Origin of the sequence: Antrihabitans stalagmiti (genome assembly GCF_016482825.1) — a bacterium.
Lineage (GTDB): Bacteria > Actinomycetota > Actinomycetes > Mycobacteriales > Mycobacteriaceae > Antrihabitans > Antrihabitans stalagmiti.
Map to the genome: position 1 here is coordinate 1 of NZ_JAEMNV010000003.1, position 56444 is coordinate 56444.

The window sequence follows — 56444 nt, forward strand, 5'->3', positions numbered from 1 at the left end:
TCGGTCATCTGACGCTCGACCTCACCAAGCGATACCAAGGCAAACTGCACGACGCAGCCTAAAATGTGTCTCGCATGTATCTAGACACATCTGTGCCACATGTATCTAGACAGCACAGAGGGCCCGCACGCCGAAAAGACTCACGAGGCGCGTAGCGCCCTTACTGCCGCCAGAGCAGAGTCGTCTCGAAGTTCGAGATGATTGCGGTCCACCATCTCGATGAGGGCGTCGGAGGCCAAGGATAGGTGTCAGGCAGAGAGCAGCGCTAGAGCAGGGCAACGACCGAAGATCGGAATTGCCTTGGCTTCGGCGAGGTAGGGGATTCCTTCGGTGTGGCCGGTGCCGCGTCGGTGTCCCAACATTCGGGATGCGACGCGATGGTGCGTCTTGCGCCAACGCAGCACCGATTTCTCGAACTGTTGCATTGCACTGTGGAGGGATTCGCGCACGCTCACGGTGAGGCGATCGGTCGAGGATGCAACAGCGTCGTCGACCGTGCGCTGTCCGACAAGAATCCGACCGCGGACGGACGGAACCGATAGATACGCCGGTGAGTCGATGCGACTGAGTTCCGGTGTTCGACAGAGGCTTTCGACGATCTTGTAGTTTCGCGACTGAATTGCACTTGCGCCATCGGTGTACTCGCGGAACTTCAGAAATGCCACCGGCTGCATCGTGGCAACTATCGAAAAGAGCAGTGACGTATCACGGAACAACTGTTCGGCCGATGCGAGTGCGTGGGTAGCGCGTTCTCCCATGCCGAGCGATAAGGCCTGAATTGCGTTGGCCAGATTCACCGCGACTGCCGCGAATGTTGCTTCGTAAGACTGCAATACGCGAATGAACAGGTATTCGTCGTGCACCAGACTGACGGGCAGAATGCTCAGCCGCAACGTCAGCCGCTCGGCCACGGACAGGTCGTCGCGAACCACGGCACACAGCTGGCGGGCCGGGTCGAGTGTGTTCGAAGTATCGGGCGCGTCGAAGGCTATGCCGAGTCGAGCCATTGCCGGACGTGCGATGCGCATGCCGAGGCGGCACCTTTTGGTAACTGTGCGCAGATCCGGTCGAAGTACAGGTAGACGATCGTCGGTGCCGTCGAGCGCCGAGAGTTCGAAATGCATGATGTCGGTGACCAATTGCAGAACCAGACGAACACTGTTTCTCGTCGCCGATACAGGGCACCGATCGGTGTCTGTGGCAGGCAACGCCAGCAGGTCGAGCGCAAGGTAACTCGGGTTGTCGAAACGTCCGTCGAACTTGTCGAGGGCAACGCCGAGAAACCGAGTGAGTGTGCCGTCGCCGGCAATCGAACCTTCGCGAACTCGCGAACGTGCCTGGTCGAGAGCCTCGAGAACATCCTTGCCGACCGAATGCTTTCCGCCGCTGTGAAACGTTGCGACGACGGCATCGTACGGGAACGTGTCGGAATTCGGCTCGCGTAGCCACGTCCTGAGTTCGTTCACGGGACAACACTCCTGATCGCCTGGGTAGCACCAATGGTCGGTGCAGGCGAGCGGGGCGAGAAGGGCCCCAAGGGTTGGTTGTCGTCCCACCTTGGCGGCGGACCAGCTTTACACCCGACTACATCGGGCGAAGGTCGATCATCTTCCGCAGCCGCTGCTTGCCCCGCTCCAAGCGTCGCGCTTCGTAGGCAATGGGGAAGTAGCGCAAGCGTTCCGGCAGCAAGGGCACCCCGCGGGCGACGGCCCAGCCGAGGGCGCGCAGTTTGCGTTCGTCCGTCGCCGTCCATTCGATCCCGAGTTTGCGACGGGCGACCTCGGGTGTGGTTCCGACGGTCGCGAGATATTGCATTTTGCCGACGGGTGCGGTGAGGGCAGTCCACAGCGGTCTGAATGCTCGCGGCAGTTGCGGCGGTGCGGGCAACTGCGCAGACAGCCGTAGAAAGTCCTTGGTGACGGCTGTCGCCTTCAGGTCGTGTGCGACGACATCGTCGAAGTAGACGACGAAATCTGCGTAGGTCGCTGGGATTTCCTTCTCGGCGACTTTGAAGTTGCGCATCAACTGCACGGTCTCCTGGTAGTACGCCTCCTTCTCGGCGTACGTAAGAGGTTGCTTGGCAAAGTATTTCGCGCCCTCGCAGAAGGCGTAGGTCCCCGTGTGCAGCACCCATGCCCACGGTTTGGTCGACAGCGCTGTGTGTCGGACGCCATGAGCGTCAACCGAATTCAGGTGCTTGTGCATCTCGCGCAGGCGGTCGGCCTCCGCGATCGCCTCGTCGCCGCCGTATACCCACATCATCACCGACGCGATGCTGCGCGCTGCCCGGCCGAGCGGGTCGGTCCGAAACGTCGAATGTTCGTCGACGACGGTCGAGATGGTGGGTTCCATCGTCTGCAGCAGAAACGCTGTCCCGGCAGTCAGCGAGAAGGAGACGAGCCCGGTTTCGTCCCACATCCGCGTCCCCGGCTCGATGGGACGCCGCGAAGGATGGGCGCTTGGCTTGATCTCGGCTACTGCTCGGGTCACGACGGCGATCTCCCTCGACGGTGAAAGAGTTATGCGATAACTCTCTCACTGTATCGCGAACCGTGCTGAGTAGCCAGGGCCGCCCCGACCCGAACGAATCGGATCGAGGCGGCAGTCAGCGCTGGATCAGGGATTCATCTCGTAGGTGTTCGCGTGTGCGCGAGCCTGCGCCCACACCTTCTCGAAGCGATCGGAGTCAGCGACCGGACGCTGGATGGCTTTCAGCGCACCCGCGTATTGGGCCGGCGTTGCCGTCGGCTTGGCGGACAAAGCCAGCGCGTGCGTCGAGAAATCGCGAACGAAGACGTCGAAGATCTGATCGACGACGGCGTCGTCGGTGCCTGCGATCGCGGCCTGTTCCAGGACCAGCTCGGCAAACGGGATCAACGAGAACATTTCGCCGAACGACAACAGGAAATCGAGGTCAGCGCGCTGCGACTTCGACGGCGGTGCACTACCGAGCAGCGCCTGCAGTGCGTCGATCTGCTCGACGAACTTGCCGACGTTGGGCAGATGAGCAGCCTTCTCGAAAGTCGGCCGCCAGTCGTGGAACTTGACCTTGAACAAGCCCTTCGTCGGTCCCTGTTCGAACAGGAACTTGTCGTCCGCGAAATCGCGACGGGTAGGCACGGGTGCGAACGCCGACTTCGCGGGCCGCAGGCGGTTCACAACCGGTCCGGCGGAGCGAATTGCCCTGCGGGAGAGCGAGAATGCTGTCCGGAACGCCCCGTCGGAAATGCGGCTCTGCTCCGCCTTCTTCGGATCGCGAAGGCCGAGCAGTGCCAAGCTGGTGTCGGCCGGGTTGAAGAGGTAGTTCGGCATGAACTTCAACGCCAGCGCCAAGTTGATGTGGACCGTGCCCTCGAGCTTGGGCAAGCCCATGATGCCGAGCGCGCCCATCTGGAAATAGGTGTCCTTCTCGAAGCCGCGCGCGGAGATGATGTCGAACATGTCCTCGATCGCCTTGAGCCCCTGACGAGTGACCGTCATCTTTTCGATCGAGTTGTAGAGCACGTAACGACGATCGTCGATCGACGCCGACCGCATGTAGTCGATCGAACGCTCGCTGTAGAGCTTCATGGCGAGCAGTCGAGCGTAGCTGTCGGTGAACAGCCGCCGAACCTGGGCGAAGTCGGTGACCTTCGTGTCGAAGAGGACGCGGTTCTCGGCGTGGGTGAGTGCCTCGTAGAACGAGTGCTCGACGATGCCGATCGCACCGAAACCGAGGTTGAACTTGCCGACGTTGACGGTGTTGATCGCCGCATCGAAGGCTGCCTGCCCGGTGTGCAGGATGTCCTTCTTCGCGACGGGGTACTTCTCCAGATCGAATGCCGCGACGTACATCTGAGATGCGACGACGTTGTCCCGCAGTTTGTAGGCCTTGTGCTGGCTGTCGGCGACGAAGAAGACGTAGCCCTCCGGACCTTTGATCCCCTCGATGCGGCCGAACACCGAGACCATGCCCGCAAGGTTGCCGTTGCCGATGTAGTACTTGCCGCCGGTCGCCGAGTAGCCGCCGCGCGAGTTCGGGGTCAACACCATGTCGGTCTGGTAGATGTCGGCGCCGTGCTCCTTTTCGGAGAGGCCGAAGGCGAAGATTGCGCCCGAATCGAGCAGGTCGGCAGCCTTACGCTTGGCGTCTGCGTTGCTGGACTGCCAGATGGGCCCCAGGCCGAGGATGCTGACCTGCCAGACGTACCAGTACTGGATCCCGTAGAACCCGAGAATCTTGCTCATCATCGCGATACGCGCTGTGTCCCAACGCTTGTCGGCGTCGCCCGCCGCCTCGGCAGCCGGTGTCAGCAGTGTTGCGAACACCCGCTCGCGCTTGACGAAGTCGAGGAAGTCGGCGTACCAGACGCGCTCGCGGTCGTCTTCGAGGAGCTGGCGTTTGCCGAGCGTTTCGAAGTAATCGATCGTCGCTTCGAAGATGCGGCGGGTCGGTGCGTCGAACTCGGAGAAGTCTGGCCTACGCGGATTGAACAGGGCGGTCATCGGTGTCCTTCGGATCGATACGGGGTCCGGGTTTGGCAACAATTATTCAGGAATGTAGCATTATTATTCATGAGTGTAGAAACTTCGGATCGGCGTGCGCGGGCAGCGCATCTCGGACCGGAAAAGCGACGTCCGCAGGTGCTCGACGCTGCCTTGGCGATTGCGGTGGAGCAGGGGGTCGCCGCAGTCACCATCGGCGCCGTCGCAGATCGGATGGAGGTCACTCGTCCGGTCGTCTACTCGTGCTTCACCGATCGTGTGTCACTCATCGAAGCGATGCTGCGTCGTGAAGAGCAGAACCTGATCTCCGGCGCGATCGCCGCACTTCCGCGCGGCCGCGCCGATGCAGACGCGCAAGTTTTCGTCGACGGTTTCCGCGCACTGCTCGACACCGTCGCTGCGCGCACCGATTCCTGGCGCATCGTCTTCGATGCCGATCCGGACCCCGCCGTCGCCGACAAGTTCGGCCGCGGTCGTTCTGTGGTCGCGGACTTTTTCACGCGCCGCATTCGGCCGACTCTCGAACTGTGGGGAACGGTCGACATCGAGCGCAAACTGCCCGTGCTCGTCGAGCACTTCATGTCATCGAGCGAGGGCGCGGTGCGCTCGTTACTTGCTGACGAAAATGATTGGACACCAGCAGAACTCGCCGAATTTATCGGCAACGCCGTCTACCGCGCCTTTCGGCACGCGTGACTTCTTCAACATCGAGAGACCTCAACGAGGAGGAAACAAAAATGAGCGGTGCACACGAGATCGCCAAACGCGGCTGGCCGTTCGACCCGACGCAGCGTCGACAGGACTATGGATTCTTCGGGCCGGACTCGCCGACCTGGAAGGTCTGGACCGCTCCGACGGCGCTGATCGGATTCCAGCGCTCCGTCGTGCTCGAACATTTCGATCCGTTTCTCGCCGCCGCGGTCGCAGACGAGCAAGGCATCTACACCGACCCGAAGGGCCGCCTCGACGGCACACTCTCGTACTTCTTGATCGCCGCGATCGGTGACAGCCGCTCCGCGATCCAGACGTCGGAGATGTTGCAGCGCGTCCACGCGAGGGCGACAGGCATCGAGCCGATCAGTGGAAAGCGCTACAGCGCAAATGATCCCGCGTCACAGCTGTGGATTCACGTCACCGGTTGGCATTCGGTGCTCAAGTGCTACGAGCTGTACGGACCCGGCCCGCTGAGCCCTGAAGAGGAAGCGCAGTACTGGCGCGAATGTGTGGTCGCCGCAGAACTGCAGACCTGCAAGGCGTCCGATGTCCCGTCGTCTCGCGACGAGGTCCGCGCATACTTCGCGCAGATGCGACCCCAGCTGTGCTCGTCCGAGCATGCGCACAAAGCGATGCACTACCTACTGCGCACTCCCTACGCCAACGGCAAACTGGCGTTCTGGGGGTTGAGCCGACTCCTTGCGCCTGCCACCATCGCCTCGCTACCGAAATGGATGCGCGAACTCGGCGACTTCGATCAGCCAGGTCTCGTCGACCGCGGCTTCAAACCTCTCGTCAGCACCGCGGTCAAATTGTCGAGCAGCCCCACGATCGAACTCGCAGTGATCAAATCGGTGCTGCCGATGACACATTCGGTGCTCCGCCAGAATTACGAGGGTGCGCCGCCGTTACGCGCGACGACGGTCACGCCCGAGCAGGCTAGGGCGCTGTACGGCAAACGCGCAGTGGCCGTGGAAGACTCGGCGACTGCCTAGGCTACGACGGACTCCTGGCGGCGGAGCAGTCGCAACATGACCGCCGCCGGGAGGTACATCAGCACGCCGTAGATCGCTGGCGGGATCGCCATTTCGTCGTTGCCGATCACCGAGATCGCGATGGTGATCGCCAGCGTCGAGTTGTGAATACCGATCTCGAAGCCCGACGCAATTGCCTGGCGGCGTTGTACGCCTGCAAGTTTCGGAATCCAGTAGCCGATTGCGAGACTCAGCGAGCACAACAGCAACGCGACTGCGCCGATCGTGAGAACGTGCTCGGACAGCGCCTCGAAATTGCCGATCAGGGCGAGTACGACAACGATGACGAGGATCGCGACCGATGCGATCTTCACCGGCCGTTCCATCCGTGCAGCGAAAGCCGAATACCGTGCGTGCACGAACATTCCGATGGCAACGGGGACGAGCACGATCGCAAAAACCTGCAGCATCTTCTGCGGCTGCAAGCCGATGTTCTCGTCGCCGTCCAGGAAGTATGCGACCGAAAGTCCGACGATGAGCGGCAGGGTGACGACGGCGAGCACGGAATTGATCGCCGTCAGCGTGATGTTCAATGCGACGTCACCGCCTGCCAGGTGGCTGAACAGGTTCGCCGTCGTTCCACCAGGAGCAGCCGCGAGCAGCATCATGCCGACAGCGAGTTCGTTGGGTAGCGCAAACAACAGAACGAGGCCGAAGCAGATCGCCGGCAGAACGAGTATCTGGACGGCCAGCGCGATGATCGCTGCCTTCGGTACCTTCGCGACTCGCTTGAAGTCGGCGATCGTCAGGGTGAGGCCGAGGCCGAACATGATGACGGCCAACGCGAGGGGCAAAAAGATCGTGACGACGGGCGAATCGATCTGACTTGCTGCGAGGGTCATGTCCGAATTGAACCGTATGGGTAAAACTGAGACGCACGCGACCCACAATTTCCAGGAAGGGTTCTCGCCAGCAATCAAACTATTGCTCGTTGGAACACATCGATAATAAAAGCGTCATCGACCGGTCGTACGTTCCCAACATGGCGATCGATACGGATACTCCCTACAGCGAGACGGCGCGACCGGCCACCCGGACCCGGTGGTATCGGTCGCTGTTCGTGCAGCTGCTCGTCGCGATAGTCGGCGGCATCGCGATCGGCTGGATCTGGCCGGACTTCGGAGCCGACCTCAAACCGCTGGCAGACGGCTTCATCAAGCTCATCAAGATGCTGATCGCGCCGATCATCTTCTGCACGGTCGTGCTCGGCATCGCACATGTCGGTGATCTGAAGTCGGTCGGCCGGATCGGCGTAAAGGCGTTGATCTACTTCGAGGCCGTGACGACCTTCGCCCTGCTGTTCGGGTTGCTGATCGGGAATCTGTTCGGACCCGGATCAGGATTCCGGATCGATCCGCAAACTCTCGCGAACGGAGCCGAAGCCGTCGAGAAGAAGACGAACAGCGGCGAACTCCCTCACACCGTCGACTTTCTCCTCAACATAATCCCGACCTCGATCATCTCCGCATTCGCCGAGAACGCCTTACTGCAGGTGTTGTTCTTCGCCGTGCTGTTCGGTTTGGCTCTCGCTAAATTCGGTGAGAAGGGTCCGCCGATCGTGTTCGAGTTGATCGATCACTTCAGCCAGATCTTCTTCGTCATCATCGGCTGGGTTATGCGTCTGGCACCTATCGGAGCCTTCGGCGCGATGGCGTACATCATCGGCCAGTACGGAATCTCGTCGCTCGGAAGCTACGGCAAATTGATTCTGTGCTGCTACCTCGCCGCAGTACTTTTCATCGGAATTCTCGGTGGTATCGCGTGGATCTTCGCAGGCGTCAACCTGTGGAAGTTTGTGCGCTACATCAAGGACGAGCTGTTCATCGCGCTCGGCACGGCGTCGACGGAGGTGGTGCTCCCGCGCATCATGGCGAAACTGACGAACGCCGGATGTAGCCGGACGACGACGGGCCTCGTTGTGCCGACGGGCTATTCGTTCAATCTCGACGGTGCCACGCTGTACCTGTCCATCTGCGTACTGTTTCTCGCGCAGGCTCTCGGTGTCGATCTGACGCTCGGCGAACAGATCACGGCCGTCCTCATTCTGATGCTGACATCGAAAGGAATGGCGGGCGTTCCCGGATCGTCGTTTCTCGCGCTGTCGGCGACCGTAGCGGCAATCGGCCACGGTGCGATCCCCGTTGCCGCAGTTGCACTGCTGCTCGGCGCCGATCGGATCATGGATTCGATGCGGGTTTCGGTCAACCTGCTCGGCAACTGTGTCGCCACCTTCGTCGTCGCGAACTGGGAAGGTCAACTCGACAAGGAACGTATGCGTGCCGTACTCAACGGCGACGACGTCGAACCGTTGGACGACGACGAACTCGTGAGCGAGAAGGTTGCTGCTCGATCGACGTGAGTTGGATAGCATCGCCACATGAGACTGGCGCATGACATCTCCGGTTCGGGTCCGACGCTGGTTCTCGTCCACGGGGTCACTCACCGTCGGCAGGGCTGGGACGTGCTGCTCGACCGACTGACGCCGTACCGACGCGTGGTGACGGTCGACCTGCCAGGCCATGGAGAGTCGCCCGCGGTCGGGCAGCCTCCCAACATGCTCGAGTACCTGACCGACGAGTTGAGTGCGTTCGTCGCTGAAGTCACGCCGGAAGGCGAACGCGCGCACATCGCAGGCAACTCGCTGGGTGGCTGGCTCTCGCTGGCGCTTGCGGCTCGCGGCGAGGTTGTCTCCGCGACGGCGCTGTCACCCGCAGGTTTCTTCGTCAACAGGCTCGATCAGAAGCGTGCACGCGCGACATTCGTTTCGATTCGAACGATTGCCAAGATCACGGGTGAACGGCTGCCGCAAGCGTTGCAATTCAAGCCAATTCGTTATGCGGCGTTGGCGCCGTTCTTCGCGAAGCCAAGTCGGATCTCCTACGAGGACGCGTTGGTCGACAGTCGATCTCTGATGGCGAACGAGGTACTCGATCCGCTTGGGCCGCTGCCGTTCGTGCTCCCGGCTGTCGTCGATCCTGCCATCCCGGTAACGGTGGCGTGGGGCCGACGGGATCTGGTGCTGCCGGTCTATCAGGCTCGTCGTGTGCTCGCACAATTCCCTGCTGCGCAACTGTCCGTCTTGCCGCGGCTCGGCCACGTTCCGATGTCCGACGATCCGGCGCTGATCGCCAAGATCCTGCTCGACGGAAGTTCCGCCGCATCGTCGACTACGAAGACGGCGTGATCCGGATCGGCGTCAGGTGCCGGACTGTTTCCGAACAAGGCTTGCGCCCGAAAAGATAGTGCCTTCTGCGACATTGAGGTCGATCCCGTCGATCACCGTCGTGTCGCCGTACGACTTCCGCACGTGCGGTCCGCGAGGAGCAGGGCTCAGGCGCGACGAATTACTATGTCGCCGAAACTTGTTCGGGCAAGGACTTCCAGCCTCTCGTCGTTCGGATCGGGGGTGTCGGCCGCGGTCATCGAGTTGTGGACCTCGCCATACTTGGTCTGCACGTCGAGCCAGGCCGCTGCCCCTTTACCGATACCGATTTCGAGGTTGCCGAAGGCGGTTTCCAGGGCGACGGAACCGCGCGTCGCTTCCCCGACGCGTATGGTGCCGTTGGCCGTTTTGGCGCTGACGTCGGACTCTGTACGGTCGATCGAGATGTCGCCGTTGGCGGCGTTGACACGCAGATTGCCGGTGACATCGCCGATCCAGGTATCGCCGTTGGAGTTCTTGACTACAGCTATGCCCGCGATCTCGGTCACGCGGATCTCTCCGGTTCCGTTGCTGATGTTTGCGCGACCTCCGATCTTTCCGACGACGAGATCGCCTGTGGCTGTGGTTAATTGCGCGGAGTCGACGCTATCGACGCGGATATCTCCGGTCGCGGTTTTGAACCTTGCGTCGCCGAGCGTGCCGGTGGTGTCGAAATTGGCGACAGCGGCATCCGCCTTCACCTGTGATCCCGTCGGGAGGTCGATGGTTATGTCGACCGAGCCGCCGTCGTTGAAGAAGCTGTGTCTGCGCCAGTTCTTCGGCGCGGCAACGAGCAACCGGCCGTCAACGAACTCGACTCGGGTTTCGCTAGCGGCGACGACATCGGACTTCTTGGAGCTGTCACTGGGACGGACTTCGACTGCAGTGTCGTGACGATCGGTTGCATTGATGCGGATATCGCCGACGCCGACCTCGATTGTGACCGAAATGGGTTGCGGTGTAGCAAATGTAGGCATGTGGTCCTCGGATATCGTTGTGCGGGAGTTGGTCAGCGAACCCAGCCGGTGAAGCCGGCCCCGTCGCGCGGTGCCCGGCGGCGGGCACGTTGTCCACTCGAGTCGAGCGTTGCGGCAACGGATCGGACGAGCCACGCGTTGACCGACAAGCCTTCTTTGCCGGCAGCGTCTTCGACTCGGGCCTTGATGCTTTCTGGAAGGCGGAGGTTGATACGCGAGGTCGAGCCTTCGTCGGCGTCGCTCGGAGGCGACGGCGCAGGGATGCTGAGTTCGGCGTCGTCGTAGCTGCGGTCGCTCGGCGGTGCGGTGACCACGAACTCGGGGTCCACGCCCCGCAGCCGCACGGAGACCGATCCTGGCGCCAGTTCGGTGGTGATCTCGTCCGCTGCTGCAGAGAGCGCGTTCAGTAGCGCAAGTCTGGTCGCGGACTCGAGGGGTGCCGTGAGTCGCTCGGCCAACGCCGTTGCGTCGTCGCCGCCGGCTGCGGCCGCGACGACAAGCTCGCGGCGGAGGCTGTCGATGTAGGTGCTGAGGTCCATGGCGCCACTATGGCACCACTGTGGCGCCATGGCAACGCCTGATTGGCTCAGGCTAGCTCAGGTGATGCTGTTCGCCGCGAGTGCATCGAGTAATCCGTGGGTGCGAACGGCGGTTTCGGTCGGCTCTACCAGCGCAAACGCGCAGCCGATGGCACGTGCGCCACCGTCGGCCTCGTCGCTGTCGCCGACCATCAGGCAGTGCTGAGGATCGACGCCGAGACGGTCACAGGCGAGGCGAAAGATCCGCGGATCGGGTTTGGTGGCACCGATTTCGAACGACAACACGAACTCGTCCACCAGGTCGGCCCAGCCGCGTGCGGAGAATGCCGGGCGCACATCGAAGGCAATGTTGCTGACGACAGCGACGCGGATGTTGCGCGCGATCAGCAGCGCGAGGGTTGCAGCGACATCCTGGTACGGCGTCCACTGCATCGGATCGATCAGATGTGAATACAGAGCCACCGACTGCTCGTACGGGACGCCGGACGTCGTCAGTACGTTCAAGTAGGCGCTTCGATGCAACGCAGGGTCGAGGTCGCGGTTCTCCCACGCATGCCGATCGGCTTCGTCGACGTCGACGTTGAGCCCGACCGGTGCGGTCATGCGGCGCATCAGCTCGGTTCGGGTGTCGATGTCGAACGCCGTTCCGTCGTGGTCGGTGAAATGGGGCACCCACGATTCGTTCGGTTCCAGGCGAAACAGGGTTCCCGAGAAGTCGAACAGCACCGCATCGACACGGCTCTGAGCCGCAGTTGCTCCGATTCGGCTGTCCATCGATCAGTCCTTCGTGGCTTGCGAGTTCTCAGGAAAGTCGTTTTCGTGCACGTCGACGAAATGGATCTGGATATCGCGTGCTGGGCGATCAGGCATCGGCGGGCCGAGGACGGCGTCGAGCACGGCGACCGCGGCGTCGGCGAAGTGCGACCCGAGGGACCGCAGATCGTCACCGTAGGTTCCGGTGACGGATATTTCGGCGCCTGTGCAGATGGATTCGTCGAGATACAGTGCGATGGAACTGATTTCGATTGCACCGGCCCGTAGCAAGGCCTGCCGAATTGCCCGCGTGACGACGGCGTCGCTGATTCGGAGAGTGTCGTGCTCGCGTTCTGCAGGCGCAGTTGGAAAACGGGCGTCGAGCGGCGTGGTCCGTCGTGTCGTCGCACGGATCTTCGAGAGCACGGACGAACTGATGTCGACCCAGCGCGGCTCCGTCGGTGCCGCGCGCAGATTCTCGATCGCGCGACCGAGCACGGGATCGTGTTCCTGTGTCATCTCCACCTCGCCATCCGCACGCTCAATGTTGCTCGGGCTCGTTGCAAATTGCCGCGGACGGCTCCGTTCGACAACGCCATGACCTGTCCGATTTCCTCGTGTGACATCCCTTCGACTTCACGCAGCAGCCAGCACGCACGCTGTTTGTACGGTAACTCGCCAAGGGCCAAGCCGAGGTCCTCCATAAATCCGGCGTTCGTAGCGCGCGCAGCCGGATCGACGCTGCTGGCTTCGGCGGGGCGATCCAAAACCCAGTCTTCCGATGGTGTAGCTGTGCGGCGACGTTGCTGATCTATGACCTTGTGTGCGGTAATCCCGAACAGCCAGGTCCGCAAACTAGATTGAAACCGGAAGTCGGATATCGATTTCCACGCCGCAACGAGAGTGTCCTGCACGACCTCTTCTGCAGCGCCGTGGTCGTTCAGCAAAGTGGTCGCGTAGCGCAAGAGCTGGGGGCCGTAGCGGACAACGATGGCCTCGAATGCGTCTTGCTCGCCGATCGCCGCCGCGTGCACAAGAACCTTGTCCGATGCCCCGGCCCAGGCTTCTTCGTCGTCGAAGATGCGGTCGGTGCTGACCCCGTCGTTCGACACTTCCGCGAGAGTACACGCGACGATCGAACGGCGACCGATGTTGGTGTGACTCACGTTACAAAACCATTCCGTGCAGTTTTGCGAACTCGACTCGACTCACTTCTGACAAACACAGTCGAGAAGCATCGCCACCGAGGCGCGCAGCTTGCGGAGCGACCATAAAACACGTCTGGCCGAGTCTCGAAGAATGAGAGACACGGCCGAGTCCGATAACGAAAGGGATTGGCAATGACCACCACTGAGGTGCAGTCCTCGAAGACCACGAACATCGCGCAGAAGCAGGTTGCGACACAGCCTGATTCGGCTCTGGTGAGTTCGACCGGTCGCACGACGATCGCGGACACCGTTGTATCGAAGATCGCAGGCATCGCGACTCGCGAGGTCCAGGGAGTGCACAGCGTCGGCGGCGGCGTCACCCGCGCAATCGGCGCGCTGCGCGAACGGATTCCAGGTGCGCGAGTCAACCAGTCCCAGGGCGTCTCGGTCGAGGTCGGCGAGCGTCAGGCGGCTGTCGATATCGACATCGTTGCCGAGTACGGCGTGTCCATTGCCGATCTGGCAGTAGGCATTCGACGCAACGTGATCGCTGCTGTCGAGCGGATGACCGGCTTGGAGGTCACCGAGGTCAATATCGTCGTGCACGATGTCTACCTCGACGAGGGATTCGACGAGGGTCCCGAAGAGACCTCGCGAGTGCAGTGAGCGTCAACAGCACGCCCGGCCGCGACGAACCTGAACTCGCGGACACCGTCGCACACGCAGTCCTCGCGGTGGACGGCGTTGCCGAACTGCACGGTGGCATCTTCGGCGAGGCGGCAACGTATCTGCCGGGTCGCCGTGTCTCCGGAATTCGGCTGACCGATGCGGGTACCGAAATTCATGTGTCACTCGCTTTGGGAACGTCGATTCGGACGGCAGCGGACGAAATCCGCACCGCCGTGGCAGCATTGGTCCCCGGACCGGTCCACGTCATCGTCGAAGACGTGATCCGCAGTGCCGCAAGATGATCGGGACTTCTCGCAGGAGTATCGTGCGCGCCGCCGAGCGGCGGCGCGCACGCACCACCCCGATGTAGGTGGGGACGCCGAGTCGCTGTCAGCGGCGCTCGCCGCCGTCGATCGAGAGTTCGGTCAGGCTCGGCGAATCCCCACGTCTACCGCAAATATTGTTGCTGCACAATCGATTCGAACCCGGCTGCGTCGGGTTGTCAGAGTCGCGACGAAACAGGCCAAACGCGTCGGACGTCGACGCTATTTCGAAATCTAGCCAGATCCCAGGAACATTGGAGCCCCACAGTGTCGAACGCAGTCATCGGACTATTTGCTGGTCTGTTGTTGGCCATCGCGGCCGCAGCAGGAGGATTCACCGGACTGTTGTTGGCGTTGGTCCTCGGCGCCATCGGGTTCGCAGTCGGCGCGTACACCGCGGGTGACGTCGATTTGGCGTCCGTAATGCGAGGTCGCGGTCGTGATTGAGCAAGCAGAAGGCCGCACCGACGCCGGTGACCGTGGAACGCTGCGAGTCGACGATCGGGTGATCACCCGCATCGCGTCGACGGTGGCAACGTCGGTTGCCGGTGTGGTCCCGCGCGAGTCGATGCTGACGAAGGTCACCGGCCGTGGTTTTCCGCGGATATCGGCCCACGTCGATGGTGGCCACATCAGGATCGACGCCGACTTGGCAGTCACCTGGCCGGCTTCCGTTGTTGCTGTCGCAGAACAGGTTCGGGCCGACATTGCCAGCAAGGTCGGTGAGTACACGGGTATGACCGTCGACCGTGTAGACGTGACGATCAAAAGCCTGGTCCCCGCTAGCTCGGATGGGCCGGACGAACTGACAGGACGAGTGAGATGACAAGTGCGAAACCGCCCAGATCGGCTCCAGCGCTACGCCCAGCAGCGATCGGAGCCGCCCTCGCCCTCATCGCAGTCGGGGGTGTCGCAATCCGAGACACGTTGGTCGAGGCAGGCGCTGTCGCCGGCCAGCCCTGGATTGCTCCCGCTCTCGGCAGGCTCGACGGGTTGAGCGCACAGGCATGGATGGTGCCTGCAGGCATTGCCGTCGCGGTGGTCGGACTGTTGCTACTTGCCTCGGCTCTGAAGCCGCGCCGATCGACGCACACCGGTCTCGCGACGGACGGACTCTGGATTCGTCGGCACGACCTGCTCGAATTCGTAAGGCGCACAGCCAGTGACGTTTCTGGAGTCGAAAAGGTAGAGGTCCGTGGGTCGTTTCGCAAGGTGGTCATCAAAGGACGCGTTCTTTCCGATGTGGATAAGGCAGCTGTCGGTGCAGCCACCGAAGCAGCGCTCGGTCGTGAGCTGGCAGTCCTGTCGAAGCGTCCTAAGCTCGCCATCGCATTCTCGGAGGCAGCACGATGACCCGCGCGAATGTTGTCACCGATCGCGTCCTGGTCGGACTCATCGGGTTGGCGTTTATGGCGCTCGGGTCGCTGGCGGTAGCGTGGCAACTCGACTACCTGCCCGAAGATCGTCGGACGCTCGTGCTTGCCTGGGCGGTGGGCGTGGACGAACAAGCCTGGTGGGCATGGGCATTGGGCGCAGGCGGCGCAGTCGCAATAGTGCTCGGCCTCTGGTGGCTGGTCGCTCATCGACCACGTCGAGGGCTCGGTGAGGTGACCTTGCCGGCATCCAACGGCGCAGGTGCACTGCGCGTCGACCTCGACACGTTTGCTGCCGCAGCAGCCTCGACGCTCGGCACGACTCCGTCCATCGCGACCGCCCGGGGTAGGTCGCTCGCTGATCGCGGCCAACGGATCATCGAGATCTCCGCGACAGCTGCAGACAACGCCGGCCTCGCCGACGTCGTCTCCGCCGCCACGGCCCAGCAGGCAGACATCGTCGAATCGGCAACGGGCATCCCCGTCGTCACGCGGATCGCACTTCAAGCCAAACCACCACGGCGCGGCCGCACCGAGCGGTAGCGCGTACCCAAAGACAGCCCACTCGAATCGAGTGGGCACGTAGAAAGGAACACACCATGGGAATTGTCGACAAGGCCAAGAACGCCGTCGAAGACACCGTCGGCAAGGTCAAGGAAGTTGTCGGTGACGCCACCAACAACTCCGATCTCGAGGCAGAAGGCAAGAAGGACCAGGGTTCGGCCGGCATCAAGAAGGTCGGCGAGAACGTCAAGGACGTTTTCAAGAACTGACGTTCGAGGGGTCGAGCGCGGGACCGATTACCGGTCCCGCGCTCGCGGCGTTCGAACCGCCTGTGCCCGGCTGCTACGTACGCGTGTTGCAGATTCGGTGCCGAGCAGGCACTAATCGGGGAGGCCTCACGCGTTTTGTTGCAGTAAGTGCCTGCTCGGCGCCGTGGGTCGAAGGCGTTGTGGCCCAATGCTTTCACGTCGGAACCTGTCGGTGGGTGGCGATAGGATTCGATCATGCTTTCGAACCCGACACCGCAACCCGCCACCCGGGTGGACGCTGCGTTGGCGAAGATCGAAGCAGGATTTCGTGAACTGCGCGACGCCGGATTCGACGAACTCGCCACCAACCCTCAACGCGTCGTCGTCACCCAACGCCTCGAAACGATCGGGCGCACCGTCCCCGGTTTCGTCTACCCGTTGATCAACACCATCGAACGTCAATGGCGCTGTGGGGAACTCGGCGACGACAACGTCGCCAACACCCTCGCCGACGCACTGCGGATCAGCCCCAGTGAGGCCCGCACCCGGATCCGGATCGCTGATGATCTGTCCCCGCAGGTGACATTCAGCGGAGCTCGGCGCAACCCGACCTATCCTGCGACCGCTGCAGCAGTGGCCGACGGTGCGATCGGTGATGAGCATGTGAAGGTGATCCGCGAATTCTTTCGCCATGTCCGGCTCGATGTCGAGAACGAGACCGCGGAGCTTGCCGAACAGAAACTTGCCGAGCAGGCCCGTGTCCTGCGGCCCGACCAACTGCGGACCGCGGCGAACCGGATTCTCGGGTATCTGAACCCGGACGGTCCCGCAGCCGGAAGCCGAACGGGCGCGTAAACGTAGTTTCACTCTCGGCCCTCAGGGTGCGGATCTGATGACGAAAGGCAGTTTCTGCGTCGACCCGGAACTGCGTGCGTATTTGGAGGCGGCGTTCGCGAAGTACGCCAAACCAGGTGTCCTCAACCCCGCGGACGAGGCGTCGACGGTCGAGGAGGAACCGGCGGCCGAGACGGTGAAGCGGGATGATCGGTCCCTGGAAAAGCGGCAGCACGACGCACTCAAAGCGATCCTGCGCGATGCATTGGCGTCCGGAACTCTCGGCCAGCATCGGGGTCTGCCGGTGACGGTGGTGGTGACGATGACGGTGAAGGAACTCGAAGAGGCGTCCGGGACCGCGATCACCGGCGGTGGATCACTGGTGCCGATCCGCGAAGTGTTGCGGATGGCTCGCCACGCCCGGCACTACCTGGCATTGTTCGATGATGCTGGTCGTCCGATCTATCTGGGCCGGTCCAAGCGGATCGCGCAGGGTGATCAACGCCTCGTCTGTTTCGCCAAAGACAAGGGCTGTACCTTCCCGACGTGTTCACGACCAGCCAATATGTGCGCTTGTCATCATTGCCGGGAATGGGTTGCCCAACTCGGTCTCACCGATGTCGATCAGCTTGCGTTGGTGTGCGATACCCATCATCGGCTCGCCGGGGTGAAGGACACAGATTGGCACGCCATCGTCGCCGGCGCCGACCATAAATATCCTGGTCGGGTTCTGTGGGTTCCGCCGAAACATATCGATCCGACCCGAAAGCCGCGAATCAACCACTACTTCCATCCCCACGAATACTGGGACCTCGACTGACGCTGACCGGCAGAGGGATTCGCCGTGCGTCCGATGACTCGCGCCCCCGGATCGGGTGTCAGCCAAGCAGGTGTCATTCGGAAGGTGGATATATTTCGCTGCGTTCTGCTGCGACGATTGCGAGATCCCATGCAGGGGAGGGTGGTGCCCAGTCCTACATGTGGTCTCCAATCGAGGCGTCGGAATACGGAACTGATACCGCGGACTCTGCCGCCCCCATTCGGGGGTGGTGCGGATCGCCCCCCGCGCACGATGATGGGTGAACACCGTTACCGGTGCGAACGCTTCGTCGAAGAGGGGTATCCGTGCATTACCCGCTGGCAGTCACAGACTTCTTGGATCGTGCCGTCACCGTTTATCCGGACCGCATCGCGATCGTCGACGAACCGGATCAACCGGCCGATTCCTGGGGCGAGATCACCTATCGCGAAATGCATCGGCGCGCGCGGTCGCAGGCGGCAACTCTGGACGAACTCGGTATCGGGGTCGGGGCGAAAGTCGCGATCATCTCGCACAATTCGGCACGGCTACTGACCTCCTTCTTCGGCGTCTCGGGCTGGGGACGGGTCCTGGTGCCCATCAACTTTCGGCTCGCTGCTGCCGAGGTCAAATACATCGTCGAGCACTCCGAAGCCGAAGTCCTGCTGGTGGATCCAGCGTTGCGCTCGCTGTTGGACGACTCTCGAAACAAGATCGACTGCAAACACGTCTTCGTGCTCGGCGAAGACGACGACAAGATCTGGGCGAGTTCGGCCGATCCCCAGCCGTGGGAAGCGGACGAGGACGCGACCGCAACGATCAACTACACGTCCGGAACCACCGCCCGACCCAAAGGCGTCGAGATGACGCACCGCAACGAGTGGACGAACGCGACCGTGTTCGGTTGGCAATCCGGCGTGAACGACCGCGACGTCTACCTGCACACGCTGCCGATGTTCCATGCTAACGGGTGGGGCCAGCCGTTCGCCGCTACCGGTATGGGCGTCACGCACGTCGTGATTCGGCAGATCGACGGCGCCGAGATCCTGCGTCGTATCCAACGGCACGGCGTCACCTATCTCTGTGCAGCGCCCGCGGTGGTGGCGGCAGCGCTCGACGCGGCAAAAGACTGGGACGGTCCCATCCCCGGACGCGACACCGTTCGCATCATCGTTGCCGGCGCCCCGCCGCCGACACGCACGATCGAGCGCGTCCGTGACGAACTCGGGTGGGAGTTCATCCAGATCTACGGCCTCACCGAGACCGCGCCACTGCTGACGATGTCGCGGATGCGTGCGGAGTGGGACGACCTCGATCCGTCCGAGCAAGCTCGCCGACTTGGGCGTGCGGGAGCCCCGGCCATCGGCGTGCGGATCAAGATCGACGAATCCGGCGAAGTTCTGACTCAGACCAATCACAACCTGAAGTCGTACTGGCGCAATCCAGAGGCAACCGCAGAAGCGCAGGCAGACAACTGGTTTCACACCGGCGACGGTGGAACGTTCGAGGACGGCTACCTCACGATCGCTGATCGGAAGAAGGACGTCATCATCACGGGCGGCGAGAACGTGTCGTCCATCGAGGTCGAGGACGCGCTTATGCAGCACGAGGCGGTCCGCGAGGTTGCGGTCATCGGAATACCCGACGAGAAGTGGGGCGAACTTGTGACGGCGCTCGTCGTCCTCGACGGCGACGTGACCGCCGAAGATCTGATCACCCACTGCCGCAAGTACTTGGCGGGTTACAAGTGCCCCAAGCGGATCGAGTTCCGTGCCGAGCTGGTGCGCACCGCCACCGGGAAGTTGCAGAAATTCAAACTGCGGCAGCCATTTTGGGACGGGCAGGATCGTCAGATCAATTGAGTGTGCTGCTGGTGCTCCACTCGCGTGTCCCGAGCGCGGAAACCCGCGCCGACACGTCGGAAGTGGAGCGTCAGCCGTCGACCCTCGCGAAGTGATCACGCAGATGACCCGCGACGATCTCGAGTTGCTCGGCGCTGACCGAGTGTCCGGCTGCCTCGACGGTGAGGTGCCTGCCACCCGATGCGGCGGCGATGTTCTCCGACGAGATCGGCGGCGGGTAGGCGTGATCTTCGGAGCCTGCAATGGCAAGGACGGGCACCTTCGTCGATGCCAACTCGTCGACGATGGAGCGCCTGTGGATGACCTGGTGCGCCGAATCGGCAATCGAATTCGGTAGCGACAACATGTGCAGACGCCATTGCTTTGCCGCGGGCGTTTCCTCGGCGATCGAGGTGTCGCCGAACATGATGTACATCAGGATGTCGATCAATTCGGCAGGACCCTTGTCCCGTGCCGCGGCGACGACCGGCTCGAACTCCGCGAGCTTGTGCTCTTCTTCTGCCGAAGAATTGAGGGCGACCGCCGACCGCAGTAGGTCAGGCCGACGCGCGGCGAGCCGAAGGGCGACGAAACCACCCATCGAGTTGCCGACGAAGTGGCACGGTCCGAGTTCGAGCGCCTCGATCAGCGCTGCGGCGTCGTCGGTGAGGGTGTCCATGTCGAGCTGATCCAGCGGGGCACTTGCGCTTTCGCCCTGTCCGCGATGGTCGTAGGTCACGACTCGGTACTGCGGCGAGAAGTGCTCCAAGTGGTAATCGAACATCGCGCGGTTGAAGAAGAGCGAGTGGCTGAACACGACGGCGGTCGCGTCCTTCGGTCCCGCCTCGTCGTAGGCCAGTGTCGTTCCGTTCACGTCGATCGATGCCATCGTCAATCTCCTCGTGTCGTTGACATCAACGGTAGGCACTCCAGCGACGCCGGACTTCTCCCCACGCGCAGACAACACCCTCGCGCGCGCAAGCCTTCCTCGCCTACTGTGGATCGGGAGTGAGGCGGCGCGATGCGGACAGAGCAGTACACCCCCAGTCAGTACACACACAGGCGAACTTCGACGCTAGATCTCGACCCAGGTGAGCGAGCCGAGTTCTGGACCGAACATGTCCGCGAGAACCACTGCCTCTTCGACTATCGCTTTCCCGGTGGCAACGACTTTCACGGCGCGACGCAAGTCCAGCGGGCCAGAGGGTTTCAGCTGGTGGAGTTCTGGTCGGACGGCATCGACTACGTGCGGTCGATCGAGCAGATTCGCCGCGATCCCAACGACGACTACAGGTTGGTGGTCCCGTACAGGGGTGCGCTGACGATCCGCATCGACGACGGTTCGATCACGCTCGGTCCCGGCACTGCAGGACTCATCTCGACGCGAACGCCCTTCGAACTTCTGCATGGCCGGGCTGTGCAGGCATTGGTCCTGACTATTCCCGCCGCGACAGCCGACCGCACACACGGGTTCGAGCCCGCCGCGCAAACGCTGGATCTGCGCGCCGGACTCGGCGTTGTGCTCGGCTCGATGATTCGCACGCTCGCGGACGAGCGGGGTCACTTCGCGGCGCACGACTTCGAGATCGCATGTGAGCACATCGTTGAGTTGTCGTCCGCACTGACCAGCAGAATCCAGGAGTCGGGAGCTGATACGGGACTAGCTGCGGTCGAGTCGTCCGTGCGCAGGCATGTGCGGCTCAACTCGGACGTGCCAACCCTCAACGGTGGGGTGATCGCGCGCGAACTCGGGTGGTCGCTTCGACAGGTTCAGTTGGCTTTGCAGCGGGCAGGCACAACGCCGCGTGAGTTGATCCGTGAGGAAAGACTTCGGCAGGCCCGGCGACGCCTCGTCGACCCAGCGCTTCGCAATCTCAGCATCGCGGAAGTTGCTTTCGCGTCCGGGTTTTCGTCACTCAGCAACTTCGGCGCCGCATTCGGCGAACGATTCGGAGCAACTCCGCGTGAAGTGCGTGGCCTGCTCGATTAGCTAGCGGACCACGGTGCTGCAGCCGGGCTGTGCGGGGGTGCCGGTCAGCCGCTCCGCGAGCCATGCGAAAGCCACGGGTTTCCCGGTCCCCGAAACGACGCTGTGGTCACCCGGCATCTCCTCCAGCCGCACCGAGGCACCGCCCGCACACCACTCGTTCTGCAGGTTCTCGGCTCCCTCCTTGGGGATCCAATAGTCCTGCAGCCCTTGGTAGATGAAGATCGGTGTGGTGGGAGCCGAGGCGCCCATACGGTTTTCGGCGATGACCTGTCGAATCAGCGGATCGGTGAAGGAGTTCTGGTCCTTGGCGAGTGCTTCGATGGGAAGCATAAAAATGCCCTGGTAGGAAAGGATATCGGCGCATTGGTCCTTGTTGACCTGCATGAGCCGCAAACCGTTCGCGTTGTACAGCCGGAGCAGTTCCGGGTATTCGCGCGCCAATCCGGTCGACGCGGCGAGGTAGAGCCCGGACCCGATCTGGCCATTGAGCGACTTGTGCAAAATGTTGTAATCGGTTGGCGGACCACCGAATGCGACTCCGACGATGTTCAGTTCGGGCGCGTAGCTCGGCGCAAGTTGTGCTGCCCAGCCGGACGCGATCGCGCCGCCGGAGTATCCGGTTATGCCGATCGGCGACGACGCGGTGAGGCCGAGTTCGCTGCGACCGACTGCCGCGCGCAACGAATCGAGCACGGTGTGGCCCGAGACGAGTCCGGCCGAGTAAGCCTGTCGTGGGCCCTGGTAGTCGGTGACGACGACGGCGAAGTTGCGGGAGAGCAGGCTCTCTATCGAGTCTTCTTCGGCGACTGTGCCTTTCGGCAGCATCGCCGATGGGGCGCAGGCATTGCCGAGCGAGTCGATTGCGATGTTGTACGAGACGACGGGGCGGGGTCCGCCGCCGGTCCATTCCGCGGTCGGGACGATGACGCTGGTGGCCGCTGCGATCGGACGATTTTTGGAATCGGTGGACCGAAATAGCAGCTGCGTCGTTGCGCTCGGAACCGCGAGACCGGGCACGGTGATGCCACGGGTTCGCAGGACCGTTCCCGGAGCGGTCGCCTCGAAGCCTGCTGTCGGTTCGAAGAACGGATCCCCAAGGGGCGTAGGAAGATACAGCGGTGGATTCGGTTTCGGATCGAGAAAGTCCGATGCGGGGTCGGCGTGTGCGGTCGCACCGGACCACGTCATAAGTGTTGCGGTGGCTGCCAACAATGCGCTTGTAAGCCAGGGCCTAGCCACCGTGCAACCACCGGTCCTTCAGTTGTCCGTGGTGTTCCCACCACTGCTCGATTGCTCTCGGGTCGGAGCCTAGCGGCGGCGGCGGCCCCTCACCCGGGAACAGGCCGATCGCGTTCGGCGCGCCGACCTTTGCTGGTAGCGGTGGTGCCGGCTGCGGTCGCGGCGCGACCGGTGCACTTGCCGGCTGTTGGGGAGCAACGGAATTCGGCACATTGTCTGCGGGCCACGGGGTTGCCGGTGCGGGCGCAACGTTCGGCTGCGTCCAGTCCGGCGTCGCGGGCGCGGCGTCGACGCGCGCGGGATCGGCGGGAGCACCTGCAGCAGGAGTCGGGACAGGTGCGGCCGGGGCAGCGGCAGCCGGGGTCGGTGCGTCGACCGACGGAGCGAGCGCCGCGAGCTGTGCCGCCGAGAGAGTCGTCGAATCAGTTCCCGCCGCGGACCCGGCGAGAAGTTGCGTAGCACCGAGGGTGCCGAGACCGACCAACGCGGCCGCTGCGGCAACGGCAACGACCCTCTTGCGGTTGGAGCGACCGGTCGTTGCGACCACTGCCGTCGGTTCTTCGGGCTCGGGTTCGGTTACCAGTTCGGGCGTGGGAGTTGCGACGACCGGTGCGACAAGCGGAGCTGCCTCGGTGCTCGCAGGCTCGGCCTCGTGGGTGTCGCGCGCGATCAGTGCTGCGCCGATCGCTTCGGCGGATTCGAGTTCCGGGGCGAGGATGACGGGAACGCCGAAGCCGAGCTCGAGAACGGGCGCAACCTCTGGTTCGTCGGCCGACGCGCCGAGCAGTACGACGGCATCTGGCTTGGCGTCGATCGAATCGAGCAGCGACCAGGCCTGGCTCACCGATGCGCCGATGGCACCGGCGTCGATGTCGCCGCCAGTTGCGGTATCGGATGCGAGGACCTCGGTGCGACCCGCGTCGACGACCGAAAGTGCTTTGTGGTCGTAGATGACCTCGTACACGAGCAGCGTGGCGTAATCGTCCAGGTCGGGCATGTCTTTCACAGTCGCAAGGAGAGCGGAATCGGCTGTCACCAGTGACGACGAACTCCATCGACCGTCGGCCAGTCGGCTTTCGATGGCAGTGCGCTCACCCGAGGTGTGGCACGAAACGACCGTTGCATCGATCTCCTCGTCGGGACCGAGTTCGGCCTCCAGCGCGTCGAGGACGGACGCTACCGCCGCGGCTGTCGCCGGGTCGGTTTCCGCGACCAGATCTCGTTCACCGCGGTTGAGCACACGGGGTGGCGAATCCGGTGAATCAGCAATGTTGTCAGCGAGCAGCACGCCACGCACTACCCCACTCTCGGTCGAAACGCCGATTGTGGCCATGTGGTCAACCTCCCGATAGGAATCCCTCGTTATGTATTCGTGACTGGTCGGTTCCCAGATGGGAGCCCGACGAGTGACGACCGTTACAGGGGTACCCCATTTCTCGGAGATCATCCTGAGGCGAGCACGCACCTCGTCCCGCTGTAGATCGTCGGCATACAGCGATTGCAGTGGATGCACGCCGAGTGAGTGGTGGCGTCGGCCTGGATGCGCGTCAACAGGTCGGGCTCACGAAGCAGCGCGCGTGCCATCGCGACGAACTCGAAACCTTCCCCCATCGCGAGGTCCATCGTCTCCTTGCGGGTGATCCCACCGAGCAGGATCAACGGCATCGTCAGCTCGCGCCGAAACTGTCGGGCGCTGTCGAGAAGGTATGCCTCCTGGTACGGATACTCGCGCAGAAAAGCTTTGCCGCTCATACGCATTCCCCAGCCGAGCGGCTTCGGCATCGCAGCGGAGAAGTCCTTGATCGGCGACTTTCCGCGAAACAGATACATCGGATTCAGGAGCGAGCTTCCTGCGGTCAGCTCGAGTGCGTCAAGCGTTGCGTCGGCTTCGAGCCATTGCGCGACCTGGAGACTTTCGTCGAGCCACAGTCCGCCGGGGACGCCGTCGTCCATGTTCAGTTTGGCCGTGATCGCCAACCTGCCCCCGACGGCGTCACGAACAGCACGCGCTATGTCGAGAGCCAACCGTGCTCGATTCGCGAGGACACCGCCGTAACTGTCCTTGCGTCGATTGAGGAGTGGGCTGAGGAACGCGCTGACCAGGTAGTTGTGGCCGAAGTGGATCTCGACGGCGTCGAAGCCCGATCGTTCGGCGAACAATGCAGCGTCGGCGTGGGCGCGCACCACCCGAGCGAGCTCGGCGGCATCGGGCTTCTTTGTCAGTGCCATGCCAAGCGGGCTGAACAGTCGACCGGGAGCAAGCGCGGGCAACCGGTTGGAGGCAGCATTGGCGACCGGTCCGGCATGACCGATCTGCGCCGATACCGCCGCACCTTCAGCGTGAATCGTGTCGGTCAATCGGCGGAGCCCAGCGACGGCGTCGGGTCGCATCCAGATCTGGTGGCGGTCCGTGCGGCCTTCGGGTGACACGGCACAGTAGGCGACGGTTGTCATGCCGACTCCGCCGGCCGCGGGTCTGCGGTGGTATTCGATCAATCCGTCGGTGACCAGCGCGTTCGGTGTCTGGCCCTCGAAGGTGGCGGCTTTGATCACTCTGTTGCGCAGGGTGATCGGCCCAAGGGTTGCGGGTGCAAAGACGTCGGTCATGGGGTGTCCTCGGATGCCGTTGTCAGGCCCGCGAGCACAAACGCGCGCAGCGTCCGTACGGCGGCAGGGGTCGGTGCGCGGTCTGCTGTCGGATCGCCGAACTGCTGCAGGACCAGCTCGAATGCCAGCGCCCAGCGACGTTGAGCTTCCTGTTCGGTGAGACCGGGACACTCCTCGCGAAGAACGTCGGCCCACGAGTCCAGCCGGAACCAACGTGAACTCCACTGCACCCGCAACCGGCCGAGCACAACCCGCGAAAGCAGCCTCAGGTACAGGCGACCGGACGGCTCGGCGGCGAGGTCCGCAAACGGTTCGATGATGGCGTCCACGTAGCTCGCGACGGTCGAGTCCGCGTCGGCGAGATGGTCGAGGGTCGACGCCCAACTCGGCGCAAGTCGGTCTTCGAGCAAGGCCGTGACCAGCGCGGTCTTGGTGCCGAAGTGATAGTGCACAGCCGCGGGATTGGCCCCGGCCTCGGCGCAGATTGCCCGGACCGACACCTGGTCGTACTCGGCTGTGAGAAGAAGTTGTTCGGCCGCACCGAGCAGTCTTTCCCTCGGGCCGGTGTCGGTGTTTACTGGCATGCATCGAGTAGAACATGTTTCAATCAGTGAATCAATCAGTGATTGAATTCGGCGACTTCGGAACGGAGCCTGCGGTGGGCAGAGTTGACGGCAAGATCGCACTTATCAGCGGAGGCGCACGCGGTATGGGCGCTTCTCACGCACGGGCACTTGCGGCCGAGGGAGCCGCCGTCGTCATCGGCGATCTGCTCGACGAGGAAGGTCGAGCACTTGCCGAGAGCATCGGCGAGCGTGCCACCTTCGTGCGGCTCGATGTGACTGACGAGGAGAGTTGGGTAGCGGCGGTCGCGGCAACTGTCGAGCGGTACGGCGGTCTGTCGGTGCTGATCAACAATGCCGGCATCGTCAACGGGAACGTGATCACGAAGTTCGAGCTGGCGCAGTGGCAGTCGATCATCGATATCAATCTCACCGGCACGTTCCTCGGAATCAAGGCCGCAGCTCAGGCGATGATCGACTCCGGACCCGGGTCGATCATCAACGTGTCCTCCGTCGAGGGCTACCGCGGCAGCCCGGGCCTACACGGCTACACCGCTACAAAATTCGCGGTACGCGGGCTTACGAAGTCGGTTGCCCTCGAACTTGCGCCGCACAACATCCGCGCCAATTCGGTCCATCCCGGCCTTGTCCGTACACCCATGACAGCGGGCATCCCGGAAGACCTCCTCACCATCCCGCTCGGGCGTGGGTGCGAACCTGAAGAGGTGTCCGCGATGGTGTTGTTCCTCGCCAGCGACGAGTCGTCCTACTGCACGGGCTCCGAATTTGTGATCGACGGCGGACTGCTGAGCGGAGTTCCGCACAAGACGTTCACGTAGTGGGCCTACGCCAACATTATTCGGTCAGATTGACGGAAATCCGCGTATTCGTGCCGAAAATGTAGCTCCAGGCCCATCGGGGTCATTTGCCGAGCTGCACGCGCAGCAGATTGCCGCTCTCGGTCCCGAGGATCAGCTGGCCATCGGTTCCTGGGACCGTCGCCGCAGATGTAATCGGTTCGCCACCGAGCACCGTGCAGGTGTTGCCGTTGGTCGGGTCGACCCGGAACAGCCGTCCGGTGGTCGTCGTGACGTAGAGCTGATTGTCGGAGCCGACGACGAGGTCGTCCGGTATCGCGGGCAAAGTGAGTCCCGGGCTCAGCTCGGCGGCAACGGTCTGTGCGCCCGGATCGGCGATCGGGATGCGCACGACCTGGCTCGACGGAGTGGCCATGATCGTGACGTAGACGGAATCACCAAGTACGGCAACACCGTTCGCGCTGAAGTGGCGGGCCGCGCGGGTCCAGTCCGCGTCGATGGAACCGTCGGGCCGAATGCGAACCACACCGGCCGACGTGTCGGCGACGTAGAGGTAGCCGGCATCGTCGAACGCTGCGCCGTTCGGCATGCCGAGGCCTGTGGCGAATACCTCTGGTGCGGCGCCGATGGCGGATGGATCGAATCTGACGACGCCGCCCGTGCGTGAACCCGGAACGATGTTGGCAGTGAAGTTGCCGAAGTTGACGTAGAGCAGGTTGTCGGGTCCTAGCCTGATCGCACCCGGTGCGAAAACGGGCACCCGCGCAGTCACGTTTCCGGCGGCGTCGTAGCGCTGGACCTCGTTACGCAGCACCCGCGCGACCCAGAGATTGCCTGCTGCGTCGTAACCGATGTTTTCGGACATGTCGAGCACCGGAATGCCGGTTGCCACAGCGATATTCGCAGTCGCGGGCGTGCAGCCGGTCGGTGCAGCTCCTGCGGGTGCCGGTGCGGCGATGGCCGCGAGTGCCAGGGCTGCCGTTGCCGACCAGATCGACTTGCGCACAAGGTGTGAGTTCAACGCTGCCTCTGATTCGCTGGTTCGGCGGCGAGCAGGCTGTTGCGGTGCTGACTACTCGCGCGATGTTCGCGTAACAGCCTATTCGAGCCCATCGGCTCGGATCGGGTCAGAGTCCCGACCCGATGAAGTCCGCGAGCTTGGAGATCTGATCTTCGTTGCGTTGGTAATGGGTCCATTGGCCGATCCGTCGGCTGGTCACCAAACCAGCGCTTTGCAGCGCTGCCATGTACTGCGATGCGGTCGACTGCGACACCTGCGCCCTGGCCTGAATGTGCTTGAGGCAGACGCCGACATCTTCGGCCGGTTCGAGTTGTGGCGGAAAGCTGGTGGGGTCCTTCAGCCATTGCAGGATTTGCACGCGGGTCGGATTCGCGAGCGCGCGGAACGCGGACTCCCAGTCGGCGGCGTCGGTCATGACGTCAGCATACCGAAATATCGCGAAATTACGATATGTATGCTCTACTTCAATATCGGTAAATCGCGATATAACAATGAGGAGACGGCAATGACAGGCAAGAGGGTTGCACTCGTGGTCGGCGCCCGCGGAGTCATCGGCGGGAATCTGATCGATCATCTCGAAGCCACTGGACTATGGCAGATCATCGGCCTGTCTCGCCGGGGCGGAGCAAATTCCGAACGGGTACAACACATCTCGGTCGACCTGCTCGACCCCATCGATACCGTCGACAAGCTGAGCGGGCTCACCGACGTCACCCACATCTTCTACGCCGCCTACCAGGATCGGCCGACCTGGGCGGAACTTGTCGAACCCAATGTTGCGATGCTCGTCAACACGGTCTCGGCGATCGAACCCGTCGCGAACCAACTCGAACACATCAGCCTCATGCAGGGCTACAAGGTATACGGCGCCCACCTCGGACCGTTCAAAACTCCTGCGCGGGAGAGCGATCCGCCGCATATGCCGCCTGAGTTCAACGTCGATCAGCAACAGTTCCTCGAAGACCGGCAACGCGGCAAGGACTGGACGTGGTCGGCAATCCGTCCATCCGTCGTATGTGGTGTTGCACTGGGCAATCCAATGAACCTTGCACTCGTGATTGCTGTCTATGCCAGCATGTCCAAGCAACTCGGCGTACCGCTGCGATTCCCCGGAAAGCCAGGTGCCTACTCGAGCCTCATCGAGATGACCGATGCAGGCTTGCTTGCCGAAGCGACGGTCTGGGCTGCCACGACTCCGGCGTGCGCGAACCAGGCATTCAACATCAACAACGGCGATCTCTTTCGCTGGGAGCACATGTGGCCCAAGATCGCCGAATTCTTCGAACTCGATGTCGCGCCACCGCTGCCGATGTCCATGGATGTCGTGATGGCCGACAAAGAACCGCTCTGGGACAGCATGATTCGTGAACACGGACTGCGCAACACCGCCTACGCCGACGTATCGTCCTGGGCCTTCGGCGATTTCGTCTTCGGCTGGGACTACGACGTGATCGCAGATGGATCGAAAGCTCGAAGGTTCGGGTTCCACAGGCACGTCGACACCGAGGAGATGTTCCTACGACTCTTCACCGACATGCGGGAACGCAAACTGATCGCCTGAGGAGCCGAAAGGGGGTGGGCCGAAATGACCCTTCGGGTGCCTATCGGAGGCCCGTGCGGGACGCGATAGTTGACGAGATCCCGAAGTCGACTGAAGAAGGCGGCATGGCTCCAACGAGACGTTCAAGCACGCTCATCGCCACGATCGTTGCCGCGTTAGCGCTCGTTGGATGTGGTGATTCCGCCGATCCGGTGACGGCAGAACCAACTGTCGCACAGACCATGTCGGGCGTTCCGACCCTGTACGACCCGCTCGAAGCCGAGATCGATATTCGTACCGATCCGAGCGCCTCCAACGCGTCGACTGTGTCACCCAGCAGCGGTGTTTACGCCGTCCTCATGATCGAAATGCACGACCTCGATGCCAAGTTCGAGGCGGATATCGACGTCACGTTCGGATCTGTGAGCGAAACGGGCACACTGACTCCGACCGACCAGAGGACGACGCAGGCGTCGATCACAGGCAAGGGTGAGGTAGCGGTCGACTTCGGACCGACATTCAAGGCCGGTACCTATTACGTGTCTTTCCAGCTCCGCACCATGATCGAGGGCTACGAATCGACCTCGTACAGTCATTCTTTCGACGTAGAGGAATCGAGCCCCGGTACAAGCGCGTCGCCAGCGGCGAAGGATTCGAACCCGTCATTGTTCGAACCGTGGCTGGCCGACGCCGAGCTGAAACGGGATCTCGACGTCGAAGGCCGTCTGGTATCGCCGTTCGACCGCACCGAGACGATAGTCGTCGTCGCGACAGTCGAAACCCGCAACGTGACCGATTCGATTCCGGTGCAACTCAGAACTACGTGGACATCGGAATCCGACGGAAAGATCGTAAAAGAAGACGAAGTCGCCGGAAACGCCTCCGGGAACAACCAATGGACATTCGAAGCCGGTCCTTTCCCGGCGGGTACGTACGGGATCGTCGTCCATATCGGTGACGACAGCAGTGGAACGTCGATCGGCCTGTCGTTCGTGGTCGAGTAGCCGATCAGCATCGTCGATAGCCAGGCGCCGAAAGTAGGAAACATGGCTTATACCAATAGGATTGGAATCTGGTTGGCTGCGACGACGGCGATGCTCACGTTGCTCGGCTGCGGAAATACCTCCGGAACGCCCGTGTCCAATTCGTCTGCCGCGCAATCGATGGCGGCATAACGGAAGTCGATGCGCAGAAGGGCACGGCATCGATCCCACCGGGAACCTATGAGTTCACAGTCGATGTCACCGACAAGGAGAGACTCAGCGGACGCACCGCGGTTTTCACAGTGCAGTAGTCGCCGGAGAATGGTGCGTTGGTTGGTCAGCTACCTGCCGCGTCGCTGATGGTGTCGATGAAGTCTGTCAACGGATCGCTCGGCGTGACAACGACGCCGCCGTCGATGTAAGTCCGTTGCTGGCCAGTGCAATCCATGACGACGATGTAGTAGCTCGCCGGCGGAATGTGGTAGAGCTTCACAGTCTTGCGGGCGTTCGGGGCAAGGCTGACGTGCTTCGATGCAATGGTCTGGTTCAGTTGGTTGATGACGTGGACGTCGCATTCCCGCGCTGTCCCATCGTTGGCGACGTTGGTGATGACCTTGCCGGGTCCGCCTGTGCCGGTGATGGTTGCGTCGGCTGATGCTGTGCCCGCTCCGAGGCAGACGAGGGCGGCGGCGGCGGGAACTGTCAGAAGGATCGCACGAAGTTGTCGTCTCATGCAGTGACCGTAACCCCGGCAGTTGGTCCACGTCACGGAGTCGGTGGGATGACCGGCGGCACGAAGTCGAACGTCGTCCCGAGCAGCCACACCAGCACCAGGACGACGGGCAGATGAAAAATGAACTGCAGGAAGGTAAAGCCGACGAGATCGCGTGCCCGCAGTTTCAGCACCGCCAACAGGGGCAGCATAAAGAACGGATTGATCAGGTTCGGTAGTGCTTCGGCAACGTTGTAGATCTGGACGGTCCAACCGAGGTTCATCTGGACGTCCGTCGACGACTGCATCACGTACGGGGCCTCGACCAGCCATTTTCCGCCACCTGACGGGACGAAGATGCCGAGCACCACGGTGTACAGGGCGATGACGACGGCGAATCCCCCACCGCTGCCGATGCTGGTGAAGAACTCTGCGAGGTGCTCGGAGATGGTGGTTCCACCCCTGCCCTCGGCCTTCGTGAGAATCGCAGCCATCGCGGCGTACAGCGGAAACTGGACGAGGATTCCGGCGGTCGCAGGAACCGCTTGGGATACGGATTGCAAGAACTTGCGGGGTGTCCCGTGCAGCACCAGACCGAGCATCAGAAAGACGAGGAGGTAACCGTTGAGGCTGCTGACCACGGTCAGTACGGGTTTGCTGAACAGTTGGGACACAAGCCATCCCACCGTCAGCAGGCCCGCAAGGATCGGCAGGATCCGGCTGTACTCCAGCCATTCGCCTGGACGCGAGCGCGGTGGGACTTCCTCGGGCTCGTCGTGCACGTCGACGCCCATGTCCTCGGCCGTCTTGATCGCCGCACCGCGCGGAGCGGAGAAGTGCGCGATCACCACGGACAGCACGATGATGACGGCGCACATGACGATCGACTGCCACGTGAAGATGGTTGTGCCGAAGTCGAGAACACCGGTGATCTTCAGCAGCGCCGGCGGCAAAGACGACGCGGTGGCCTGCAGCTGTGCCGCGGAGGACGACAGCCCGAGTGCCCACACCGCACCCAACCCCATAAACGCCGCCGCACCGAGGGCTCGGTAGTCGACCCGCAGATCCGTGCGGCGAGCGATGGCGCGGGCAAGCAGTCCACCGAAGACGAGGCTGAGGCCCCAGTTCAAGAGCGATACCGACATCGCCAGCAGCGCGACGAAGCTCACGGCAGTGGCAGCTGTCCGGGGAACGGCGGCCAGCCGATCGATCAACCGGGCCACCGGCGGGGAGGTCGCAACGACATAACCGGTCAGGACGACCATCGCCATCTGCAGAGTGAATGCGGTCAGGTCCCAGAACCCGTTGCCGAAGGCATCGGCGACCATTTGTGGCGAGGACCCGTTGGCGAAGGCGGCAACGGCGACAACGACAACTCCGGCGAGAGCGACGACGTATGCGTCGGGGAACCATTTCTCCGTCCAACCGGCCAGCCGTTGGGCAACCCTGGCCAGCCCCTTCTCGGAAGCTGCGTTTGTGCTGGCAGATGTCATGTTCCGGTCTCCTTCTGCCCCCGCGCTACGAAGGTAGCCCCTGCGGTGGCAGGTAAACCTCGAACGGGCCTCCAGTGTCGCGATCCGGCGCTGAAAGCGGCCGTGAGAGCCCGTTCGGCGTTGTTACGTCCGCGTCCGCTGACGGCGAACAGCGATCCGGAACAACCCGGCAGTACCCGGGGTTGAGTAGGTATCGCTCAACTTTGGAAAGGGCCGAAATATGACTTCGACACTGAATTTGCCCGTGCTGTTCCTGACCGATCCGGTAGTGCTCCCGGGCATGGTTGTGCCGATCGAATTGGACGAACCGGCCCAGGCCGCGATCGACGCCGCTCGCGCGAGCAGCAACGGCCAGGTCCTCGTCGCTCCCCGACTGGACGACCGCTACGCGGCCTACGGCGTTATCGCCACGATCGAGCAGGTCGGGAGGATGCGCGGCGGCACGCCCGCAGCCGTTTTGAAAGCTGAACAGCGCGCAAAGATCGGTCACGGCGTGACCGGCCCGGGTGCGGCGCTGTGGGTCGAGACCGAACCGGTCGACACCGCCAAGGCGGACGGGCGGACCACCGAACTTGCCGCCGACTACAAGAAGCTCGTCGTCGCCGTGTTGCAGCGCCGCGAAGCGTGGCAGATCATCGACGCCGTCAACAAGCTGTCGGATCCGTCTGCCATAGCCGACACCGCTGGCTACGCGCCGTACCTGACCGACGAGCAGAAGCGTGAACTGCTCGAAACACCGGATGTCGCAGAGCGTTTGACGACGCTGATCGAGTGGACCAAGACCCACATCGCCGAGGCCGAGGTCACCGAGAAGATCAGCGACGACGTCCGCGAAGGTATGGAGAAGAGTCAACGCGAGTTCTTGCTCCGCCAGCAGCTCGCCGCGATCCGCAAGGAACTCGGCGAAGGCGAACCCGACGGCGCCGACGACTACCGGACTCGCGTCGAGCAGGCCGACCTGCCCGACGCTGTGCGGGAAGCCGCGATGCGTGAGGTCGGTCGCCTGGAGCGGTCGAGTGACCAGAGTCCCGAATCCGGTTGGATCCGAACCTGGTTGGACACCGTGCTGGAACTGCCGTGGACCGAGCGGACCGCTGACAGCACCGACGTCAAGGCTGCTCGTGCGGTCCTCGACGCCGATCACCATGGCCTCGACGAGGTAAAGGATCGGATGGTCGAGTACTTGGCCGTTCGGTCGCGTCGTGCGCAGCGTGGACTCGAAGTCGTCGGGGGCCGTGGGTCCGGTGCTGTGATGGTGCTCGTCGGCCCACCCGGAGTTGGCAAGACCTCGCTCGGCGAAAGCGTCGCAAGGGCTTTGGACCGCAAGTTCGTTCGCGTTGCCCTTGGCGGCGTGCGTGACGAAGCGGAGATCAGGGGTCACCGGCGGACCTACGTCGGGGCGCTTCCCGGCCGCATCGTGCGAGCGATCAAGGAAGCGGGATCGATGAATCCTGTTGTCCTGCTCGACGAGATCGACAAGGTCGGAGCCGACTACCGCGGTGACCCCGCGGCGGCTCTGCTCGAGGTGCTCGATCCGGCGCAGAACCACACGTTCCGGGACCACTACCTCGACCTCGATCTCGACCTGTCGGACGTTCTGTTCATCGCGACCGCCAACGTGATCGACACGATTCCGCAGGCGTTGTTGGACCGTATGGAGCTGATCACGGTCGACGGCTACACCGAGGACGACAAGGTTGCGATCGCTCGTGACTTCCTCGTGCCACGTCAGCTCGAACGTGCAGCGCTCACGGCGGACGAGGTGACGCTGACCGACGACGCATTGCGCGAGATCGCGGCGAACTACACGCGTGAAGCCGGGGTCAGACAGATGGAACGCCTGGTCGCAAAGGCGTTGCGTAAGGCGGCAACTCGGCTCGCACAGGAAGGTGAACAGGTCGTCGTCATCGACAAGGCCGGGCTGAAAGACTTCCTCGGCAGGCCCCGCTTCACGCCGGAATCCCATGAGCGCACAGCAGTTCCGGGCGTTTCGACGGGGCTTGCGGTGACCGGTATGGGCGGCGACGTCCTCTTCATCGAAGCGAACGCTGCCGACGGAAAGTCGGGTCTGACGCTGACCGGACAGCTCGGCGACGTGATGAAGGAATCCGCACAGATCGCACTGACCTACGTGCGGTCGCACCTGGAGGAATTGGGTATCGAGGCAAGTGTGCTCGATCGCAGCATCCACGTGCACGTTCCTGCGGGTGCGGTCCCGAAGGACGGTCCTTCTGCAGGCGTGACGATGGTGACCGCGTTGACGTCGCTCGCATTGGGTCGGCCGGTCCGCTCGGACGTCGGCATGACCGGTGAGGTCACGCTCAACGGTCGGGTGCTCCCGATCGGCGGTGTGAAGCAGAAGCTGCTCGCGGCCCAACGTGCTGGTCTCACAACGGTATTCCTGCCGAAGCGCAACGAGCCGGACCTGGACGACGTGCCAGCCGAGGTGTTGGCTGCCGTCGAGGTGAAGCTGGTGTCGGACGTCGCTGACATCCTGTCGGCCGCGATCGAGCCGGTTCGCGAAACGGCGACCGCCGCAGCCTGATCACAGGAGAGGCCGTCCGCATTCCGATCTCGGTGCGGACGGCCTCTTCCGTGCGGGCACATGGCACGCGGCTGCCCAGCGGCAGATTCAGGCGCGGTAGATTCGGATGATGACATCGACGTTTTCCGCATTGGTTGCCCGTGAGTCCGACGGCAAGATCGAATTGGCTCAGGAAACGGTCGACCACGACTTCCTTCCCGAGGGCACCGTCACCATCAAGGTCGCGTACTCGAGCGTGAACTACAAGGACGCGCTCGCGATCACGCCGAAGGGCGGCGTGGTTCGCGAATACCCGATCATCCCTGGCATCGATATCGCCGGTGAGGTTGTCGAGTCCGAACACGCGGATTTCAAGGCAGGCGACCAGGTCGTCGCACACGGTTACGACATCGGAACAGCACGGCACGGCGGCTACGCCGAGTATGCGCGCGTCCCCGGTGAGTGGGTCGTCCGGCTGGATCAGCTCACTGCTCGCGACGCCGCAACGATCGGAACCGCAGGCTTCACCGCTGCAATGAGCGTCGAAGCATTGCTCGATCGTGGCATCACGCCTGATGACGGCCCCATTCTCGTGACCGGTGCAAGTGGTGGCGTCGGCAGCACAAGCGTCGACCTCCTTGCTGCCGCCGGGTTCGAGGTCGTCGCGTCGACCGGTAAGACCGACGCCGCCGAGCTGCTGACCTCGCTCGGCGCAGCGAAGGTGATCGGGCGGTTGCCCGAAGATCCCGATGCGAAGATTCGCCCGCTCGGTAAAGCGGAGTGGGCGGGCGCGGTCGACTGCGTCGGCGGCAACACCCTCGCCTACGTCCTGAGCACGGTCAAGTACGGCGGTGCCGTCGCTGCCAGTGGCCTGACCGGCGGCGCAGCACTCCCGACCACAGTGCTGCCTTTCATCCTTCGTGGTGTGGCGTTGCTCGGAATCGACTCGGTTCAACTCGGAATCGAGCGTCGCCGCGTGCTGTGGGAGCGCCTGGAGGAAAGTCTGCGGCCAGCTCACCTGGACGCGATTGCCACCGAAGTTCCCGTTCGTGACGTCGCGAAGGTGCTGGATCAGATCCGCTCCGGCGGCACCACGGGCCGGTTCGTGGTTGCCGTCGAAGGCGGCTTCTGACCCAACGCAAACTCCGATCAGCCGACGACGACTCCTTCTGTCGAGTCGTCGTCGGCTGACTCGTTATCGGGATCCGAACCTGTGTCGAACTGCGTCCGGTACAGCTCCTCGTACCGCCCACCTGCGGCGAGCAGTTCCGTGTGTGTGCCCCGCTCGATGATCCGGCCGTCTTCGAGGACGAGGATGACGTCGGCCGCACGCACTGTCGAGAGCCGGTGCGCGATGACAAGTGCCGTTCGGCCGACCAGTGCTTCGCCGAGTGCCTCTTGCACCGCAGCCTCCGATGTCGAGTCCAGCGAGGCGGTCGCTTCGTCGAGGACAACGATGCGGGGACGTGCCAGCAGCAGACGCGCGATCGTCAGGCGCTGACGTTCGCCACCGGAGAGGCGATAGCCACGCTCGCCGACAACGGTGTCCAAACCGTCGGCCATCGCACCGACCAGATCCGCGAGTCGCGCGCGGCGCAGTGCGTCCCAGATCTCCTCTTCGGAAGCATCCGGCCGCGCCAACAGCAGGTTGCCGCGGACCGAATCGTGGAAGAGGTGGCCGTCCTGGGTCACCATGCCAACCGTCTGCTTGATCGTCTCGGCGGTGAGGTCTCGGACGTCGACACCGGACAGGCGCACCGACCCCGAATCGACGTCGTACAACCGCGACACCAACTGCGCGATCGTCGACTTACCTGCTCCCGACGATCCGACGAGTGCAACGACCTGACCCGGCTCGGCTTTGAGGGACACCCCGTGCAGGACGACGTCGCCGCCGCGTGAGTCGAGCGTCGCAACCTCTTCCAGCGAGGCGAGCGAGACCTTGTCCGCGGAGGGGTAGGCGAACGAAACGTCGACCAGCTCGACCGATGCCGGACCGTCCGGCACCTTCTCGGCGTCTGGTTTGTCGACGATGAGCGGCTTCAGATCGAGTACTTCGAAGACCCGCTCGAAGCTGACCAACGCGCTCATCACCTCGACGCGCGCGTTTGCGAGGGCTGTGAGCGGTGCATACAACCGCGTCAACAGCAGTGACAGCGATACGACGGCACCGGGATCCAATTGCCCGCGCAGAGCGTAGAAGCCGCCGAGGCCGTAGACCACAGCGATTGCCAACGCCGACACGAGCGTCAGTGCTGTCGCGAAGATCGTCTGCGCCATGGCAATACGAACGCCGATATCGGCAACCCGGCTTGCCCTCGAGGCGAATTCGCGAGATTCGCGTTTGGGCTGGCCGAACAGCTTGACCAGCGTCGCACCGGGTGCGGAGAACCGCTCGGTCATCTGGGTACTCATCGCCGAGTCGTGATTCGCAGATTCCCGTTCGAGCGACGCGAGCCGATTTCCCATGCGGCGCGCGGGTATGACGAACACGGGTAGCAGGACAAGGGACAGCAATGTCACCTGCCAGGAGATCTGGAACATCACAGCGGCCGTCAACAGCAGCGTCACGACGTTCGCAACGACGCCGGACAACGTGTCGCTGAACGCGCGCTGCGCACCGATGACGTCGTTGTTGAGGCGGCTGACCAGCGCGCCCGTTCGGGTCCGGGTGAAGAAGGCGATCGGCATACGCTGGACGTGGTCGAACACAGCCGTGCGCAGATCGAGAATGAGACCCTCGCCGATCCGAGCCGACAGCCAACGGGTGATCACCCCGAGTACTGCATCCGCTACAGCGAGCGCGGCGATGATGAGCGCCAGGATCACTACTACGCGTGGTGCGTCGTTGTCGACGATCGCATTCACTACCCGACCTGCCAGCACCGGCGTCGCGACGCCGAGTATCGCGGTCGCGACGCTCAAGATCAGAAATCCACCAAGCAGCTTGCGGCGTGGACGTGCAAATTCGAGGATGCGTGACAGGGTGGCCCGCGAGAACGGTCTCGTCTCGTTGGGTCCCGTCATCGCCGTGTACACCTGATTCCAGGCGACCATTTCCATGCTCATTGTCGATCTCCGCTCATGTGTTGACGAGGTCTATGAGAGCACCGAGCACCGACAGTACGACCTGAATAATGGTTGAGGTCAAGCGATTTTCGTCGCAACGCACTCCGCCCCCGTCACACGCTGTGACGGGGGCGGAGAAGCTTGGTGATCAGCTACCGAAAGGCAAAGTTCCCGGGGGGATCTGGTAGCCGCTGCTGCCGGCAGAAACGCCGCCCCACAGGTTGAGGATCGCATTCAGCAGGTTGGTGATCATTGAAGAGCCTTTCGTTGCGGCGTCGTCCGACTGTCGTCAAAGGAACGTCGCCTCGAGGCGACATCACGTTACAAAGTACCGGCTGTCACGGATATTGCCGATTCTGTGCATGCGGCATCCGAGCCGGCCGAAGGAGGGACAATCGAAACATGAGCAACCTCGAGACGTCGGCGTCGATCCTGACCTGCAAGGAGCCTGGCGAGGTCGAATCGGTCGCTGTCGAAGTATTGACCCCGCGCGAGGTACCGCTCGGCGGCTTGCGGGCGATGCCCGTCCGCCGGACGCTGCCCCAGCGACAGCGTTCGTTGATCGGCGCCTGGTGTTTCGCCGACCACTACGGACCCGATGACGTCGCGGAGACCGGTGGCATGACGGTCGCGCCACATCCACACACCGGTCTGCAGACGGTCAGCTGGTTGTTCGCCGGCGAGATCGAGCATCGCGACAGTGTCGGCTCCCACGCGATGGTTCGACCCGGCGAACTCAATTTGATGACAGCGGGTCGTGGGATCGCACACTCGGAGGTGTCGACCGCGAACACGACAGTGCTGCACGGCATGCAACTGTGGGTCGCGCTGCCGGAAGAAGCCCGCAACACCGAGCCCAAGTTCGAGCACTACGTGCCCACGTCACGAGCCGTCGACGGCGGGCGGATCAGCGTGTTCATCGGCGCGCTTGCAGGCGAGAGGTCGACCGTCGAGATGTTCAGCCCGATGCTCGGCGCCGAAGTCTGTATCGACGCGGGGGCGACGTTGACTTTCGACGTCGATACGACCTTCGAGCACGGTGCGATCGTCGACCTGGGAGTGGTCGAGCTGTGTGGCACGACGCTGTCGCGGGCCGAGCTCGGGTTCGTACCGGTCGGGCGATCGAGCCTCGTGCTGCACAATCCCGGTGACGAGCAGGTGCGGCTGCTGTTGCTCGGCGGCGAGCCACTCGGCGAGCAGATCCTGATGTGGTGGAACTTCGTCGGTAGGTCCAATGACGAGATCGCTACCTATCGCGCCCAGTGGCAGGACGAGGTGGGTGCTCACGATTCGGGGCAGACGTCGTCGGCGACGCGCTTCGGTGTGGTCGACGGTTACGTGGGCAATTGGATTCCGGCGCCGACGTTGCCTGCTACGCCGCTCAAACCGCGTGGCTAGCCTGGTCGACGAGCAGTCGTCGGCTGTGTCGGTCCACTGCGGGAAAGTGCGGTCATGACTATCGAATTGCAGGGCTTGCGCACGGTCATCTACCCCGTGGCCGACCTCGCGGCCGCAAAAGCGTGGTGGACCGAGTTGATCGGTGTGACACCGTACTTCGACGAGCCGTTCTACGTCGGGTTCGAGGTCGCGGGTTACGAACTCGGGTTGCTGCCGACCGAGGATTCCGCAGACGGTTCGTTCACCTATTGGGGTGTCGAGTCGGTAGCCGATGCGGTCGCCGAAGCGCTGACGAACGGCGCGACCGAACACGTCCCTGCCTCGGATGTCGGTGGCGGGATCATCACCGCGACGGTACGAACTCCGGACGGCAGCGTCGTCGGATTCATCACCAATCCGCATTTCGCGCTGCCGAGTTAAGAGTCCGGCAATCGCAGCCAACAACGTCGGGGTGCCGCCGAGTCTGGACCGCAACCTCGTCACCGACAGTCCGGTGAACCTCGCGATGACGATCGCGCCGCTGCGACGCGGGCGCAACGATCCGTGCCATCAGCGGACCTCGGACGGCGCGATCTGGCGTGCGTCGCTGATGGAATCAGGACCGGTCACCTATCGGCTCGTCCAGCATTCGCGTCGGGAGATCTCCGCACGAGCGTGGGGTCCCGGCGGTGCCGAGTTTCTCGACCAGCTCCCGTCGATGTTGTGTCTCGACGAGTCCACCGACGATTTCCGACCGACTCATCCGAAGCTGATCGACGCACACCGCCGCTTTCCCGACCTCCGCATGTTGCGCACCGGCAGGGTTTTCGAAGCCCTTGTGCCGTCGATTCTCGAACAGAAGGTCCACGGCATCGCGGCGCTCTCGTCGTGGCGACAACTGGTCCGCAAATACGGAACTCCTGCTCCCGGACCCGCTCCGGCGGGGTTGTACCTGCCACCGAGTGCCGACGTCTGGCGGCATGTTCCGTCGTGGGAGTTTCACAAGGCCAACGTCGACCCACAGCGGTCCCGGACTATCGTCACCGCAGCGCGAATGGCCGACAAGCTCGACCAAGCTGCCACGATGTCGCCCGAGGATGCGCAACGCCGCCTTCGGCTGGTCCCGGGCGTCGGGATCTGGACAGCAGCCGAAGTGGCTCAGCGAGCGCTCGGCGACGCCGACGCGCTCTCGGTCGGCGACTACCACCTCGCGGCCATCGTCGGCTGGACGCTGCTCGGGCGGCCGATCGACGACGCCGAAATGGTCGAGTACCTGGAACCGTTGCGGCCACATCGTTATCGAGCGATGCAGCTACTCGTGGTCAGTGGTCACGCGCACAAACCGAAGTTCGGTCCGCGGACCACCGTCACCGACCACAGCTGGCACTAGAGCCTGCCTAGTCGCGCGGCCCACCCGCAACGTAGATGACCTGCCCGGACACGAAGCCCGCGCCTTCGCTGACCAGGAACGACACGGTATGCGCGATGTCTTCCGGATAGCCGACCCGACCGACGGGCGTATTGGCTGCCGCAGCCGCCTTGAAGTCCTCGAATGGGACCCCGACGCGTTCGGCGGTCGCCGCAGTCATATCGGTGACGATGAACCCTGGCCCGATGGCGTTGGCCGTGACGCCGTACTTGCCGAGCTCGATGGCAAGTGTCTTCGTGAAACCCTGCAGTCCGGCTTTTGCCGCGGAGTAGTTCACCTGCCCGCGATTGCCGAGCGCCGAGACACTCGACATGTTGACGATGCGTCCCCACTTCTGCTCGACCATGTACTTCTGGGCTGCCTTGGTCAGCAGGAAGGCGCCGCGAAGGTGCACGCCGATCACCGAGTCCCATTCCGACACAGGCATTTTGAAGAGCAGGTTGTCACGAGTGATACCTGCGTTGTTCACCACTATGGTCGGTCCGCCGAGTTCGGTGGCAATTCGTTCCACGGCCGCGGTCACCGAGGCTTCGTCGGAGACGTCGGCACCGACGCCGAGTGCAGCACCACCGGCAGCGGTGATCGAGTCGACTGTTGCTGCACACGCGGCCTCGTCGAGATCGAGCACTGCGACAGCGAAGCCGTCGGCCGCGAGACGTTGTGCGATCGCCGCTCCGATTCCGCGGGCTGCACCCGATACGACGGCGACTCTGGTGTTGGCACTGCTCACGACGGGGTCCTCCTGTAGCTGCTGCTAACGGCAATGGTGCGGTGTTCGATCGAGCTTACGAAGAGTGCATTCGACCACGAACGGGGTACCACGATGTTTCGCGATCCAGAACTGCCGGACTGGCTCGAATACGTGCTCGGACTGCTCGGCGTGCGCTGGTGATCCGAGCCCGCTAGCCCGCTAGCCGACGATCCGCGTGATCGCCTTGACCGGCAGCGGCAGCCAGTTCGGACGATGCCGGACCTCGTACACGGCTTCGTAGATGGCTTTGTCGAGTAGATAGGCCTCGAGGAGGTCGGACTCGCCGCGCGGATCGGTGCCTGCGACCGATGCGTAGCCGTCGCAGAATGCCGAGCCGTTGCGTGTTGTCCATTCCTTGGCTCTGAACTCGCGTTGTGAATCCTGCAGCGTCGAAAAGTCGGTCAGTGAATGGTGCCCGGCGTAGTCGAACGACCGAAGCATGCCTGCGATATCACGCAGCGGGCTGTCCGGAAGCCGCCGCTCGGCGATCGTCTTGACCGGTTCGCCTTCGAAGTCGATGATGATCCACCGCGACGGAGCTCGAAGTGCCTGCCCGAGATGTAGGTCGCCGTGGATGCGCTGCACCGTTGTCGGCGCGGCTGTTGCCGCCTTGTCGAAAACCGCCTGCGCTGCCGCTCGCCGTTCGGCGATTTCGGGAACGATCGCGGCCGCGGCATCGAGACGTCGGGTCATTCCTGCAATGGTGTCCGCCGACACCGCCGCATGCGTCGAGCCGAGTTGACGGGCAAGGTCCGCATGGACGTGCGCGACGGCCTCGCCGAGCCGCTGGGCCTCCCCTGCGAAGTCGGTGCCGACTTCGGCGGCGTGCAGGTCCGCCTCGACGAACAGATCGCGCACACTGTTGACGGCGAGCGACCAGCCGTCCGCGGCATTTGCGACGAACTCTTGCACCATCGCGAGGGTGAGTGGCTCGCCGTCGAGTTCGGATTCGATCCAGCCGAGCAGGGGTGCGACGTGCTCGCAGCCGCTGTCGGCCAACGCGCGGTGCAACTCCAGATCGGGGTTGATGCCAGGCTCGAGTCGGCGAAACAGCTTGAGCAACAGCTGTTCTCCATACACGATCGAGGTGTTGGATTGCTCGGCGCCGATCGGCCTACTGCGTAGTGCTGTGTCGATGTCGCTACCGGCGACCGTGCGAAAGGTGATGCTGCCCAACGTTTGTTGTTCCGCAAGCGCTGTCAGGTAGTGATCGTCGACCTCGTGGTCGGCAGTGGCGTCGTAGACCACGGGACGCTCGGTGCCGGGTATCGGGTCGACATCGAGGTCGGGTAGTGCGAAGGGCAACAGTGCTTCCGGTGGATGGACCCGGTAGGCGAGTGGAATCTGATAGCGCTGCGCAAGCCCGACGGCGAACTCGACATCGACGACCACCTGCTCGGCTGCGAAACCGTCGGTGTCGATCAGGGATTCGCGCAGTCGCAGGCGCACTGCGCTCAGCGTGAGGCTCTTGCCGGAGAACCAACGCTGCTCGGGTAGCCAGAGCGCCAACTGTGTGCACAGTTCGGAATCGGACGGCAGTGCCAACGTCATGACTGCACCGCGGCCTCTGCCTCGCTGCTGACGGGATGCCCGGTTGCGGCACCTTCGGTACGAGGATCCGGTTGCAACGCAAACCAATAGAACCCGTGGCCAGGCAGTGTGATCATGTAGCCCTGGTCCGTGATCTTCGGAAACGGCACCGACCCGGTCAGTTCCACAGGAATCCGACCTTCGAAGATCGATAGATCGAGCACGACTGCCTGCGGGAATCGCGACAGGTTGTTCACACACAGGATGACGTCACTGGAGCGTCGCTGCGCTTCCGAGGGCGCGAGTTCTCGCACGTACGACAGAATTGCCGGATTGCTGTTGCCGAGTTCGGTGAACGTGCCGAGGCCGAACGCCGGATGTTGTTTGCGCACCTGGATCATCCGCCGCGTCCAGTGCAGCAGAGTGTTCGTCGAATTCATCTGGGACTCGACGTTGACGGACTGAAAACCGTACGTCGGGTCCATAACCACAGGCAGGTACATACGTGCGGGATCGGCACGCGAGAAGCCCGCGTTGCGGTCGGGAGTCCACTGCATCGGAGTCCGGACCGCGTCGCGGTCGCCGAGCCAGATGTTGTCGCCCATCCCGATCTCGTCGCCGTAGTACAGCATCGGCGAGCCGGGCAGACTGAGCAGCAACGCGGTGAAGAGTTCGAGTTGGTTGCGGTCGTTTTCCAACAGTGGTGCCAGGCGCCTGCGAATCCCGATGTTGGCCTTCATCCGTGGGTCTTTGGCGTACTCGGCGTACATGTAGTCCCGCTCGTCGTCGGTGACCATTTCCAGCGTCAATTCATCGTGATTGCGCAGAAAGATTCCCCACTGTGCCGACTTCGGAATGGCTGGAGTCTGGGCGAGGATCTCCGAGATCGGAATCCGGTTCTGCCGACGCACCGCCATGAAGATGCGGGGCATCAACGGGAAATGAAACGCCATGTGGCATTCGTCGCCGTTGTCGGGTTCGCCGAAGTACTCGACCACGTCCGCGGGCCACTGATTGGCTTCGGCGAGCAGGACGCGTCCCGGGTACTCCTCGTCGACCACACTGCGGCAGCGCTTGAGGTAGGCGTGCGTCTCGGGCAGGTTCTCGCAGTTCGTCCCCTCACGGGCGAACAGGTACGGCACGGCGTCGAGCCGAAAACCGTCGATGCCGAGATCGAGCCAGAAGCGCAGCACGTCGATCATCGCGTCCTGCACTTCGGGGTTGTCGTAGTTGAGATCCGGTTGGTGGGAGAAGAATCGGTGCCAGTAGTACTGGCCGCGTACTGGATCCCACGTCCAGTTCGATACTTCGGTGTCGACGAAAATGATTCGTGCGTCAGGGTATTTGTCGTCCGTGTCGGACCACATGTAGTAGTCGCCGTACGGTCCGGTCGGATCCGACCTCGACTCCTGGAACCAGGCGTGGGTATCGGAGGTGTGGTTCATGACCAGGTCGGTGATGACGCGAATTCCACGGCGGTGCGCGTGATCGAGCAGCGTCACGAAGTCTTCGACAGTTCCGAATTCGGGGAGCACAAGTCGAAAGTCGCGGATGTCGTAGCCGCCGTCGCGCAGCGGGGAATCGTAGAAGGGCGGTAGCCACAGACAGTCGACGCCGAGCCACGACAGATAGTCGAGTTTGTCGGTGAGCCCGCGCAGATCACCGGTGCCGTCGTTGGACGAATCGGAGAAGGCGCGAACGAGAACTTCGTAGAACACCGCGCGTTTGAACCACTGGGTGTCGACCTCTAGCGGTTTGGCGTGGCTGAAGTCTTCGGCTCGAGACTCGACGAGATGTCCGTCGGCGGTGTGTTCGGGCTTCAGGTTGTCGTGCTTGGACGAAGGTGTGTTGCGCGGCAGTCCATGCTTCTCGAACTGCGTTCGCGACAAATCTTCAAGGGGCATGCGCACCTCGGCGGTCGGTTCGTCAGGTTCGGATCTATCCCGACCCTAGCGCGATCGCCGAGGTGCTGCCGTTCCCTGCAGGTGAAACGCTTTCTCAGTGCATCAGAAGCGGTGGGGCTGCTTCTTTGTCGTCCTCGACGGGGGCCTTCGGCTTGGTCCGCGGCAAGAAGTACGCGGGGATCAGCGTCAACGCAATCAGCACCACCGCGACCATAAATGTGTTGCCGAATGCCTCGCCTGCCTGCTGCAGACCAGCCTCCAGCACGCCGGGAACCTTTTCGAGTTCGGCCCTGATGCCGGGGTTCTGCTGCGACGCGATGGCAGGTCCCGCGAATTCACGATTCTGGATGAGGTTCGTCAGAACAACCGACATCGTTGCCGTACCAACAGATCCGCCGACCTGGTTCACGATGTTCATCAGCGTCGAACCGCGTGCGACCTCGTGATGAGTCAGCGTCTGCAGCGCTGCAGTCATGATCGGCATCATCGTGGCGCCCATGCCGAGGCCCATGACGAACAGCGAGCCGAGCAACAGCGTGTAGGACGTATCTGCGCCGACCTGTGTGAACACGGCCATCGACAGGCCGATAAGGGTGATACCTGCCATCACGATCTTGCCGGGTCCGATCTTGTCGACCAGGAAGCCGGCAACTGGCATCGTCAGCATTGCGCCTATGCCCTGCGGGGCAAGCAACAGACCCGCGTGCAATGTCGATTCTCCTCGCACTTGCAGGAAATAGCTTGGGAAAAGCAGTCCCGCGCCGAAGAATGCGACAGCGAACAGCGACATCGACAGCACAGCGACCGTCAGATTTCGGTTCTTGAACAAATGCAGATCGATTAGCGGATGTGTGGCCCGCAGCGCGTGGAAGACGAAAACCACGACCAAAATGAATCCGACTATGGCTGGTATCAGCACCCTGGCCGACGCGATCGTCCCCATCTCCGGGATCGACGAAACGCCGAACAGCAGCAGCGCAAGGCCGGGCGATAGCAGCAGCATGCCGACGAAGTCGAACGATTCCGACGGTGACGGATCGTCGGACGGCAGGATGAAGATGGCTGCGATGAGCGCGATGGCGCCGATCGGCACGTTGATCAGGAAGATCCAATGCCAGCTGGCGGCTTCGATCAGCCACCCGCCGAGGATCGGTCCGCTGATCGGTCCGAGGAGCATCGGGACTCCGAGTACGGCCATGACGCGACCGATACGTTGTGGTCCCGCAGCGTGGGTCATGATCGTCATACCGAGCGGCATCAGCATGCCGCCGCCGAAGCCCTGCAGCACGCGGAATCCGATCAGCGACGTGATGTCCCATGCGAAGCTGCACGCCACCGAGCCGGCAACGAAGAGCACAAGAGCCGTGATGAACAGCCGTTTGGTGCCGAAACGGTCTGCGCCCCAGCCTGTCAGCGGAATCACCGTGGCAAGCGCGAGCGTGTATCCGGTCATCGTCCATGCCGCGATGGCGAACGATGTCTCGAAGACGTTGACGAACGTCGGGATCGCGACGGTGACGACCGTGAGGTCGAGAATCGACATGATCGCACTGAGCACGACGACTCCGGCGATCTTCAGAACCCGGGCATCGAGCTTGTCGGAGCCGGCAGCTGGTGCGGCGGAGCCGGTATGTGGAGGTGAGGTCACCGGTTCAGCCTGGCAGGTTCGTTTGCTCAGCGCTAGTCCGGACAAGGGCCCGAATCCTACGGGCACGAGGGTGCCAGTGAGGCAGAACGCCGAGTGCCCACGTCGGTATTCGACCGATTTACCGACTCGACGATTGTTTCGGGCTCAGTAGCTGTAAATCTGGATTTGTTTGAACAATGGATCGATCGGAGCCAATTCGAGCAATCCGGTTCGCGGAGAATGAATTGCATTCCGAATTCCCCATAAGACCGGTCAGTATGGTAGAAATTGATCGAGTTCGTTGCGCAAGGGGGTAATTCACCACTATGGATCGTGCCGTCAAACCTCCGCGTCCCAGATACAAGTTTTCGGTGTTGGGATCGGATTGGGTCGAGTGGCTCATCGTCGGATTGCTGTGCGTCGTCGCTGCCCTCGGAATTGCCCTACTGACCGGATCGCTCGGCTATGCGTTGGCCGCTGGAGTGGTTCTGCTCGCCGCCGCAACGGCGGTAATCGCGTTGCTGTAAGCGGCTACGCCGCTCGTGAGTCCTTTCGGAGGGCCCGCCCACCGAAAAGACTCACGAGGTCGCAGGCCCTCTACGGACTCGGCTGCGGTAGTTCGCAATCGGTGACCTTCGGATTGACGCCCACATAGTTCAGTGGCCCGGCAAGTACCGTCACAACGATCGTGCCCACACCGGCGCACGACTCTGCCTCACCCTTGTAGTAGCCCCTCTGGCCGGCCGCGATTGCGCCGATGATCAACCAGATGAGTACAACTACCGTTGCAATACGCATGGCGGTCTCCTTGTCGCTGAAGGTAACTGGGGACTACCCGCGCGACTAGCAGGAGAAACGTCCTATCAATTGGCTCCTCTGGTGAAGCGGTCGTCACCGCCGGAAGAGCTTGTTACCCAACCACACGATCGGATCGTATTTGCGATCCGCGACGCGCTCCTTCATCGGAATGAGGGCGTTGTCGGTGATCTTGATGTGCTCCGGGCATACCTCGGTGCAGCACTTGGTGATGTTGCACAGCCCGAGACCATGCTCTTCCTGCGCGACGTCGCGCCGATCGGCAACGTCGAGCGGATGCATTTCCAACTCCGCAATGCGCATGAGGAACCGCGGCCCCGAGAAGGCTTCCTTGTTCTCCTCGTGATCGCGCACAACGTGACAGGTGTTCTGGCACAGGAAGCATTCGATACATTTGCGGAATTCCTGGGACCGCTCCACGTCGACCTGCTGCATGCGGTACTCCCCCGGCTTCAGCTCCGGCGGGGGCGTAAACGATTGCACTTCACGAGCTTTCGCATAGTTGAACGAGACGTCGGTGACGAGGTCTCGCATCACGGGGAAGCTGCGCATCGGAGTGACCGTGATGACGTCGGCTTCGGTGAAGGTCGACATTCGCGTCATGCAGAGGAGGCGTGGTCGCCCGTTGACCTCCGCCGAACACGACCCGCACTTGCCCGCCTTGCAGTTCCACCTGACCGCGAGATCCGGCGTCTGCGTTGCCTGTAGCCGATGAATGATGTCGAGGACCACCTCGCCCTCGTTGACCTCGACGGTGTAGTCGTGGAGCTCTCCACCCTCGATGTCACCGCGCCAGACCCTGAACTTCGCGTCGTAGGACATCTCAGGACTTCCTTCCAGGATGGTCGGCGAGTTCGCCCTCGGTGTAGTACTTTTCGAGCTCGCCGATATCGAAGAGCTCGAGCAATTCGCCGCGCATCGCCGTCTGCTCCCGCTTTGCGACGCTCACGCCAGGCACCAGACCGTCGCCTTCGGCCGGATCGGCCGTACAGACGAGCAATGTGTTGCGCCAGTTCGCGTCCATCTTCGGATAGTCGTCACGGGTGTGGCCGCCACGACTTTCCGTGCGGAGCAAGGCGGCCTTGGCGACACATTCGCTTATCAGCAACATGTTTCGCAGGTCGATCGCAAGGTGCCAACCCGGATTGAACGGCCGCTGCCCTTCGACGACTACCCTGCTCATTCGGCCGCGTAGCTCTTCGAGCTTGCCGAGTGCCCGCTCGACCTCTTCTTCCTTGCGGATGATGCCGACGAGGTCGTTCATCGATTGCTGCAGATCGGAGTGCACGGTGTACGGGTTCTCCGCGGCGCCGTCGGCAGGTTGATCGAAGGGAACCAACGCATTTCGCGCAGCAGCCTCGACATCGGCTGCGGTGACGGATGGACGTTCCTTCAGCGCCGTCACGTATGCCGCGGCGCCGAGGCCCGCTCGACGTCCGAATACCAGTAGGTCCGAAAGCGAGTTGCCGCCGAGTCGATTCGAGCCGTGCATTCCACCGGAACACTCACCGGCAGCGAAGATTCCGGGCACGCTCGCGGCACCGGTGTCGGGATCGACCTCGATCCCGCCCATGACGTAGTGACACGTCGGACCCACTTCCATGGGCTCCTTGGTGATGTCGACGTCGGCGAGTTCGAGGAATTGATGATGCATCGACGGTAGCCGCCGCTTGATCTCCGCAGCAGGCATCCGCGAGGCGATATCGAGGTAGACCCCGCCGTGTGGGGTGCCACGGCCCGCCTTCACCTCCGAGTTGATGGCACGCGCGACCTCGTCGCGTGGCAACAGGTCGGGAGTTCGACGACTGCTGTCGTTGTCCTTGAGCCACGCGTCGGCTTCTTCTTCCGTTTCCGCGTACTGGCCTTTGAACACCGGTGGGATGTAGTCGAACATAAACCGCTGACCCTCGGTGTTCTTCAAAACGCCACCGTCACCGCGGACCCCCTCGGTGACGAGGATGCCCTTCACGCTCGGCGGCCAGACCATGCCGGTCGGATGGAACTGGATGAATTCCATGTTGATCAGCGACGCACCGGCCCGCAGCGCGAGAGCATGGCCGTCGCCGGTGTACTCCCAGGAATTCGACGTCACCTTGAACGACTTGCCGATACCACCCGTCGCGAGCACGACCGCTGGTGTCTCGAAAAGGATGAACCGACCCGATTCGCGCCAGTAGCCGAACGCGCCTGCGATCGCGCCGTCTGCTTTGAGCAGCTCCGTCACGGTGCACTCCGCGAAAACCTTGATGCGGGATTCGTAGTCGCCGGTCTCCTTGAAGTCTTCCTGTTGCAGCGCAACGATTTTCTGCTGCATCGTTCGGATGATTTCGAGTCCGGTGCGGTCGCCGACGTGCGCGAGACGAGGGTAGGTGTGGCCGCCGAAGTTGCGCTGGCTGATTCGACCGTCCTTGGTCCGGTCGAACAACGCGCCGTACGTCTCGAGTTCCCACACCCGGTCGGGCGCTTCGCGGGCGTGCAGTTCCGCCATCCGCCAGTTGTTCAGGAACTTGCCACCGCGCATGGTGTCTTTGAAATGCGTCTGCCAGTTGTCCTTCGAGTTCGCGTTACCCATCGACGCGGCGCACCCGCCCTCGGCCATCACCGTGTGGGCCTTGCCGAACAACGACTTGCAGACGACCGCAACCGTGAAGCCGCGTTCGCGAGCCTCGATCACGGCTCGGAGTCCGGCACCGCCGGCACCGATCACGACGACGTCGTAGGAGTGCCGTTCAACCTCTGTCATGGATTACGTTTCCTTCTTGGGCGAGCCGGGGCGAGCTGAGTGCCGAGATCGACTGCCATGTGAGGAGTCGGCGTCGCCACTAACCGACGAAACGAAGATCTGTCAGAGTTCCGCTCGCGACGAGCATTACGTAGAAGTCGGTGAACACGAGCGTGCCGAGCGTGATCCAGGCCAACTGCATGTGCCGTGTGTTCAGCTTCGACACCTGCGTCCAGATCCAGTACCGGACGGGATGCGCAGAGAAGTGCTTCAATCTGCCGCCGGTGATGTGGCGGCAGGAGTGGCACGACAGTGTGTACGCCCACAATGCGACGACGTTGACGACAAGTACGACGTTGCCGAGCCCGAACCCGAACCCGCCGGGTGAGTGGAAGGCAGTTATGGCGTCGTAGGTGTTTATCAACGAGATGACCACCGCCGCGTAGAACAGGTAGCGATGCGCATTCTGGACGATGAGCGGAAAGCGCGTCTCGCCAGAGTATTTGCTGTGGGGTTCCGCAACGGCGCACGCAGGTGGTGACAACCAGAAGGCCCGGTAGTAAGCCTTGCGGTAGTAGTAGCACGTCAGCCGGAAAAGCAGCAGAAACGGCAGTACTACGAAACCGAGCGGTACGAGCATCGGCAACTCGGGGAACGGTGTGCCGAAGTGGCTCGAACCCGGAACGCACGAATCACTGAGACACGGTGAATAGAACGGCGTGAGGTAGTGATATTCCTCCACCCAGTACGCGGTCCGCACGAACGACCGAACCGTCGCGTAAGCGACGAATGCGCCGAGTCCGATGGCCGTCAGAACGGGTGGAATCCACCAACGATCGGTCCGCAACGTTCGGGCGGAGAGCTGAGCCCGCGTCGAGGAGAAGACGCCAGTTCTACCGTTGTCGTGCTGTTCTGCGTTGCGGTCGGTGGCGGGTGCGCTCACTTGGTCCGCTCGCGCGAGTGGAACCCGAGACCCTCGTCCTGGGCACCCATCCACGCCGATTCGTCGGAGCGGCTGTCCGGGACGTAGATGACGTCGTTTCGGCGTTCCGGTGCGCCTTTGATCGGAGGTGGTGGCGATTCCTCCAGGTCGGCAGCATCGAGATCGAGACGATCGAGATCGTTGACGAGCCGGGTTATCGGTCGGGCGTCACCGTACTGCGAGCGAAGCGCGCCGATGCATTGTCTGAGCTGGCCGATTGTCTGGCGAAGCTCGTTTATTTCGGTGGTTGACATGGGCTGTACCTCCGAGGGGGCTGTGTGACGAAGAGCACACTACGTCATGGTAGCCGCGTCTGGCGGGTGGTTCGCCTGCCGAACGATTATGTGACTCAGCTCACTTTCGAGGCTTCCTCGGAGGACGAACAAGGCGGCCGCACACCGGCGCGGCCACCTCGTTCCGGGATCGAAAAGAGCTGTCGGCTTGCTATGGAGTGATGGTTGTCTTCGTGTTGATTTCCTCGGCAGCGGCGTTGACGATCGCGGCCTGGTCGGGTGTGGCGTCGAGGTTCAACTACAGGACGTAGATGCCGTCCTTCCCCTCGATGACGACGGTCTTCTGTGCGGCCAGAATCTCTTGTCCGCCTTCGGAGTGCGTACCGGCGATCGCCAACGAGGGAAAACCGGAGAACGTGGATTTGGTCTCGGGCTGGACCTCTGTGTAGTCGGGCAGGTTCTTCAGTTCGCCGCCCGCGTATTCGATCAACTTCTCTTGGTCGACGTTGCCCTCGAGCTTCGACAGCAGGGCGATGATGCTCGGCTGATAGTTGCCTGCGTCTGCGCCCGAATAGACAATTGCCGCATATGCCCATTCCGGGGTATTTGCCCCGGCGTTTTCCCAACCCGCTGGGAATGTCAGATCGATCGTCGGAGCATTTGGATCGTCGGGCTTGACGGGTGTTTCGGTTATACCGTTCTGCGCGATGTAGTCCGCAATGGTCTCGTTCGCACCCTCGGTCGATGTCGGTTTCGCCTTGGTCGTCGATTCGGCTTTTCCGCTCGAGGTTGCAGCGGCTGACGTGGTGGCCTGGCTCGACGTGGCCGACGACGATTTGTCGGAATCGTCCGATCCGCACGCCGCGAGTGCGAGAACGCAGGAAGCGGCGACAACAGCGACCGGAAGTTTCAGCAGAAGTTTTTTCATAACGCATTTTGTACGGGTCATTTCCGCTGCACGTCAATGGTTCAGGAGCAATACCGGCACAAGTACCGGCCGACGCTGAGTAGAACTACCGCTTCGACGACACGAATTGCCGGAAAATTACCCTGCGGCCAGTTCGGTGATCGGGCGCTGTAGAAGAACCGCGCTGACCCGTTCGACGAGGCTGGTGATCGAGCTGGCCACCTCTGCAGCCTGATCGAGTATCACGCCGTGTCCTGCCCCTTCGAGGCACACCAACACCGATCCGGGAAGGCGCGATGCGATCGCTATCGAGTGCTCGAACGGAGTGACCACATCCGCCGAGCCGCCGAGAATCAGAGCGGGAATCTGCTCGAGGATCGACAGGGTTTCCGATTCGTCGAAACCGATGAACGATTCGAGGAAGCCGGACATCGTCACGACGGAGGTCTCGTTGAGCATCGCCGCGGCAACCGCAACCATCCGGGGGCTCACCTTGCGGTTGCCGAAGCCGGCATTGCGCACGATGGGCTCACATACGCTGCGGCTCATACGCTTCGAGGCATGCATGACACCGGGTGCCCACTTGACGGCGCCACGGAGTGCGGCAACGGCAGGACGCCTCAGCCATCGTCCGATACCCGCTTCGGTGAGTCTGCTCGCAGCCGAGGCGATGAGACCGACACCGACTATGCGGGTGCCGATTTCGGCGGGATTCTGGCGCGCGTAGACGAGTGCGGTCATGGCACCCATCGAGTGCCCGACGAGCACGATCGGTCCGGTCGGGACGACCGCACGAAGAACGGCGGACAGATCGCTGCCGAGCTGATCGAGATTGTAAGTGTCGTAAGGGGCTTCGCCCGATTCGCCGTGACCACGGTGGTCGTAGAAGACCATGCGGACCTCGGTACCCCAGGTCTGCGTGAGGTGGCTCCGGAGGTAGGTCCACGAGTCGGTTCGGAGGCAATGCCCGTGTACGAACACGACAGTCAACGGGGCGTCCGGTCGACCGAATTCGCGGACCGCGAGCGGTACGCCGTCGTCGGCTGACACGGTAATGCGATGCCCGTCGATATCGGCGGCGGGTACGACTCGAGCGGTGGCGAATCGAGTAGTCGACATGTCGGTCTCCCGTGTTTGGGTTCCTGACCGGTTGTCGCGTGGGGCTGCGACTCCGTTACTACTGCAGAACAAACTTCTTTGCTGCGGTAGATGGATGGTCGCCCAGAAGTTGCCTGTACCGATGGGTAGCAAAGCAACCGTTATCGTCCCGGTGTGCAAACGACGCCGAAATATAGTTTGCGAGCCTTGTATTCCCGAGTCTTCCAATGTCTACGAAAAGGGCTAGAACCTCGTGAGTCCTTTTGGAGGACAGGACCTCCGAAAGGACTCACGAGCGGCGTAGCCGCCTATTTTGTCGGCGGCAGGAATGGGCGTGACAGATTTTCCTCCGTCGAGGCACCCGGCTCCCATTCCGAGATCCAGGGTCCGGTTCCTTCGCTCTGGTCGAGGACGCCTTGTTCGAGCCATTCGTAGCGACCGTCGAGAACGCTTTCGGCGATGCGGCCGTCGAGGTCGTCCGTGTTCTGCCACAGCGCTGCGAAAAGGTTCTCGACCCGCAGTGTCGCCTGTTCGCAGAATGCCTCAGCGAGTTCGAATGCGGTGTCACCTTCGGCCGGATCGCCGGCTCGCTGACTTTGCGCGCGGACGATGACGGCCGACATCGCGAACAGTTCCGCACCGATGTCGACGATTCTGCCGAGGAATCCCTGCCGATATTCGAGCTTGGCCTGCCAGCGCGCCATGCCGTAGAGCATGGACCTGGCCAGTTTGCGCGAGCTACGTTCGACGAAGCGCAGATGTGTTGCGAGTGAGTCGAATTCGCTGTAGGAGGTCGGCAGTTGGCCCTTACCCGCGACCAGTTGCGGCATCCATTTGACGTAGAAGCCGCTCGCCTTGACGGCGGACTTTGCCTTCGCGCTCGTGGGTGCTTTCGCATTGACGAGATCGCCGGCAGCGACGACGTGCGCGTCGGATGCTTCCCGCGCGACGAGAAGTCGCATTATTTCGCTCGATCCTTCGAAGATCCGGTTTATCCGAAGATCGCGAAGAAGTTGCTCGGCCGGCACTGCTCGCTCGCCGCGTGCCTTCAACGAGTCCGCCGTTTCGTAGCCGCGTCCGCCACGAATCTGCACCAACTCGTCCGCGATCCGGCAACTCATCTCGCTTGCCCACAGCTTCGCGAGCGCTGCCTCGATCCGGATGTCGTTACGTCCCTCGTCGGCCATCTGTCCGGACAGATCGAGGACCGCCTCCTGTGCGTAGGTGGTCGCCGCGATGAACGAGAGTTTCGCCGCGACCGACGCGTGTTTGCCGACCGGACGTCCCCACTGGACGCGTTCGGCAGACCATTCGCGCGCGATCTTCAGGCTCCATTTGCTTGCCGCGGCGCACAGGGCGGGAATGGCGAGCCTGCCGGCATTGAGTGTGGTCAGCGCGATCTTGAGACCGTCGCCTTCACGGCCGACGAGGTTCTCTTTCGGCACCCGGACGTTGTGCATTCGGGTGACGCCGTTCTCGATACCGCGCAGGCCCATGAACCTGTTGCGCCGCTCGACGGTGACACCGGGTGCTGCCGCTTCGACGATGAACGCCGAGATGCCGCCTCGGTGCCCGTCGCTCTTGGGTACTCGCGCCATGACGACGAGCAACTCTGCGACGACGCCGTTGGTCGTCCACAGCTTCACGCCGTTGAGTTCGTAGGCGGACCCACCTTCGATCGGAACCGCCGAGCTCGCCATCCGCGCCGGGTCGGATCCGACGTCGGGTTCGGTCAGCAGAAAGGCGCTGATGGCCCCGCGGGCGCAGCGGGGCAGGAACTCGGCCTTCTGTTCCGGAGTGCCGGCAAGTTTGAGTGGTTCGGGTACGCCGATCGATTGGTGTGCCGACATCAACGCGCCGAGCGATGCATGGACGGATCCGATCAGCATCAGCGCTTTGTTGTAGGAGACCTGAGACAAGCCGAGTCCGCCGTATTCGGGCGGGATCTTCAGGCCGAAGCAGCCGAGTTCGGCGAAGCCTCTGATGTATTCGTCGGGTATCCGTTCCTCGCGCTCGATCAGTGATCCGTCGACCGTCTCGCAGAACGTGGCAAGTTTGGCTAGGAATTTCGCGGCTACAGCTGTCTCGGCTGCGGGGGGACTTGGATACGGGTGGACGAGATCGAGTTGGAAGCGGCCGAGGAAGAGTTCTTTGCAGAACGAGGGTTTGTCCCAGCCGCTGACTCGCGACTCCTCGACGAGTGCTCTCGATTGCTCTTCGGTCGGTTCTACTTTCTGCGTTGCCACCACTGGAGTCCTCCTAGTTTTTCGCTCGCGTGACCCCAGTGTTCTCCCAGTGCGTCGGCTGTGGTGGCGAAACGACGACGTTGGTTACCAGCGGGTACTGCAGTTTCGGGCGAGCGAATTCAGCGCAACCAGGTGAGCAGTTTCTCGTAGACGGATTCGTTGTTGAGCAGGGAGAAATGGTTCGCGGACCCGATGTGCATCCCGTTTTCGACCTCGAAACCGATACGCCGCGACTTGTTGGAACCCGACGCGCTCGGCACAAGGACGAGTCCGTCGCCGATGATTCGGCCGAGTGGGTGGCGAGGGCTTCGTGTGATGGTTGCGGACACGAAATAGTGCTGCGCGCCGAAAAGTAGCGGCACCTCCTGGCATGCGGCGATCCGGAGCGCATCGGGATCGCGATCGCGCCAGTCCTGGTCGACGAGGGAGCCTGCGAAGAGGTCTCGGATACCGCCGCTTCGTCTGCGGAGCAGGCGGCTGAACGGACGCGTCTCGGGAAGGACGTTCAACGCAGCGCTGCCGTAGTGGACGAGCCGCTCGAGTGGCGCGCCGAGATGTGGTGAGCCGAGGCAGACCGTGTGGCGAACGAGATGCACCCACTGTGTCCATTCGTCGCTGCCGAGGCAGCAAGCGCCCCGCGCGATCAGTCCGCCCATCGAGTGGCCTACGAAAGAAATTCGTTCGACGGGGACCGGCCATTCGCCGACAAGCTCGTCCATCAGTTCTGCCAGGGACCTGGCGTTGTCGGAGATGCGGCGGCCGCTGTTGTAGCGAATGTAGATCGGCGTCGCGTCGAGATCGTCGACGAGTCGGTCGCCGT

57 protein-coding genes (1 of these 57 running past the window's edge) are annotated in these 56444 nt (G+C 62.7%); 25 read left to right on the forward strand and 32 right to left on the reverse strand.

Annotation, left to right across the window (positions count from 1 at the left end):
- Positions 1-248 precede the first annotated feature (248 nt).
- The 3 genes from JGU71_RS30365 to JGU71_RS08540 form a co-directional block, all read right to left on the reverse strand.
- Entirely contained in the window at positions 249-1466 is a 1218-nt protein-coding gene (locus JGU71_RS30365; RefSeq protein ID WP_199703657.1) for a tryptophan 2,3-dioxygenase family protein, read from the reverse strand.
- A 118-nt stretch (positions 1467-1584) separates the two neighbouring features.
- Positions 1585-2490, reverse strand: coding sequence for an oxygenase MpaB family protein (locus tag JGU71_RS08535; RefSeq protein ID WP_307829565.1), 906 nt, complete (start codon positions 2488-2490; stop codon positions 1585-1587).
- A 126-nt stretch (positions 2491-2616) separates the two neighbouring features.
- Positions 2617-4485 carry an acyl-CoA dehydrogenase family protein gene (locus JGU71_RS08540; protein WP_199703658.1) on the reverse strand — a complete coding sequence of 623 codons (1869 nt, stop codon included), beginning with the start codon at positions 4483-4485 and terminating at the stop codon, positions 2617-2619.
- Positions 4486-4554: 69 nt separating this feature from the next.
- On the opposite strand from JGU71_RS08540, the gene JGU71_RS08545 reads away from it, so the two are divergent.
- Entirely contained in the window at positions 4555-5181 is a 627-nt protein-coding gene (locus JGU71_RS08545; RefSeq protein WP_199703659.1) for a TetR/AcrR family transcriptional regulator, read from the forward strand.
- Between the two features lie 41 nt (positions 5182-5222).
- Entirely contained in the window at positions 5223-6194 is a 972-nt protein-coding gene (locus JGU71_RS08550) for an oxygenase MpaB family protein (RefSeq protein ID WP_199703660.1), read from the forward strand.
- Here the strand turns inward: JGU71_RS08550 and JGU71_RS08555 are convergent.
- Positions 6191-7075, reverse strand: coding sequence for a bile acid:sodium symporter family protein (locus tag JGU71_RS08555; protein WP_233528991.1), 885 nt, complete (start codon positions 7073-7075; stop codon positions 6191-6193). The two genes, JGU71_RS08550 and JGU71_RS08555, sit on opposite strands and share 4 nt — an antisense overlap.
- Before the next feature lie 140 nt (positions 7076-7215).
- Here JGU71_RS08555 and dctA point away from each other — a divergent pair, with 140 nt between their 5' ends.
- On the forward strand, positions 7216-8592 hold the full coding sequence (dctA, locus tag JGU71_RS08560) for a C4-dicarboxylate transporter DctA (RefSeq protein WP_199703661.1): 1377 nt from the start codon (positions 7216-7218) through the stop codon (positions 8590-8592).
- 18 nt (positions 8593-8610) lie between these two features.
- Positions 8611-9417 carry an alpha/beta fold hydrolase gene (locus JGU71_RS08565; protein ID WP_199703662.1) on the forward strand — a complete coding sequence of 269 codons (807 nt, stop codon included), beginning with the start codon at positions 8611-8613 and terminating at the stop codon, positions 9415-9417.
- Positions 9418-9563: 146 nt separating this feature from the next.
- On the opposite strand, the gene JGU71_RS08570 is transcribed toward JGU71_RS08565, so the two are convergent.
- The 5 genes from JGU71_RS08570 to JGU71_RS08590 are packed head-to-tail and all read right to left on the reverse strand — an operon-like array spanning position 9564 to position 12870.
- Positions 9564-10412, reverse strand: coding sequence for a DUF4097 family beta strand repeat-containing protein (locus tag JGU71_RS08570; RefSeq protein ID WP_199703663.1), 849 nt, complete (start codon positions 10410-10412; stop codon positions 9564-9566).
- A gap of 32 nt (positions 10413-10444) precedes the next feature.
- Positions 10445-10951, reverse strand: a complete 507-nt coding sequence (locus tag JGU71_RS08575) for a type II toxin-antitoxin system HicB family antitoxin (protein WP_199703664.1) — start codon at positions 10949-10951, stop codon at positions 10445-10447.
- A 57-nt stretch (positions 10952-11008) separates the two neighbouring features.
- The gene (locus JGU71_RS08580; RefSeq protein ID WP_199703665.1) at positions 11009-11725 is read right to left on the reverse strand and encodes an HAD family hydrolase; all 717 of its coding nucleotides are present in this window, start codon (positions 11723-11725) and stop codon (positions 11009-11011) included.
- A 3-nt stretch (positions 11726-11728) separates the two neighbouring features.
- On the reverse strand, positions 11729-12223 hold the full coding sequence (locus tag JGU71_RS08585) for a hypothetical protein (protein WP_199703666.1): 495 nt from the start codon (positions 12221-12223) through the stop codon (positions 11729-11731).
- Positions 12220-12870, reverse strand: a complete 651-nt coding sequence (locus JGU71_RS08590) for an RNA polymerase sigma factor (protein ID WP_307829566.1) — start codon at positions 12868-12870, stop codon at positions 12220-12222. Before JGU71_RS08590 ends, JGU71_RS08585 begins: the two co-directional genes overlap by 4 nt.
- A 174-nt stretch (positions 12871-13044) precedes the next feature.
- Here JGU71_RS08590 and JGU71_RS08595 point away from each other — a divergent pair, with 174 nt between their 5' ends.
- The 10 genes from JGU71_RS08595 to JGU71_RS08640 all read left to right on the forward strand — a co-directional run bounded on the left by JGU71_RS08595 (position 13045) and on the right by JGU71_RS08640 (position 19464).
- Positions 13045-13518 (forward strand): Asp23/Gls24 family envelope stress response protein, encoded by a 474-nt coding sequence (locus JGU71_RS08595; protein ID WP_199703667.1) that lies wholly within the window; start codon positions 13045-13047, stop codon positions 13516-13518.
- Positions 13515-13823, forward strand: a complete 309-nt coding sequence (locus tag JGU71_RS08600; protein WP_199703668.1) for an Asp23/Gls24 family envelope stress response protein — start codon at positions 13515-13517, stop codon at positions 13821-13823. The genes JGU71_RS08595 and JGU71_RS08600 overlap by 4 nt, the downstream gene beginning before the upstream one ends.
- Positions 13824-14111: 288 nt before the next feature.
- A complete protein-coding gene (locus JGU71_RS08605; RefSeq protein ID WP_199703669.1) occupies positions 14112-14291 on the forward strand; it encodes a hypothetical protein in 180 nt (59 codons plus the stop codon).
- Positions 14284-14670 (forward strand): Asp23/Gls24 family envelope stress response protein, encoded by a 387-nt coding sequence (locus tag JGU71_RS08610; RefSeq protein WP_199703670.1) that lies wholly within the window; start codon positions 14284-14286, stop codon positions 14668-14670. The genes JGU71_RS08605 and JGU71_RS08610 overlap by 8 nt, the downstream gene beginning before the upstream one ends.
- Positions 14667-15197, forward strand: coding sequence for a DUF6286 domain-containing protein (locus tag JGU71_RS08615; RefSeq protein WP_199703671.1), 531 nt, complete (start codon positions 14667-14669; stop codon positions 15195-15197). Before JGU71_RS08610 ends, JGU71_RS08615 begins: the two co-directional genes overlap by 4 nt.
- Positions 15194-15760, forward strand: a complete 567-nt coding sequence (locus JGU71_RS08620; RefSeq protein WP_199703672.1) for an Asp23/Gls24 family envelope stress response protein — start codon at positions 15194-15196, stop codon at positions 15758-15760. The genes JGU71_RS08615 and JGU71_RS08620 overlap by 4 nt, the downstream gene beginning before the upstream one ends.
- A 56-nt stretch (positions 15761-15816) precedes the next feature.
- The gene (locus JGU71_RS08625; protein WP_199703673.1) at positions 15817-15990 is read left to right on the forward strand and encodes a CsbD family protein; all 174 of its coding nucleotides are present in this window, start codon (positions 15817-15819) and stop codon (positions 15988-15990) included.
- 234 nt (positions 15991-16224) lie between these two features.
- Positions 16225-16824, forward strand: a complete 600-nt coding sequence (locus tag JGU71_RS30190) for a DUF222 domain-containing protein (protein ID WP_199703674.1) — start codon at positions 16225-16227, stop codon at positions 16822-16824.
- A gap of 37 nt (positions 16825-16861) precedes the next feature.
- Positions 16862-17623, forward strand: a complete 762-nt coding sequence (locus JGU71_RS30195) for a DUF222 domain-containing protein (RefSeq protein ID WP_267908386.1) — start codon at positions 16862-16864, stop codon at positions 17621-17623.
- A 305-nt stretch (positions 17624-17928) separates the two neighbouring features.
- The gene (locus JGU71_RS08640; protein WP_199703675.1) at positions 17929-19464 is read left to right on the forward strand and encodes an AMP-binding protein; all 1536 of its coding nucleotides are present in this window, start codon (positions 17929-17931) and stop codon (positions 19462-19464) included.
- Positions 19465-19534: 70 nt separating this feature from the next.
- Here JGU71_RS08640 and JGU71_RS08645 read toward each other — a convergent pair whose 3' ends face one another.
- On the reverse strand, positions 19535-20332 hold the full coding sequence (locus JGU71_RS08645) for an alpha/beta fold hydrolase (RefSeq protein WP_199703676.1): 798 nt from the start codon (positions 20330-20332) through the stop codon (positions 19535-19537).
- 132 nt (positions 20333-20464) lie between these two features.
- On the opposite strand from JGU71_RS08645, the gene JGU71_RS08650 reads away from it, so the two are divergent.
- Positions 20465-21433, forward strand: coding sequence for an AraC family transcriptional regulator (locus JGU71_RS08650; protein ID WP_199703677.1), 969 nt, complete (start codon positions 20465-20467; stop codon positions 21431-21433).
- On the opposite strand, the gene JGU71_RS08655 is transcribed toward JGU71_RS08650, so the two are convergent.
- The 4 genes from JGU71_RS08655 to JGU71_RS08670 all read right to left on the reverse strand — a co-directional run bounded on the left by JGU71_RS08655 (position 21434) and on the right by JGU71_RS08670 (position 25863).
- The gene (locus JGU71_RS08655; protein ID WP_233528992.1) at positions 21434-22642 is read right to left on the reverse strand and encodes a lipase family protein; all 1209 of its coding nucleotides are present in this window, start codon (positions 22640-22642) and stop codon (positions 21434-21436) included.
- A gap of 22 nt (positions 22643-22664) precedes the next feature.
- Positions 22665-24005: a DUF7159 family protein gene (locus tag JGU71_RS30200; RefSeq protein WP_199703678.1), complete on the reverse strand. Its 1341-nt coding sequence runs from the start codon at positions 24003-24005 to the stop codon at positions 22665-22667.
- A gap of 110 nt (positions 24006-24115) precedes the next feature.
- Positions 24116-25279 (reverse strand): NADH:flavin oxidoreductase, encoded by a 1164-nt coding sequence (locus JGU71_RS08665; protein ID WP_199703679.1) that lies wholly within the window; start codon positions 25277-25279, stop codon positions 24116-24118.
- Complete coding sequence (locus tag JGU71_RS08670; protein ID WP_199703680.1) at positions 25276-25863, reverse strand: TetR/AcrR family transcriptional regulator; 588 nt, start codon at positions 25861-25863, stop codon at positions 25276-25278. The genes JGU71_RS08665 and JGU71_RS08670 overlap by 4 nt, the downstream gene beginning before the upstream one ends.
- Before the next feature lie 74 nt (positions 25864-25937).
- Here JGU71_RS08670 and JGU71_RS08675 point away from each other — a divergent pair, with 74 nt between their 5' ends.
- On the forward strand, positions 25938-26681 hold the full coding sequence (locus JGU71_RS08675) for a glucose 1-dehydrogenase (RefSeq protein ID WP_199703681.1): 744 nt from the start codon (positions 25938-25940) through the stop codon (positions 26679-26681).
- An 82-nt stretch (positions 26682-26763) separates the two neighbouring features.
- Here JGU71_RS08675 and JGU71_RS08680 read toward each other — a convergent pair whose 3' ends face one another.
- Both JGU71_RS08680 and JGU71_RS08685 read right to left on the reverse strand, forming a co-directional pair.
- The gene (locus tag JGU71_RS08680) at positions 26764-27666 is read right to left on the reverse strand and encodes an SMP-30/gluconolactonase/LRE family protein (RefSeq protein ID WP_199703682.1); all 903 of its coding nucleotides are present in this window, start codon (positions 27664-27666) and stop codon (positions 26764-26766) included.
- 121 nt (positions 27667-27787) lie between these two features.
- Entirely contained in the window at positions 27788-28096 is a 309-nt protein-coding gene (locus tag JGU71_RS08685) for an ArsR/SmtB family transcription factor (protein WP_199703683.1), read from the reverse strand.
- A 90-nt stretch (positions 28097-28186) separates the two neighbouring features.
- On the opposite strand from JGU71_RS08685, the gene JGU71_RS08690 reads away from it, so the two are divergent.
- From JGU71_RS08690 to JGU71_RS30205, 3 genes are all read left to right on the forward strand, one after another.
- Positions 28187-29242: an SDR family oxidoreductase gene (locus JGU71_RS08690; protein ID WP_199703684.1), complete on the forward strand. Its 1056-nt coding sequence runs from the start codon at positions 28187-28189 to the stop codon at positions 29240-29242.
- 104 nt (positions 29243-29346) lie between these two features.
- Complete coding sequence (locus tag JGU71_RS08695; RefSeq protein WP_199703685.1) at positions 29347-30225, forward strand: hypothetical protein; 879 nt, start codon at positions 29347-29349, stop codon at positions 30223-30225.
- A gap of 42 nt (positions 30226-30267) precedes the next feature.
- The gene (locus JGU71_RS30205) at positions 30268-30396 is read left to right on the forward strand and encodes a hypothetical protein (protein WP_267908387.1); all 129 of its coding nucleotides are present in this window, start codon (positions 30268-30270) and stop codon (positions 30394-30396) included.
- Between the two features lie 145 nt (positions 30397-30541).
- Here the strand turns inward: JGU71_RS30205 and JGU71_RS08700 are convergent, their stop codons facing one another.
- Both JGU71_RS08700 and JGU71_RS08705 read right to left on the reverse strand, forming a co-directional pair.
- Positions 30542-30937, reverse strand: a complete 396-nt coding sequence (locus JGU71_RS08700) for a hypothetical protein (protein WP_199703686.1) — start codon at positions 30935-30937, stop codon at positions 30542-30544.
- Positions 30938-30969: 32 nt separating this feature from the next.
- A complete protein-coding gene (locus JGU71_RS08705; RefSeq protein WP_199703687.1) occupies positions 30970-32409 on the reverse strand; it encodes a short-chain fatty acid transporter in 1440 nt (479 codons plus the stop codon).
- Between the two features lie 220 nt (positions 32410-32629).
- Between JGU71_RS08705 and lon the strand changes: the two genes are divergently transcribed.
- Entirely contained in the window at positions 32630-34954 is a 2325-nt protein-coding gene (lon, locus tag JGU71_RS08710; protein ID WP_199703688.1) for an endopeptidase La, read from the forward strand.
- Positions 34955-35060: 106 nt separating this feature from the next.
- Complete coding sequence (locus tag JGU71_RS08715; RefSeq protein WP_199703689.1) at positions 35061-36065, forward strand: oxidoreductase; 1005 nt, start codon at positions 35061-35063, stop codon at positions 36063-36065.
- Between the two features lie 17 nt (positions 36066-36082).
- On the opposite strand, the gene JGU71_RS08720 is transcribed toward JGU71_RS08715, so the two are convergent.
- A complete protein-coding gene (locus JGU71_RS08720) occupies positions 36083-38002 on the reverse strand; it encodes an ABC transporter ATP-binding protein (protein ID WP_199703690.1) in 1920 nt (639 codons plus the stop codon).
- A 402-nt stretch (positions 38003-38404) separates the two neighbouring features.
- Between JGU71_RS08720 and JGU71_RS08725 the strand changes: the two genes are divergently transcribed.
- The 3 genes from JGU71_RS08725 to JGU71_RS08735 all read left to right on the forward strand — a co-directional run bounded on the left by JGU71_RS08725 (position 38405) and on the right by JGU71_RS08735 (position 40769).
- Entirely contained in the window at positions 38405-39400 is a 996-nt protein-coding gene (locus JGU71_RS08725) for a pirin family protein (protein WP_199703691.1), read from the forward strand.
- 54 nt (positions 39401-39454) lie between these two features.
- The gene (locus JGU71_RS08730) at positions 39455-39820 is read left to right on the forward strand and encodes a VOC family protein (protein WP_199703692.1); all 366 of its coding nucleotides are present in this window, start codon (positions 39455-39457) and stop codon (positions 39818-39820) included.
- 85 nt (positions 39821-39905) lie between these two features.
- Positions 39906-40769: a DNA-3-methyladenine glycosylase family protein gene (locus JGU71_RS08735; protein WP_233529051.1), complete on the forward strand. Its 864-nt coding sequence runs from the start codon at positions 39906-39908 to the stop codon at positions 40767-40769.
- Between the two features lie 7 nt (positions 40770-40776).
- On the opposite strand, the gene fabG is transcribed toward JGU71_RS08735, so the two are convergent.
- From fabG to JGU71_RS08755, 4 genes are all read right to left on the reverse strand, one after another.
- Positions 40777-41538, reverse strand: coding sequence for a 3-oxoacyl-ACP reductase FabG (gene fabG, locus JGU71_RS08740; protein ID WP_199703694.1), 762 nt, complete (start codon positions 41536-41538; stop codon positions 40777-40779).
- A gap of 180 nt (positions 41539-41718) precedes the next feature.
- The gene (locus JGU71_RS08745; protein ID WP_199703695.1) at positions 41719-43110 is read right to left on the reverse strand and encodes a maltokinase N-terminal cap-like domain-containing protein; all 1392 of its coding nucleotides are present in this window, start codon (positions 43108-43110) and stop codon (positions 41719-41721) included.
- Positions 43107-44993, reverse strand: a complete 1887-nt coding sequence (gene treS / locus JGU71_RS08750) for a maltose alpha-D-glucosyltransferase (protein ID WP_199703696.1) — start codon at positions 44991-44993, stop codon at positions 43107-43109. Before treS ends, JGU71_RS08745 begins: the two co-directional genes overlap by 4 nt.
- 94 nt (positions 44994-45087) lie before the next feature.
- The gene (locus JGU71_RS08755; RefSeq protein ID WP_199703697.1) at positions 45088-46641 is read right to left on the reverse strand and encodes a DHA2 family efflux MFS transporter permease subunit; all 1554 of its coding nucleotides are present in this window, start codon (positions 46639-46641) and stop codon (positions 45088-45090) included.
- Positions 46642-46991: 350 nt separating this feature from the next.
- Between JGU71_RS08755 and JGU71_RS08760 the strand changes: the two genes are divergently transcribed.
- Entirely contained in the window at positions 46992-47147 is a 156-nt protein-coding gene (locus tag JGU71_RS08760) for a hypothetical protein (RefSeq protein ID WP_199703698.1), read from the forward strand.
- A 70-nt stretch (positions 47148-47217) separates the two neighbouring features.
- Here the strand turns inward: JGU71_RS08760 and JGU71_RS08765 are convergent, their stop codons facing one another.
- The 9 genes from JGU71_RS08765 to JGU71_RS08805 form a co-directional block, all read right to left on the reverse strand.
- Positions 47218-47418, reverse strand: a complete 201-nt coding sequence (locus JGU71_RS08765) for a hypothetical protein (RefSeq protein ID WP_199703699.1) — start codon at positions 47416-47418, stop codon at positions 47218-47220.
- Positions 47419-47511: 93 nt separating this feature from the next.
- The gene (locus JGU71_RS08770) at positions 47512-48258 is read right to left on the reverse strand and encodes a succinate dehydrogenase/fumarate reductase iron-sulfur subunit (protein WP_199703700.1); all 747 of its coding nucleotides are present in this window, start codon (positions 48256-48258) and stop codon (positions 47512-47514) included.
- Position 48259: 1 nt separating this feature from the next.
- Entirely contained in the window at positions 48260-50179 is a 1920-nt protein-coding gene (locus JGU71_RS08775; RefSeq protein ID WP_199703701.1) for a fumarate reductase/succinate dehydrogenase flavoprotein subunit, read from the reverse strand.
- A gap of 79 nt (positions 50180-50258) precedes the next feature.
- Positions 50259-51101: a succinate dehydrogenase subunit SdhC gene (gene sdhC / locus JGU71_RS08780; protein ID WP_199703702.1), complete on the reverse strand. Its 843-nt coding sequence runs from the start codon at positions 51099-51101 to the stop codon at positions 50259-50261.
- Positions 51098-51394, reverse strand: a complete 297-nt coding sequence (locus JGU71_RS08785) for an Rv0250c family protein (RefSeq protein WP_199703703.1) — start codon at positions 51392-51394, stop codon at positions 51098-51100. The genes sdhC and JGU71_RS08785 overlap by 4 nt, the downstream gene beginning before the upstream one ends.
- A gap of 277 nt (positions 51395-51671) precedes the next feature.
- Positions 51672-52301 (reverse strand): LpqN/LpqT family lipoprotein, encoded by a 630-nt coding sequence (locus JGU71_RS08790; RefSeq protein WP_233528993.1) that lies wholly within the window; start codon positions 52299-52301, stop codon positions 51672-51674.
- 117 nt (positions 52302-52418) lie between these two features.
- Complete coding sequence (locus JGU71_RS08795) at positions 52419-53399, reverse strand: alpha/beta fold hydrolase (RefSeq protein WP_199703704.1); 981 nt, start codon at positions 53397-53399, stop codon at positions 52419-52421.
- A 287-nt stretch (positions 53400-53686) separates the two neighbouring features.
- A complete protein-coding gene (locus JGU71_RS08800; RefSeq protein WP_372433134.1) occupies positions 53687-55624 on the reverse strand; it encodes an acyl-CoA dehydrogenase family protein in 1938 nt (645 codons plus the stop codon).
- Between the two features lie 119 nt (positions 55625-55743).
- Positions 55744-56444, reverse strand: the 3' portion of a protein-coding gene (locus tag JGU71_RS08805; RefSeq protein WP_199703706.1) for a lipase family alpha/beta hydrolase. Its footprint extends 526 nt past the window's final position; the window shows 701 of its 1227 coding nt (coding positions 527-1227); the start codon falls outside the window, past its right edge; it ends in the stop codon at positions 55744-55746.

Bases quoted from the DNA above. Each gene is read 5' to 3' on its own strand.
- JGU71_RS08615 (WP_199703671.1), top strand. From the start codon at position 14,667: ATGACAAGTGCGAAACCGCCCAGATCGGCTCCAGCGCTACGCCCAGCA.
- JGU71_RS30190 (WP_199703674.1), top strand. From the start codon at position 16,225: ATGCTTTCGAACCCGACACCGCAACCCGCCACCCGGGTGGACGCTGCG.
- JGU71_RS08790 (WP_233528993.1), bottom strand. From the start codon at position 52,301: ATGAAAAAACTTCTGCTGAAACTTCCGGTCGCTGTTGTCGCCGCTTCC.
- dctA (WP_199703661.1), top strand. From the start codon at position 7,216: ATGGCGATCGATACGGATACTCCCTACAGCGAGACGGCGCGACCGGCC.
- JGU71_RS08585 (WP_199703666.1), bottom strand. From the start codon at position 12,223: ATGACACAGGAACACGATCCCGTGCTCGGTCGCGCGATCGAGAATCTG.
- JGU71_RS08745 (WP_199703695.1), bottom strand. From the start codon at position 43,110: ATGACGTTGGCACTGCCGTCCGATTCCGAACTGTGCACACAGTTGGCG.
- JGU71_RS08555 (WP_233528991.1), bottom strand. From the start codon at position 7,075: ATGACCCTCGCAGCAAGTCAGATCGATTCGCCCGTCGTCACGATCTTT.
- JGU71_RS08730 (WP_199703692.1), top strand. From the start codon at position 39,455: ATGACTATCGAATTGCAGGGCTTGCGCACGGTCATCTACCCCGTGGCC.
- JGU71_RS08565 (WP_199703662.1), top strand. From the start codon at position 8,611: ATGAGACTGGCGCATGACATCTCCGGTTCGGGTCCGACGCTGGTTCTC.
- JGU71_RS08625 (WP_199703673.1), top strand. From the start codon at position 15,817: ATGGGAATTGTCGACAAGGCCAAGAACGCCGTCGAAGACACCGTCGGC.
- JGU71_RS08715 (WP_199703689.1), top strand. From the start codon at position 35,061: ATGATGACATCGACGTTTTCCGCATTGGTTGCCCGTGAGTCCGACGGC.
- JGU71_RS08545 (WP_199703659.1), top strand. From the start codon at position 4,555: ATGAGTGTAGAAACTTCGGATCGGCGTGCGCGGGCAGCGCATCTCGGA.
- JGU71_RS08685 (WP_199703683.1), bottom strand. From the start codon at position 28,096: ATGACCGACGCCGCCGACTGGGAGTCCGCGTTCCGCGCGCTCGCGAAT.
- JGU71_RS08595 (WP_199703667.1), top strand. From the start codon at position 13,045: ATGACCACCACTGAGGTGCAGTCCTCGAAGACCACGAACATCGCGCAG.
- JGU71_RS08725 (WP_199703691.1), top strand. From the start codon at position 38,405: ATGAGCAACCTCGAGACGTCGGCGTCGATCCTGACCTGCAAGGAGCCT.
- JGU71_RS30200 (WP_199703678.1), bottom strand. From the start codon at position 24,005: ATGGCCACAATCGGCGTTTCGACCGAGAGTGGGGTAGTGCGTGGCGTG.
- JGU71_RS08795 (WP_199703704.1), bottom strand. From the start codon at position 53,399: ATGTCGACTACTCGATTCGCCACCGCTCGAGTCGTACCCGCCGCCGAT.
- JGU71_RS30205 (WP_267908387.1), top strand. From the start codon at position 30,268: ATGGCTTATACCAATAGGATTGGAATCTGGTTGGCTGCGACGACGGCG.
- JGU71_RS08690 (WP_199703684.1), top strand. From the start codon at position 28,187: ATGACAGGCAAGAGGGTTGCACTCGTGGTCGGCGCCCGCGGAGTCATC.
- JGU71_RS08540 (WP_199703658.1), bottom strand. From the start codon at position 4,485: ATGACCGCCCTGTTCAATCCGCGTAGGCCAGACTTCTCCGAGTTCGAC.
- JGU71_RS08665 (WP_199703679.1), bottom strand. From the start codon at position 25,279: ATGACCGACGTCTTTGCACCCGCAACCCTTGGGCCGATCACCCTGCGC.
- JGU71_RS08670 (WP_199703680.1), bottom strand. From the start codon at position 25,863: ATGCCAGTAAACACCGACACCGGCCCGAGGGAAAGACTGCTCGGTGCG.
- treS (WP_199703696.1), bottom strand. From the start codon at position 44,993: ATGCCCCTTGAAGATTTGTCGCGAACGCAGTTCGAGAAGCATGGACTG.
- JGU71_RS08735 (WP_233529051.1), top strand. From the start codon at position 39,906: ATGACGATCGCGCCGCTGCGACGCGGGCGCAACGATCCGTGCCATCAG.
- JGU71_RS08620 (WP_199703672.1), top strand. From the start codon at position 15,194: ATGACCCGCGCGAATGTTGTCACCGATCGCGTCCTGGTCGGACTCATC.
- JGU71_RS08570 (WP_199703663.1), bottom strand. From the start codon at position 10,412: ATGCCTACATTTGCTACACCGCAACCCATTTCGGTCACAATCGAGGTC.
- JGU71_RS30195 (WP_267908386.1), top strand. From the start codon at position 16,862: ATGACGAAAGGCAGTTTCTGCGTCGACCCGGAACTGCGTGCGTATTTG.
- JGU71_RS08650 (WP_199703677.1), top strand. From the start codon at position 20,465: ATGCGGACAGAGCAGTACACCCCCAGTCAGTACACACACAGGCGAACT.
- lon (WP_199703688.1), top strand. From the start codon at position 32,630: ATGACTTCGACACTGAATTTGCCCGTGCTGTTCCTGACCGATCCGGTA.
- JGU71_RS08695 (WP_199703685.1), top strand. From the start codon at position 29,347: ATGGCTCCAACGAGACGTTCAAGCACGCTCATCGCCACGATCGTTGCC.
- JGU71_RS08720 (WP_199703690.1), bottom strand. From the start codon at position 38,002: ATGAGCATGGAAATGGTCGCCTGGAATCAGGTGTACACGGCGATGACG.
- JGU71_RS08580 (WP_199703665.1), bottom strand. From the start codon at position 11,725: ATGGACAGCCGAATCGGAGCAACTGCGGCTCAGAGCCGTGTCGATGCG.
- JGU71_RS08575 (WP_199703664.1), bottom strand. From the start codon at position 10,951: ATGGACCTCAGCACCTACATCGACAGCCTCCGCCGCGAGCTTGTCGTC.
- JGU71_RS08645 (WP_199703676.1), bottom strand. From the start codon at position 20,332: ATGGCATCGATCGACGTGAACGGAACGACACTGGCCTACGACGAGGCG.
- JGU71_RS08775 (WP_199703701.1), bottom strand. From the start codon at position 50,179: ATGACAGAGGTTGAACGGCACTCCTACGACGTCGTCGTGATCGGTGCC.
- JGU71_RS08705 (WP_199703687.1), bottom strand. From the start codon at position 32,409: ATGACATCTGCCAGCACAAACGCAGCTTCCGAGAAGGGGCTGGCCAGG.
- JGU71_RS08550 (WP_199703660.1), top strand. From the start codon at position 5,223: ATGAGCGGTGCACACGAGATCGCCAAACGCGGCTGGCCGTTCGACCCG.
- JGU71_RS08785 (WP_199703703.1), bottom strand. From the start codon at position 51,394: ATGTCAACCACCGAAATAAACGAGCTTCGCCAGACAATCGGCCAGCTC.
- JGU71_RS08770 (WP_199703700.1), bottom strand. From the start codon at position 48,258: ATGTCCTACGACGCGAAGTTCAGGGTCTGGCGCGGTGACATCGAGGGT.
- JGU71_RS08765 (WP_199703699.1), bottom strand. From the start codon at position 47,418: ATGCGTATTGCAACGGTAGTTGTACTCATCTGGTTGATCATCGGCGCA.
- JGU71_RS08700 (WP_199703686.1), bottom strand. From the start codon at position 30,937: ATGAGACGACAACTTCGTGCGATCCTTCTGACAGTTCCCGCCGCCGCC.